At 66.3% G+C, this 55,668-nt stretch carries 54 protein-coding genes and 3 tRNA genes (1 of these 57 only partly in view); 35 read left to right on the top strand and 22 right to left on the bottom strand.

Translation table 11 applies throughout. The features are described 5' to 3' along the window. The 3 genes from ABIE58_RS15430 to ABIE58_RS15420 form a co-directional block, all read right to left on the bottom strand. Positions 1-470, bottom strand: the 5' end (the start) of a protein-coding gene (locus ABIE58_RS15430) for a DUF5930 domain-containing protein (protein WP_354545597.1). 850 nt of this gene lie to the left of the window's left edge; the window shows 470 of its 1,320 coding nt (coding positions 1-470); its start codon is at positions 468-470; its stop codon lies off the left edge, out of view. Between the two features lie 173 nt (positions 471-643). Beyond that, positions 644-1,441 (bottom strand): ferritin-like domain-containing protein, encoded by a 798-nt coding sequence (locus tag ABIE58_RS15425; protein WP_354545611.1) that lies wholly within the window; start codon positions 1,439-1,441, stop codon positions 644-646. Between the two features lie 17 nt (positions 1,442-1,458). Beyond that, a complete protein-coding gene (locus ABIE58_RS15420) occupies positions 1,459-1,920 on the bottom strand; it encodes a peroxiredoxin (protein ID WP_354545596.1) in 462 nt (153 codons plus the stop codon). A gap of 133 nt (positions 1,921-2,053) precedes the next feature. On the opposite strand from ABIE58_RS15420, the gene ABIE58_RS15415 reads away from it, so the two are divergent. The 16 genes from ABIE58_RS15415 to dusA all read left to right on the top strand — a co-directional run bounded on the left by ABIE58_RS15415 (position 2,054) and on the right by dusA (position 19,463). Then, positions 2,054-5,449, top strand: coding sequence for a YhdP family protein (locus tag ABIE58_RS15415; protein ID WP_354545595.1), 3,396 nt, complete (start codon positions 2,054-2,056; stop codon positions 5,447-5,449). After that, positions 5,446-6,525, top strand: coding sequence for a tRNA preQ1(34) S-adenosylmethionine ribosyltransferase-isomerase QueA (queA, locus tag ABIE58_RS15410; RefSeq protein WP_354545594.1), 1,080 nt, complete (start codon positions 5,446-5,448; stop codon positions 6,523-6,525). The genes ABIE58_RS15415 and queA overlap by 4 nt, the downstream gene beginning before the upstream one ends. 66 nt (positions 6,526-6,591) lie before the next feature. Then, positions 6,592-7,857, top strand: coding sequence for an MFS transporter (locus ABIE58_RS15405; RefSeq protein ID WP_354545593.1), 1,266 nt, complete (start codon positions 6,592-6,594; stop codon positions 7,855-7,857). A 94-nt stretch (positions 7,858-7,951) separates the two neighbouring features. Continuing rightward, positions 7,952-8,530 (top strand): DUF924 family protein, encoded by a 579-nt coding sequence (locus ABIE58_RS15400; protein WP_354545592.1) that lies wholly within the window; start codon positions 7,952-7,954, stop codon positions 8,528-8,530. 83 nt (positions 8,531-8,613) lie between these two features. Continuing rightward, on the top strand, positions 8,614-10,008 hold the full coding sequence (lpdA, locus tag ABIE58_RS15395) for a dihydrolipoyl dehydrogenase (RefSeq protein ID WP_354545591.1): 1,395 nt from the start codon (positions 8,614-8,616) through the stop codon (positions 10,006-10,008). Positions 10,009-10,065: 57 nt separating this feature from the next. After that, positions 10,066-11,109, top strand: a complete 1,044-nt coding sequence (locus tag ABIE58_RS15390) for a cysteine desulfurase family protein (protein ID WP_354545590.1) — start codon at positions 10,066-10,068, stop codon at positions 11,107-11,109. Positions 11,110-11,128: 19 nt separating this feature from the next. Beyond that, a complete protein-coding gene (gene sufB / locus ABIE58_RS15385; protein ID WP_354545610.1) occupies positions 11,129-12,652 on the top strand; it encodes a Fe-S cluster assembly protein SufB in 1,524 nt (507 codons plus the stop codon). Beyond that, positions 12,649-12,912, top strand: coding sequence for a hypothetical protein (locus ABIE58_RS15380; protein ID WP_354545589.1), 264 nt, complete (start codon positions 12,649-12,651; stop codon positions 12,910-12,912). Before sufB ends, ABIE58_RS15380 begins: the two co-directional genes overlap by 4 nt. A gap of 51 nt (positions 12,913-12,963) precedes the next feature. Continuing rightward, entirely contained in the window at positions 12,964-13,566 is a 603-nt protein-coding gene (locus ABIE58_RS15375; protein WP_354545588.1) for a hypothetical protein, read from the top strand. Between the two features lie 29 nt (positions 13,567-13,595). Next, complete coding sequence (gene sufC, locus ABIE58_RS15370; RefSeq protein WP_354545609.1) at positions 13,596-14,351, top strand: Fe-S cluster assembly ATPase SufC; 756 nt, start codon at positions 13,596-13,598, stop codon at positions 14,349-14,351. Then, complete coding sequence (sufD, locus tag ABIE58_RS15365) at positions 14,351-15,634, top strand: Fe-S cluster assembly protein SufD (RefSeq protein ID WP_354545587.1); 1,284 nt, start codon at positions 14,351-14,353, stop codon at positions 15,632-15,634. Before sufC ends, sufD begins: the two co-directional genes overlap by 1 nt. Beyond that, a complete protein-coding gene (locus ABIE58_RS15360; RefSeq protein WP_354545586.1) occupies positions 15,634-16,116 on the top strand; it encodes a YIP1 family protein in 483 nt (160 codons plus the stop codon). Before sufD ends, ABIE58_RS15360 begins: the two co-directional genes overlap by 1 nt. Then, positions 16,116-16,703, top strand: coding sequence for a Yip1 family protein (locus ABIE58_RS15355; RefSeq protein ID WP_354545585.1), 588 nt, complete (start codon positions 16,116-16,118; stop codon positions 16,701-16,703). The genes ABIE58_RS15360 and ABIE58_RS15355 overlap by 1 nt, the downstream gene beginning before the upstream one ends. Before the next feature lie 10 nt (positions 16,704-16,713). Then, positions 16,714-17,934: a cysteine desulfurase gene (locus ABIE58_RS15350; RefSeq protein ID WP_354545584.1), complete on the top strand. Its 1,221-nt coding sequence runs from the start codon at positions 16,714-16,716 to the stop codon at positions 17,932-17,934. 47 nt (positions 17,935-17,981) lie between these two features. After that, a tRNA-Arg gene (locus ABIE58_RS15345) sits at positions 17,982-18,058 on the top strand. Between the two features lie 415 nt (positions 18,059-18,473). Next, positions 18,474-19,463 carry a tRNA dihydrouridine(20/20a) synthase DusA gene (gene dusA / locus ABIE58_RS15340; RefSeq protein WP_354545583.1) on the top strand — a complete coding sequence of 330 codons (990 nt, stop codon included), beginning with the start codon at positions 18,474-18,476 and terminating at the stop codon, positions 19,461-19,463. Between the two features lie 2 nt (positions 19,464-19,465). Here the strand turns inward: dusA and mnmH are convergent, their stop codons facing one another. Beyond that, the gene (gene mnmH / locus ABIE58_RS15335) at positions 19,466-20,503 is read right to left on the bottom strand and encodes a tRNA 2-selenouridine(34) synthase MnmH (RefSeq protein WP_354545582.1); all 1,038 of its coding nucleotides are present in this window, start codon (positions 20,501-20,503) and stop codon (positions 19,466-19,468) included. Between the two features lie 2 nt (positions 20,504-20,505). Continuing rightward, complete coding sequence (gene cobT / locus ABIE58_RS15330; RefSeq protein ID WP_354545581.1) at positions 20,506-22,380, bottom strand: cobaltochelatase subunit CobT; 1,875 nt, start codon at positions 22,378-22,380, stop codon at positions 20,506-20,508. Positions 22,381-22,478: 98 nt separating this feature from the next. On the opposite strand from cobT, the gene ABIE58_RS15325 reads away from it, so the two are divergent. Continuing rightward, entirely contained in the window at positions 22,479-22,691 is a 213-nt protein-coding gene (locus ABIE58_RS15325; protein WP_354545580.1) for a hypothetical protein, read from the top strand. Between the two features lie 14 nt (positions 22,692-22,705). Here the strand turns inward: ABIE58_RS15325 and cobS are convergent, their stop codons facing one another. The 4 genes from cobS to ABIE58_RS15305 all read right to left on the bottom strand — a co-directional run bounded on the left by cobS (position 22,706) and on the right by ABIE58_RS15305 (position 26,955). Then, entirely contained in the window at positions 22,706-23,692 is a 987-nt protein-coding gene (gene cobS / locus ABIE58_RS15320; protein WP_354545579.1) for a cobaltochelatase subunit CobS, read from the bottom strand. Positions 23,693-23,894: 202 nt separating this feature from the next. Continuing rightward, positions 23,895-24,767 carry a 3-hydroxyisobutyrate dehydrogenase gene (mmsB, locus tag ABIE58_RS15315; RefSeq protein WP_354545578.1) on the bottom strand — a complete coding sequence of 291 codons (873 nt, stop codon included), beginning with the start codon at positions 24,765-24,767 and terminating at the stop codon, positions 23,895-23,897. Further along, entirely contained in the window at positions 24,764-25,816 is a 1,053-nt protein-coding gene (locus ABIE58_RS15310) for a 3-hydroxyisobutyryl-CoA hydrolase (RefSeq protein ID WP_354545577.1), read from the bottom strand. Before ABIE58_RS15310 ends, mmsB begins: the two co-directional genes overlap by 4 nt. Then, complete coding sequence (locus ABIE58_RS15305) at positions 25,813-26,955, bottom strand: acyl-CoA dehydrogenase family protein (RefSeq protein WP_354545576.1); 1,143 nt, start codon at positions 26,953-26,955, stop codon at positions 25,813-25,815. Before ABIE58_RS15305 ends, ABIE58_RS15310 begins: the two co-directional genes overlap by 4 nt. Before the next feature lie 338 nt (positions 26,956-27,293). Here ABIE58_RS15305 and coaD point away from each other — a divergent pair, with 338 nt between their 5' ends. Further along, positions 27,294-27,785, top strand: a complete 492-nt coding sequence (coaD, locus tag ABIE58_RS15300; protein ID WP_354545575.1) for a pantetheine-phosphate adenylyltransferase — start codon at positions 27,294-27,296, stop codon at positions 27,783-27,785. A gap of 67 nt (positions 27,786-27,852) precedes the next feature. Here the strand turns inward: coaD and ilvN are convergent, their stop codons facing one another. Genes ilvN through ABIE58_RS15280 form a run of 4 tightly spaced genes read right to left on the bottom strand, consistent with a single transcriptional unit; the run spans position 27,853 to position 31,581 of the window. Next, positions 27,853-28,413 carry an acetolactate synthase small subunit gene (ilvN, locus tag ABIE58_RS15295; protein WP_354545574.1) on the bottom strand — a complete coding sequence of 187 codons (561 nt, stop codon included), beginning with the start codon at positions 28,411-28,413 and terminating at the stop codon, positions 27,853-27,855. 23 nt (positions 28,414-28,436) lie between these two features. Beyond that, entirely contained in the window at positions 28,437-29,705 is a 1,269-nt protein-coding gene (locus ABIE58_RS15290; RefSeq protein WP_354545573.1) for a glycosyltransferase family 87 protein, read from the bottom strand. Beyond that, a complete protein-coding gene (locus ABIE58_RS15285) occupies positions 29,702-29,827 on the bottom strand; it encodes a hypothetical protein (RefSeq protein WP_354545572.1) in 126 nt (41 codons plus the stop codon). The genes ABIE58_RS15290 and ABIE58_RS15285 overlap by 4 nt, the downstream gene beginning before the upstream one ends. Then, entirely contained in the window at positions 29,827-31,581 is a 1,755-nt protein-coding gene (locus tag ABIE58_RS15280; RefSeq protein WP_354545571.1) for an acetolactate synthase 3 large subunit, read from the bottom strand. Before ABIE58_RS15280 ends, ABIE58_RS15285 begins: the two co-directional genes overlap by 1 nt. A 358-nt stretch (positions 31,582-31,939) precedes the next feature. Between ABIE58_RS15280 and ABIE58_RS15275 the strand changes: the two genes are divergently transcribed. Beyond that, on the top strand, positions 31,940-33,820 hold the full coding sequence (locus ABIE58_RS15275) for a PhoX family protein (protein ID WP_354545570.1): 1,881 nt from the start codon (positions 31,940-31,942) through the stop codon (positions 33,818-33,820). Between the two features lie 161 nt (positions 33,821-33,981). Here the strand turns inward: ABIE58_RS15275 and ABIE58_RS15270 are convergent, their stop codons facing one another. The 4 genes from ABIE58_RS15270 to ABIE58_RS15255 form a co-directional block, all read right to left on the bottom strand. Further along, the gene (locus ABIE58_RS15270; protein ID WP_354545569.1) at positions 33,982-35,172 is read right to left on the bottom strand and encodes a peptidoglycan DD-metalloendopeptidase family protein; all 1,191 of its coding nucleotides are present in this window, start codon (positions 35,170-35,172) and stop codon (positions 33,982-33,984) included. Between the two features lie 33 nt (positions 35,173-35,205). After that, on the bottom strand, positions 35,206-35,862 hold the full coding sequence (locus tag ABIE58_RS15265) for a protein-L-isoaspartate(D-aspartate) O-methyltransferase (protein ID WP_354545568.1): 657 nt from the start codon (positions 35,860-35,862) through the stop codon (positions 35,206-35,208). Beyond that, complete coding sequence (gene surE / locus ABIE58_RS15260) at positions 35,859-36,641, bottom strand: 5'/3'-nucleotidase SurE (protein ID WP_354545567.1); 783 nt, start codon at positions 36,639-36,641, stop codon at positions 35,859-35,861. Before surE ends, ABIE58_RS15265 begins: the two co-directional genes overlap by 4 nt. Positions 36,642-36,766: 125 nt before the next feature. Then, entirely contained in the window at positions 36,767-37,621 is an 855-nt protein-coding gene (locus ABIE58_RS15255; protein ID WP_354545566.1) for a sigma-70 family RNA polymerase sigma factor, read from the bottom strand. A 98-nt stretch (positions 37,622-37,719) separates the two neighbouring features. Between ABIE58_RS15255 and ABIE58_RS15250 the strand changes: the two genes are divergently transcribed. Continuing rightward, on the top strand, positions 37,720-38,304 hold the full coding sequence (locus tag ABIE58_RS15250; RefSeq protein ID WP_354545565.1) for a MarR family winged helix-turn-helix transcriptional regulator: 585 nt from the start codon (positions 37,720-37,722) through the stop codon (positions 38,302-38,304). A gap of 48 nt (positions 38,305-38,352) precedes the next feature. On the opposite strand, the gene serS is transcribed toward ABIE58_RS15250, so the two are convergent. Both serS and ABIE58_RS15240 read right to left on the bottom strand, forming a co-directional pair. After that, complete coding sequence (gene serS, locus ABIE58_RS15245; RefSeq protein WP_354545564.1) at positions 38,353-39,645, bottom strand: serine--tRNA ligase; 1,293 nt, start codon at positions 39,643-39,645, stop codon at positions 38,353-38,355. A 78-nt stretch (positions 39,646-39,723) separates the two neighbouring features. Then, a complete protein-coding gene (locus ABIE58_RS15240) occupies positions 39,724-41,379 on the bottom strand; it encodes a pentapeptide repeat-containing protein (protein ID WP_354545563.1) in 1,656 nt (551 codons plus the stop codon). 189 nt (positions 41,380-41,568) lie between these two features. On the opposite strand from ABIE58_RS15240, the gene yajC reads away from it, so the two are divergent. The 12 genes from yajC (at position 41,569) to arsJ (ending at position 51,846) form a co-directional block, all read left to right on the top strand. Continuing rightward, positions 41,569-41,850, top strand: coding sequence for a preprotein translocase subunit YajC (yajC, locus tag ABIE58_RS15235; RefSeq protein WP_354545562.1), 282 nt, complete (start codon positions 41,569-41,571; stop codon positions 41,848-41,850). Between the two features lie 42 nt (positions 41,851-41,892). After that, the gene (secD, locus tag ABIE58_RS15230; protein ID WP_354545561.1) at positions 41,893-44,526 is read left to right on the top strand and encodes a protein translocase subunit SecD; all 2,634 of its coding nucleotides are present in this window, start codon (positions 41,893-41,895) and stop codon (positions 44,524-44,526) included. Then, positions 44,519-45,280, top strand: a complete 762-nt coding sequence (locus ABIE58_RS15225; protein WP_354545560.1) for a sulfite exporter TauE/SafE family protein — start codon at positions 44,519-44,521, stop codon at positions 45,278-45,280. The genes secD and ABIE58_RS15225 overlap by 8 nt, the downstream gene beginning before the upstream one ends. A gap of 5 nt (positions 45,281-45,285) precedes the next feature. Next, complete coding sequence (locus ABIE58_RS15220) at positions 45,286-45,639, top strand: Mth938-like domain-containing protein (protein WP_354545559.1); 354 nt, start codon at positions 45,286-45,288, stop codon at positions 45,637-45,639. Between the two features lie 57 nt (positions 45,640-45,696). Next, complete coding sequence (ccmA, locus tag ABIE58_RS15215; protein WP_354545558.1) at positions 45,697-46,314, top strand: heme ABC exporter ATP-binding protein CcmA; 618 nt, start codon at positions 45,697-45,699, stop codon at positions 46,312-46,314. After that, a complete protein-coding gene (gene ccmB, locus ABIE58_RS15210; protein WP_354545557.1) occupies positions 46,311-46,967 on the top strand; it encodes a heme exporter protein CcmB in 657 nt (218 codons plus the stop codon). Before ccmA ends, ccmB begins: the two co-directional genes overlap by 4 nt. 16 nt (positions 46,968-46,983) lie before the next feature. Further along, complete coding sequence (locus tag ABIE58_RS15205) at positions 46,984-47,724, top strand: heme ABC transporter permease (protein WP_354545556.1); 741 nt, start codon at positions 46,984-46,986, stop codon at positions 47,722-47,724. Next, the gene (gene ccmD, locus ABIE58_RS15200) at positions 47,721-47,879 is read left to right on the top strand and encodes a heme exporter protein CcmD (protein ID WP_354545555.1); all 159 of its coding nucleotides are present in this window, start codon (positions 47,721-47,723) and stop codon (positions 47,877-47,879) included. Before ABIE58_RS15205 ends, ccmD begins: the two co-directional genes overlap by 4 nt. Continuing rightward, a complete protein-coding gene (locus tag ABIE58_RS15195) occupies positions 47,872-48,411 on the top strand; it encodes a DsbE family thiol:disulfide interchange protein (RefSeq protein ID WP_354545554.1) in 540 nt (179 codons plus the stop codon). The genes ccmD and ABIE58_RS15195 overlap by 8 nt, the downstream gene beginning before the upstream one ends. A gap of 356 nt (positions 48,412-48,767) precedes the next feature. After that, entirely contained in the window at positions 48,768-49,607 is an 840-nt protein-coding gene (locus ABIE58_RS15190) for an arsenate reductase/protein-tyrosine-phosphatase family protein (protein ID WP_354545553.1), read from the top strand. Continuing rightward, positions 49,604-50,602, top strand: a complete 999-nt coding sequence (locus tag ABIE58_RS15185) for an ArsJ-associated glyceraldehyde-3-phosphate dehydrogenase (RefSeq protein ID WP_354545552.1) — start codon at positions 49,604-49,606, stop codon at positions 50,600-50,602. Before ABIE58_RS15190 ends, ABIE58_RS15185 begins: the two co-directional genes overlap by 4 nt. Then, complete coding sequence (arsJ, locus tag ABIE58_RS15180) at positions 50,599-51,846, top strand: organoarsenical effux MFS transporter ArsJ (protein ID WP_354545551.1); 1,248 nt, start codon at positions 50,599-50,601, stop codon at positions 51,844-51,846. Before ABIE58_RS15185 ends, arsJ begins: the two co-directional genes overlap by 4 nt. 32 nt (positions 51,847-51,878) lie before the next feature. Here the strand turns inward: arsJ and ABIE58_RS15175 are convergent, their stop codons facing one another. After that, positions 51,879-52,352: a Hint domain-containing protein gene (locus ABIE58_RS15175; RefSeq protein ID WP_354545550.1), complete on the bottom strand. Its 474-nt coding sequence runs from the start codon at positions 52,350-52,352 to the stop codon at positions 51,879-51,881. A 148-nt stretch (positions 52,353-52,500) separates the two neighbouring features. On the opposite strand from ABIE58_RS15175, the gene ABIE58_RS15170 reads away from it, so the two are divergent. Next, positions 52,501-52,584: transfer RNA gene (locus ABIE58_RS15170), tRNA-Leu, on the top strand. Positions 52,585-52,600: 16 nt separating this feature from the next. On the opposite strand, the gene ABIE58_RS15165 is transcribed toward ABIE58_RS15170, so the two are convergent. Both ABIE58_RS15165 and ABIE58_RS15160 read right to left on the bottom strand, forming a co-directional pair. Then, positions 52,601-53,389, bottom strand: coding sequence for a phytanoyl-CoA dioxygenase family protein (locus ABIE58_RS15165; protein WP_354545549.1), 789 nt, complete (start codon positions 53,387-53,389; stop codon positions 52,601-52,603). Continuing rightward, positions 53,383-54,207, bottom strand: coding sequence for a sulfite exporter TauE/SafE family protein (locus ABIE58_RS15160; protein ID WP_502950109.1), 825 nt, complete (start codon positions 54,205-54,207; stop codon positions 53,383-53,385). Before ABIE58_RS15160 ends, ABIE58_RS15165 begins: the two co-directional genes overlap by 7 nt. 151 nt (positions 54,208-54,358) lie before the next feature. On the opposite strand from ABIE58_RS15160, the gene truA reads away from it, so the two are divergent. Together truA and ABIE58_RS15150 are read left to right on the top strand one after the other, a co-directional pair. After that, entirely contained in the window at positions 54,359-55,129 is a 771-nt protein-coding gene (truA, locus tag ABIE58_RS15155; protein WP_354545547.1) for a tRNA pseudouridine(38-40) synthase TruA, read from the top strand. Positions 55,130-55,171: 42 nt separating this feature from the next. After that, a tRNA-Arg gene (locus ABIE58_RS15150) sits at positions 55,172-55,248 on the top strand. Positions 55,249-55,668: the final 420 nt, after the last annotated feature.

The following is a 55,668-nucleotide window of genomic DNA, read 5'->3' as shown; positions in this document are numbered from 1 at the left end:
GCGGCCTCGCGCTCGGCGGTTTCGCGCTCGGACATGGCGCGGCGCAGAGTGCTCTGGACAACCTCCAGCCCGGTCTCAAGCTCGCGGCGGCGGGTTTCGGAGCTGAGCAATTCCGATTGCATGGCCGATATCTGCGCCAGCGCCGAACTGAACCGCTCTTGCGCGGCGAGCGCCTCTTGGGCGCGGCGGTCGCGTTCCTCGGCCAACGCGTTGAGCCGCGCCTCGTAGGTCTGCAATTCGCGCCTGGCCTGTTCGCGGAAATTACCCGCGCCGATGGAATCCATCACCAGGACGGAGGTGGCGATGATCGTCCAGGCGACGATCGCACAGGCCCCGGCGGCGGCGATGATCTGGGTGTGCGAGCGCAGCCGGATAAAGCGCGTGTCGGTGTCGGATCGCAGGAACACCCGGCGTTCGGGGAAGTGGCGTTCGAGGAGATTGTGCAGTTTTATCGCCAGCGTCGGTCTCACAAGCGGTCACTTCCTGTCATTTTCGTCTGACCGACTGCTTAGACAGGGGCGGGGCGGCGGGCAAGAAATTTGACCGCAAGTCACGGAACACTCGGCGGTTTTCCCCCGAATTGGCGGAAAACCGCCGATGGGCGTGACGTTTGTTTCGCCACCGTGAAGGCCGTGGCGCAACCTCAGGTTGCCGTGCCCTCGGCCAGCGGCCAGTAGAAATCGGGCGGCAGGCCCGCCTCGGCGCGCTTTTCCTCGTTGAAGGGCGGCTTGAGCGCGCCGTGGAAATAGCGCCGCACCAGATCGTGAAACGCGACTTTCGGGTCAAGCTCGTGGCGCCCGCACAGGAAGTGGAACCATTTCGAGCCATAGGCGACGTGATGCACCTCTTCCGCGTAGATCACCCGCATCGCCTCGACCGCGCGCGCCTCGCCCGCGCGCTCGAAAATCGCGATCATGCCCGGTGTCACGTCAAGGCCGCGCGCCTCGAGCACCATCGGCACCACGGCAAGCCGCCCCATCAGGTCATGCGCGGTGTCCTCGGCGGCGCGCCACATGCCGGCATGGGCGGGCAGGGCACCGTAATGGCTGCCCATGCCCTCAAGGCAATCGGATATCAGCTTGAAATGCTTGGATTCCTCGTCCGCCGATTTTACCCAGTCATCGTAGAAGCCCATGGGCATGGGCGTCTGGGCAAAGCGCGCGATGATGTCCCAGTGCAGATCGACGGCGTTGAGCTCGATATGCGCCACCGCGTGCAGCATGGCGATGCGGCCCTCAGCGCTGCCGGGGCGGCGGCGGGGCACGTCGCGCGGATCAAGCAGCGCGGGCTGCGCGGGCCGCGCCGGGCGGTCGGGCGGCGTGGCATGGCCCACGGGTGGCGCATCCCCGACCGCCCGCGCCGCCTGCCATGTTGCCGCGTGGCGGCGCGAGAGCGCGGTTTTCTCATGGCCATCGGCGGTGCACAGCACCTCGACGGCCATTTCGGCCAGCGTCTGCCTCACAGCGCGCGCGCCGCCGCGAGCACCTCTTCGGCGTGGCCGGGCACCTTGACCTTGCGCCAGACGCGCGCGATGCGGCCCTCGCCGTCTATCAGGAAGGTGGAGCGCTCGATCCCCATGAATTTCTTGCCATACATGCTTTTTTCCTTCCAGACGCCGTAATCCTCGCACACGGTGCCCTCGGCATCCGACAAGAGCGGCACGGCGAGCGCGTGCTTGTCGCGGAATTTCTCGTGGCTGGCCACGCTATCCTTGGAAATGCCCATGACGGTCACGCCCGCCGCCTCGAATTCCGCCGCGAGGCCGGAAAAGGCGATGGATTCCTTGGTGCAGCCCGACGTGTCGTCGCGCGGGTAAAAGAACAGCACCACCGCGCCGGGGCGCAGCGCCGACAGGGTGACGCTATCGCCGCCATCGCGCGGCAGGGTGAAATCGGGGGCGGTATCGGCTATTTCGGGCATGGGCGCTCCTTCGTGATGCAACTTGTGATGACGTTGTGCCACGCGCATATTAGAGTGCGACGGGCAGGAATAAAGCCACGATACAAAATACGAGGCAGGGCCGGACGCATCAGGGCGGCGCGGCGTGACACGAATGAGCGAACCACAGACGCAGACAGATGGCGGGCCGGAGCCGGAACCGCAGCCCAACCCGCGCCGTGCCGCCGCGCGGGTGCCGCCACGGCGCGGCCTGCTGCATCATGTCGGGCAGGTCTGCTTTGGCTGCGTGCTCATCGTGCTGGTGGCCAGTATCGCCCTTGTCGCGGTGCTGGCGGCGGGGATCACGGTGCCGGGCTGGCTGCGCGAGCGCGCAGAACAGCAGATCGGTGCCGCCTTGCCCGATCACCGGCTGAATTTCGAGACGCTGGCGCTTGGGCTGGATGATCGAATGGCCCCGAGGGTGGAGTTGAGGGGGGTGAGCCTGAGCGATGCCAGTGGCGCGCCGCTGGCCCATCTCGGCGCGCTCGACCTGTCGCTGTCGCGGCGGGCGCTTGTCTTGGGAGAGGTGGCGCTCTTGCGGGTGCGGCTCGATGGCGGGCGACTTATCCTGAGGCGGCGGGCGGATGGGGCGCTGTCGGTGGCGTTCGAGGCGGGCGACGGGCAGGGGGCCGTGGCCGATGCCGCGTTCCCGGCGCAGATCGCGGCCGTTCTCGACCAGCCTATCCTGGCGTCCCTGGTGCGGGTAGAGGCCGACAACCTCAGCCTGCGCTACGAGGATGCGCGCAGCGGGCGGGCCTGGACCGCCGATGGCGGGCAGGCCCTGCTGGAGCGGCAGGGCGGCGAGGTCTCGCTGCGCGGCAATGTCACGGTGCTGGGCGCGCGCGAATACGCCACCAGCCTTGAGGTCAATTACAACGGCGATCTGGACGGGACGGGCGCGCAATTCGGCATCCGGTTCGAGGATGTCCCTGCGGGGGAGCTGGCCGCGCAATCGCCCGCGCTGGCGTTTCTGGGGGCGTTGGAGGCACCGATTTCGGGCGCGCTGCGCGCGGGCGTGGATGCCGAGGGGCAGCTTGGACCGCTGAGCGCGACGCTTCAGATCGGGGCAGGTGCGCTGCGCCCCAACGAGGCGACCGCGCCGATCCCGTTCCGCTCGGCGCGCAGCTATTTCACCTATCACCCCGACCGCCAGCAGATCGACTTTTCCGAAATCTCGGTCGAGAGCGACTGGGGCACCGCCCGCGCCGAGGGGCGCGCGCGGCTTCTGGGCATGGCGGCGGGCTGGCCCGGTGCACTGGAGGCGCAGATCCGCATCGGCGAGATTGCGGCCAACCCCTCGGAGCTTTATCCCGAACCGGTGGTGTTTCAGGGCGCGGCGGCGGATCTGCGGCTCGATCTCGACCCGTTCACGCTCTCGGTCGGGGAGTTCCGCCTGCGCGACCGGGGCGAGGTGCTGCGCCTCAAGGGGCGCGCGCGCGGGCAGGCGGATGGCTGGTCGGTGGATATCGCGGGGCGGATGGGTGCCCTCGCGCCGGACCGGTTGCTCGAATTGTGGCCGGTCACGGTCAAGCCCAAGACGCGCGAGTGGATCACCGAGAACGTTCAAAACATTGACATGCGCGATATCCAGTTCGGCCTGCGCGCGGTGCCGGGGGCGGTGCCGGATGTGTTCCTCGGGTTTGATTTCACCGATCTGACCACGGTTTACGTGCGTGACGTGCCGCCGATCGAGGCGGGAGCGGGCCATCTGTCGATCCGCGACAACCGGCTGAGTGTTCATGCCGAGACGGGCCATGTGGCCGCCGTCACCGGCGGGCGCGTGGATGTGTCCGGCACCGATTTCATTATCCCCGATATCCGCATCAAGAAGGGCCCCGCCGAGGCGCATATCCGCGCGCGCGGCACCATCACGGCCGCGCTGTCGCTGCTCGATTCGCCGCCCTTTCGCTTTCTGGAGAAGGCTGGACGGGAGGTGACGCTGGCCGATGGCCGCGCCGATCTGTCGGGGCGGCTCGATTTCGTGCTCAAGGACAAGCTGACGCCCGAGGAGGTGGCCTTTGCCGTGACCGGCGAGATTGCCGACATGCGCAGCGAAACGCTGGCCGAGGGGCGGGTGCTGGCGGCGTCGCGACTCGCGGTGGAGGCGGACAATACCCAGGTGAAAATCAGCGGGCAGGCACGGATCGGGCAGGTGCCGGTGGAGGGGACGTGGACCATGGCCCTCGGCCCCGATACCGGCGGCGCAAGCCGGCTGCGCGGCGAGATCGAGCTGTCGCAGCGGTTTCTCGACGAGTTCGGGATCGCCCTGCCCGAGGGCAGCCTGTCGGGCGCTGGGCGCGGCATGGTCGATTTGGCGCTGGCGCGCGATGCGCCCGTGCAGTTCGCGCTCACCTCGGACCTGACCGGGCTCGGCCTGCGCCTGCCCGAGCTTGACTGGGCGCTGGCGCGCGCCGAGACCGGGCGGCTCGACGTGGCCGGGGTGCTGGGCAAACCGCCCCGCATCGACGCACTGGCGCTTGAGGCTGGCGGGCTGCGGCTCAGCGGTGGCGAGGTGCGGCTGAGCGAGGCGGGCGCGCTCGACGTGGCGCGGTTTTCCAGCGTGGCGCTGGGCGATTGGCTCGATGTCGGGGTGGCGATTGTCGGGCGCGGCGCGGGAGAGGCTCCCCGGATCGAGGTCACCGGCGGCACGGTCGATCTGCGGCGCGGCGGCCCCGGCGAGGGTGGCGGCGGCGAGGGCGGGCCGCTGAGCCTCGTGCTTGACGAATTGCGCATCTCCGACGGGATCGCGCTCACCGGGTTCAAGGCCGCGCTCGATACGCGCGGCGGTGCGCGCGGCAGCTTTACCGCGCAGGTGAACGGGCGCACGCCGGTGGCGGGCGATGTGACCCCGTCGGAGGGCGGGCGCAGCGCCCTTCGCGTCCGCTCGGAGGATGCAGGCGCGCTGTTGTCTGCGGCGGGGATGCTGGAGGATGCGCGCAACGGGCGGCTTGACCTGAACCTGACGCCGACCGGCCCGCCGGGAAGCTATAACGGCGTGCTGCATATCGAGCAATTGCGCGTCAAGCGCGCCCCTGCGCTGGCGGCGCTGCTCAACACCATCAGCGTGATCGGGCTGCTGGAGCAGTTCAACGGGCAGGGCCTGCATTTTTCCGATGTGTCCGCGCGGTTTCGCTTGACGCCCGAGCGGCTGACCGTTCTGGAAAGCAGCGCGGTGGGGGCCTCGGCGGGGATTTCGATGGATGGCTATTTCGATCTTGTGGCCAAGCGGATGGACATGCAGGGCGTGCTGTCGCCGGTCTATTTCCTCAATGCCATCGGCGGCGCCTTCGGTCGGCGCGGAGAGGGGCTTGTTGGGTTCAATTTCACCATGCGCGGCCCCTCGGATGCACCACGGGTGACGGTCAACCCGCTCTCGGCGCTGGCCCCCGGCTTTCTGCGCGAAATGTTTCGCCGGGCACCGCCGACGGTCGAGGGGGTGCCGCCGCCGATACCCGAGCCGGACAGGTCGCAAGATGACGTGCCGTCACGTTTGGAAAGATACGACCCATGAAACTGGAAGATTTCGATTTCTACCTGCCCGAGGCATTGATCGCCACGCGGCCCGCGCGCCCGCGCCGCGCCGCGCGTCTGCTGGTGGCCGAGGGGCGCGCGATCACCGATGCCACCGTGGCCGATCTGGGGCAGTGGCTGCGCGCGGGTGACCGGCTGGTGCTCAACGATACCAGGGTGATCCCGGCGCGCCTCAGCGGCACCCGCGCGCGGATCGGGGGTGCGGGCGCGCGGATCGAGGTGACGCTGCTGGAGCCGCAGGCCGATGGCACCTGGTCGGCGCTGGTCAAGCCGCTGCGCAAGCTGCGCGACGGAGAGGAGATCGGTTTTGCGGCGGGGCTGTCGGCCACGCTGGTGGCGCGCGACGAGGGGCAGGCGCGGCTGCGCTTCAACCTTGCGGGCGAGGATTTCGATGCCGCGCTCAATGCCGCGGGCGCGATGCCCCTGCCGCCTTATATCGCCGCGCGCCGCCCTGCCGATGCGCAGGACCGCGAGGATTATCAGACCGTCTGGGCGCGCCGCCCCGGTGCCGTGGCGGCCCCGACGGCGAGCCTGCATTTCGACGAGGTGGTGCTGGCCGATCTGGCGGCGCGGGGTGTCGCGTTCAGCCATGTCACGCTGCATGTCGGCGCGGGCACCTTCCTGCCGGTGAAGGTCGAGGATGTGACCACCCACAGGATGCACGCCGAATGGGGCGAGGTGAGCGCCGAGGCCGCCGCCGAAATCGCCGCCACCCGCGCGGCAGGCGGGCGGGTGATCCCGGTGGGCACCACCGCGCTGCGCCTCATCGAGACGGCGGCGCGGGCGACGGGCGAGGTGGTGCCGTGGCAGGGCGAGACCGATATTTTCATCTATCCGGGGTTCGAGTTCCGCGCGAGTGATGCGTTGATGACCAATTTCCACCTGCCAAAATCGACGCTGATGATGCTGGTCTCGGCGCTGATGGGGCGCGCGCGGGTGATGGAGATCTATGCCCATGCCATCGCCGCGCGCTATCGATTCTTTTCCTATGGCGACGCATCGCTGTTGATCCCGCCGCCCGCGCCTGACAACGGACAGGGAGGAGCGACCGGCTGAGTCGCAAACGGTCTAGACGCGCCTTGATCCGTATTGCGACGGTGGGGCCGGATCATGGAGAGCGACATGCTGCAAGTATTTTCCGGGGCCTGGGCGCTGTTGCTGGGCATGATGCTGTTGCAGGTGGGCAACGGGATGCAAGGCACGCTCTTGGGTGTGCGCGGTGCGCTGGAGGGGTTTTCCACCACGCAGATGTCGGTGGTGATGTCGGCCTATTTCCTGGGGTTCCTGTTCGGCTCGCGCATGGCCCCCGAGATGATCCGCCGCGTCGGGCATGTGCGGGTGTTTGCCGCGCTTGGCTCGATGATCTCGGCGGTGCTGGTGCTATATCCTACGATCACCGAGCCCTGGGCCTGGGTGATCGGGCGGGTGGTGATCGGGTTCTGCTTCTCGGGGGTCTATGTCACCGCCGAAAGCTGGCTCAACAATTCCGCCACCAACGAGACCCGCGGCAAGGCGCTGTCGCTCTACATGATCGTGCAGATGGTGGGGATCGTCTCGGCGCAGGGGATGCTGGTGCTGGCCGATCCGTCGGGCTACGTGCTGTTCGTCATCCCCTCGGTGCTGGTCTCGCTGGCCTTTGCGCCGATCCTGCTGTCGGTCAGCCCGACGCCGGCCTTTGACACCACCAAGCCGCTGTCGCTGCGGCGGATCATGCAGATATCGCCGCTGGGCTGCGTGGGGATGCTGCTCACCGGCGGCGTATTCGCCGCGCAATTCGGCATGGCCGCCGTCTACGGTGCCGAGGCGGGGCTGAGCATCGGGCAGATCTCGGGTTTTGTGGCGTCCTTCTATATTGGCGCGGTGCTGGCGCAATATCCGCTGGGGTGGCTGTCGGACCGGATGGACCGGCGCAAGCTCATCGCGGGCGTGTCAATGGTCACGGCGCTCGGCGCGGTGCTGGGCATGGCGTCGGGCGGGAATTTCGCCCTGTTGCTTGCGGCGGCCTTTCTGGTCGGCGGCTCGTCCAACCCGCTCTATTCGCTGCTCATCGCCTATACCAATGATTTCCTCGAGCATGACGACATGGCCGCAGCGGCGGGGGGGATGGTGTTCATCAACGGGCTGGGGGCGATTGCCGGGCCGCTGATGGTGGGCTGGATGATGGGGGTGATGGGGCCCAAGGGGTATTTTCTATACATCGCCGTATTGATGGCCGCGCTGGTTGCCTACGCGCTCTACCGCATGACGCAGCGCGCGGCACCGGCCCCGGCGCAGACCGACAGCTACACGCCGGTATCCCCGTCATCCTCGCCGATGGCGGTGGAATATGCGCAGGAAGTCGCCATAGAGGCGGCACAAGAGGCCGAAGATGTCGCGAAATCCGCGTAAATATGTCCCCCTTGTAGCATTTCGTGACTGTGAATTTGCCCCAGTTAGGCGTTAACGTTACGTTAATGTAACGGGAATTGTGAGGAGACTCCCGATGGTGACGCCCGAAGAGGTTTTGGGGTTCTGGCTGGACGAGGTCGGGCCGAAGGGGTGGTACAAGGCATCCGGCACGCTGGACGAGGCCGTGCGCACGCGGTTTTCAAGCGCTTGGGAGAATGCCCGTGCGGGGGCGTATGGTCTTTGGCTCACACATCCCACCGGCACGCTGGCCTATGTCATCCTGACCGATCAGTTCCCGCGCAACATGTTTCGCGACGACGCGCGGGCCTTTGCCACCGACCGGGCGGGGCTGGCGGCGGCCAAGGTGGCGATCAACCGGGGCTGGGATCTCAAGATCGACGAGCCGGCGCGGCAATTCTTTTACCTGCCGCTGATGCATTCGGAAAACCTCTGCGATCAGGAACGCTGCGTGCGCCTGATCTGCGAGCGGATGCCCGAGCATGGCCCCGACAACCTGCTGCACGCGCGCGCGCATCGCGAGGTGATCCGCCGCTTTGGCCGGTTCCCGCATCGCAACCCCGTGCAGGGCCGGATCTCGACCGCGCCCGAGCGCGCGTTCGAGGAAGAGGGCGGGTATGGCGCGCTGGTGCGCGAGGTGATGCAGGCGGCCTGACGGGCGCGTGCCGTCTTGCTGTGCGTTGTGGTCTGCCGTGAAACGGTTTAAAGCTGAACCAGTTTCCGGGGAGGGAGGACCACATGGCATCGCAGAGCTTTGACATGATCGTGATCGGGGCCGGGCCGGGGGGCTATGTCGCGGCCATCCGGGGTGCGCAGCTTGGCCTCAAGGTGGCCATCGTCGAGCGCGAGCATATGGGCGGCATCTGCCTCAACTGGGGCTGCATCCCCACGAAGGCGATGCTGCGCTCCTCCGAGGTGTTCCACCTCATGCACCGCGCCAAGGAATTCGGGCTGAGCGCGACGGGGATCGGCTATGATCTCGACGCCGTTGTGAAACGGTCGCGCGGGGTGGCCAAGCAGCTCAATTCCGGGGTCGGCCACCTGCTCAAGAAGCACAAGGTGACCACGATCATGGGCGAGGCCAGCGTGCCCGCCAAGGGCCGTGTCAGCGTCAAGACCGACAAGGGCACCGAGGATCTGAGCGCGAAACACATCGTGCTGGCCACCGGCGCACGCGCTCGCGAATTGCCGGGGCTGGAGGCCGATGGCGATCTGGTGTGGACCTACAAGCACGCGCTGGTGCCGCCGCATATGCCCAAGAAACTGCTGGTGATCGGCTCCGGCGCGATCGGGATCGAGTTTGCCAGTTTCTACAACACGCTCGGGGCCGAGACGACCGTGGTCGAGGTGATGGACCGCATCCTGCCGGTGGAGGATGCCGAGATTTCCGCCTTCGCCAAGAAGGCGTTCACCAAGCAGGGCATGAAAATCATGGAAAAGGCGATGGTCAAGCAGCTTGACCGCGCCAAGGGCCGCGTGACCGCCCATATCGAGACTGGCGGCAAGGTCGAGAAACACGACTTCGACACGGTGATTTCCGCCGTTGGCATCGTCGGCAATACCGAGGGGCTGGGGCTGGAGGCGCTTGGCGTCAAGGTGGATCGCACCCATGTGGTGGTGGATGAATATTGCCGCACCGGCGTCGACGGCCTCTATGCCATCGGCGATATCGCGGGCGCGCCATGGCTTGCGCACAAGGCCAGCCACGAGGGCGTCATGGTGGCAGAGCTGATCGCGGGCGGCCATCCGCATCCGGTGCGCCCCGACTCCATCGCCGGCTGCACCTATTGCCACCCGCAGATCGCCAGCGTCGGCCTGACCGAGGCGCAGGCCAAGGAGGCCGGGCACAAGATCAAGGTGGGCCGCTTTCCCTTTATCGGCAACGGCAAGGCCATCGCGCTGGGCGAGGCCGAGGGCATGGTAAAGACCGTGTTCGACGCGGGCACGGGCGAGCTTTTGGGGGCGCATATGATCGGTGCCGAGGTCACGGAACTGATCCAGGGTTACGTGGTGGGTCGTCAACTCGAAACCACCGAGGAAGACCTGATGAACACCGTTTTCCCGCATCCCACGCTGAGCGAGATGATGCATGAAGCGGTGCTCGACGCCTATGGGCGGGCGATTCATATCTGAATGGCGCAACGTTTGGCAGGGGCCTGACGGGCGTCGCACTCTGTTCGCGGGGCTTTGATGACGCGCATCTATCTTGATTACAATGCGACAGCGCCGCTGCGCCCCGAGGCGCGGGCGGCGATGATCGCGGCGATGGACGTGGTGGGCAACCCGTCGAGCGTGCATGCCGAGGGGCGCGCGGCCAAGGCATTGGTGGAGCGCGCGCGCGCGCAGGTGGCGGCGGCGCTTGGGGCCGACGGGGCAGAGGTGATCTTTACCTCCGGGGCGACCGAGGCGGCGGCGCTGGCCTGCGCGGGCCGGGGCCTTTCGGGGGCGGGGATTGAGCATGACGCGGTGCGCGCCTGGATCACCGAGGATTTGGGCGTTGACGCCTCTGGGCAGGTCACGGTGCGCGATCCCGCGCGCTCGGTGCTGCAACTGGCCAATTCCGAGACCGGCATCGTGCAAACCCTGCCCGAGGGGCTGGTGGTGAGCGACATGACGCAGGCCTTTGGCAAGCTGCCGGTGGCGTTCAACTGGTCGGGCGTGGACATGGCGCTGATTTCGGCGCACAAGCTGGGCGGCCCCAAGGGCGTGGGCGCGCTGGTGGCGCGGCGTGGTCTGGATGTGGCGGCGCAGTTGCGCGGCGGCGGGCAGGAAATGGGCCGCCGGGCGGGCACCGAGAACGTCATCGGTATCGCCGGTTTCGGGGCTGCGGCAGAGGCGGCGGCGCGCGATCTGGCCGGGGGCGTGTGGTCCCGCGTCGAAAAACTTAGAAACATTCTAGAATCAACTATTGCAGAGATTTCAAAGGAGACTATTTTAATCGGACAAGAGGGGCCGCGCCTGCCGAACACCACTTACCTTGTTACGCCCGGTTGGAAGGGCGAGACGCAGGTGATGGCGCTCGATCTTGCAGGCTTTGCCGTCTCGGCGGGGTCTGCCTGCTCAAGCGGCAAGGTCCGCGCAAGCGGGGCCTTGCAGGCGATGGGGCTTGAGGCGGGTGCGGCTGCGTCGGCATTGCGCGTGTCGCTCGGGCCGGGGGTGACGGACAAGGATATCATGCGGCTTGCCGAGGCGTGGGCAAGGCTGCGGAACAGACATCAGGCCCGGATGGCCTGAACGACAGGAGAGAATGGCAATGGCGGCTGTGGACGAAATGCAGGTCAAGGACGGCGTCGACCGCGAGACGGTCGATACCGTACGCGAAGTCGGCGGGGCCTATAAATACGGCTGGAATACCGAGATCGAGATGGATTTCGCGCCGATGGGCCTGAACGAGGACATCGTTCGCCTGATTTCCTCCAAGAACGAAGAACCCGACTGGATGACCGACTGGCGGCTCTCCGCCTATCGCCGCTGGCTGGAAAAGACGGAACCCACCTGGGCGATGGTCGATTACCCCGAGATCGACTTTCAGGCGCAGTATTACTATGCGCGCCCCAAGTCCATGGAAACCAAACCGAAATCGCTCGACGAGGTCGATCCCAAGCTGCTGGCCACCTATGAGAAACTCGGCATCCCGCTCAAGGAACAGATGATCCTTGCCGGTGTCGAGGGGGTGGGTGAGGCCCCCGCAGAAGGCCGCAAGGTGGCCGTCGATGCGGTGTTCGATTCGGTCAGCGTTGGCACCACCTTTCAGGCAGAGCTGAAACGCGCGGGCGTGATCTTCTGCTCCATCTCCGAGGCGATCCGCGAGCATCCCGAATTGGTGCGCAAATATCTCGGCAGCGTCGTGCCGGTCTCGGACAATTTCTATGCCACGCTCAATTCGGCGGTATTCTCGGATGGCTCGTTCGTCTATGTGCCGCCGGGCGTGCGCTGCCCGATGGAACTCAGCACCTATTTCCGCATCAATGCCGAGAATACCGGCCAGTTCGAGCGCACGCTCATCATCGCCGACAAGGGCAGTTTCGTGAGCTACCTCGAAGGCTGCACCGCGCCGCAGCGCGACGAGAGCCAGCTTCACGCCGCCGTGGTGGAAATCATCGTCGAGGAAGACGCCGAGGTGAAATATTCCACGGTGCAGAACTGGTATCCCGGCGACGAGAACGGCAAGGGCGGCATCTATAATTTCGTGACCAAGCGCGCCGATTGCCGGGGCGATCGGGCCAAGGTGATGTGGACGCAGGTCGAGACCGGCTCGGCGGTGACGTGGAAATACCCGTCCTGCATCCTGCGCGGCAACGAGTCTCAGGGTGAATTCTATTCCATCGCCATCGCCAATAACTATCAGCAGGCCGATACCGGCACCAAGATGATCCACCTGGGCAAAAACACCCGCTCGCGGATCGTGTCCAAGGGGATCAGCGCGGGGCACGCGCAGAATACCTATCGCGGGCTTGTCTCGATGCACCCCAAGGCCACGAACAGCCGCAACTACACGCAATGCGACAGCCTGCTGATCGGCGGCACCTGCGGGGCGCATACGGTGCCCTATATCGAGGTCAAGAACAATTCGAGCCGCGTCGAGCACGAGGCGACCACGTCCAAGGTGGATGACGACCAGCTTTTCTATTGCCGGAGCCGCGGCATGGACGAGGAAGAGGCGGTGGCGCTTGTCGTCAACGGCTTCTGCCGCGACGTGTTGCAGGCGCTGCCGATGGAATTCGCCATGGAGGCGCAGCAACTGGTGGCCATTTCGCTGGAAGGAAGCGTAGGGTGAGGGGTGGAAACTGGTTCAAGCCGCACGCGCATGGCTTTGGAGCGGGCCCGGCCAACTGGCGGGGCTGGCTCGCCGTTGCGGTATTCGTGCTCGCCGAGACGGCGCTGGCCTTCGCGGTTGTGGGCTGGAGCGGCGACGTGTCGGCGGCGCGGTTGGGGGCCTATCTCGTGCTCTCGCTCATCCTTGCGGTGGCCTTTGTGGCGGTTGCCTGGCGCAAGACAGACGGCGCGTGGCGCTGGCGCTGGGGCGAAAGGGAGTGACCGACATGCACCTTGCCATCACGCCCGACGTCTCGGTGGCGACCGGCTGAAATGACCGGGACCGCCGCGATAAGCCGCCCCGAGCTGACCTTGCCCGAGGCCGAGGCCGCCCATCTGCGCGCGGCCTATGAGGGCGCGTCGGCGATCCTCGAATATGGCTCGGGCGGGTCCACCGTTCTGGCGTCGGAAATGCCGGGCAAGCGGGTCTGGTCGGTCGAGAGCGATGAGGCCTGGGCCGCGATGATGCGCGGCTGGTTTGCCGCCAACCCGCCCGCGCCGGGCACGCAGGTCGAGGTGATCTGGGCCGATATCGGCCCGACCAAAGAGTGGGGCCACCCGAAGGACAAGAGCGGCTATCGGCGCTATCCCCGCTATCCGCTGGGGGTGTGGGAGCGCGGCGATATCGCGCCGGATCTGGTGCTGGTGGATGGGCGGTTCCGCACCGGCTGCGCGCTGGCGGCGGCGCTTCATGCAAGCGCGCCGCTCAGGCTCTTGTTCGACGACTATGCGCCGCGCCCACATTACCACCGCATCGAGACGTTCATCGGCGCGCCGCGCCGGATGATCGGGCGGATGGCCGAATTCGAGGTGGCCCCTATGGCGCTGCCGCTGGAGCGTCTGGGCGACGCGATTGAAATGATGCTGCGGCCGTGACGCCGCGAGGGATGTTGAAAGGGAAAACAATGCTGGAAATCAAGAACCTGCACGTCGATCTTGAGGAAGAAGACAAGACCATCCTCAAGGGGGTCAACCTCACCGTCGAGCCGGGTCGCGTGCATGCGATCATGGGGCCGAACGGCTCTGGCAAATCGACGCTGAGCTATGTGCTCTCGGGGCGCGACGGCTACCGCGTGACGGATGGCACGGCCACGCTTGGCGGGCAGGATCTGCTCGGCATGGAGACCGAGGAACGCGCGGCGGCGGGGCTTTTCCTCGCGTTTCAATACCCGGTGGAAATCCCCGGCGTGGGCAACATGACCTTTTTGCGCACCGCGCTGAACGCGCAGCGCAAGGCGCGCGGCGAGGAGGAGATCAGCGCCGCCGATTTCCTCAAGCTGGTGCGCGAGAAGGCGCGCGCGCTGGAAATCGACGCCGACATGCTCAAGCGCCCGGTCAATGTGGGCTTTTCCGGTGGCGAGAAGAAGCGCAACGAGATCCTGCAAATGGCGATGCTGGAGCCGCGCATGTGCATCCTCGACGAGACAGATTCGGGCCTTGACGTGGACGCGATGAAGCTGGTGGCGAAGGGCGTCAACGCGCTGCGCGATGCGGGCCGGGGATTTCTGGTCATCACGCATTATCAGCGGCTTCTGGATCATATCGTGCCCGACGTGGTGCATATCATGTCCGACGGGCGCATCATCAAGACGGGCGGGCCGGAACTGGCGCAAGAGGTCGAGAAGAACGGCTATGCCGATCTCAAGGCAGAGGTGGCGTGATGGCGCTGGACGATACCAAGCGATCGGCCACCGAGACGCGGCTGGCAACGATGGTGGTGCCCGATGTGGGCTGCACCGCAGAGGCGCGCCAAGAGGCGCTGGCGCGGCTGCGCGCCATGGGCCTGCCGCATCGCCGCGACGAATACTGGAAATTCACCCGCCCCGATACGCTGGTGCAGCCCGAGCCGCCGCACGCGGCGCTGTTCGACGATGGCGAGGCCCCGGTGTTTGACGGCTTTGACCGGCTCAAGATCGTGTTCGTGGACGGGCTGTTTGCGCCGCACCTGTCGGATGATCTGGCCCTTGAGGGGGTCGTGATCGACCGGCTGGAGGATGTCTGCTGCACCAACGATCACTGGGCCGAGGATATCTATGGCACGCTGGAGGCCGCAGGCCAGGTGCCGGTGGAGCGCCCGCTTGCCGCGCTCAATACCGCCTTTGCGGGCGACGGTGTGACGATCCGGGTGACGGGCCGCCCGAGCAAGCCCATCAACCTGATCTATACCCATGAGGCGACCGATTCGGACGTGTTCCTGCATCATGTGGTGCGGGTCGAGCCGGGGGCAGAGGCGACGATCCTTGAAAACGGGCCGGCGGCGGCGCGGTTCAACAATTGCATGGAAATCGACATCGCCGATACCGGCAGGCTGCACCTGGTGCGCGCGCAGGGGCGCGATCACGAGCGGCGCGCGGTTACCAATCTCTTTGCCCGGCTGGGGCGCGAAAGCGTGTTCAAATGCTTTACGCTGACGGCCAACGGGATCTTGACGCGCAATGAATGCGTGGTGACGCTGACCGGCGATGATGCCACCGTGCATGTCGCAGGCGCGGCGGTGGGCGATGGCGAGTATCACCAGGACGATACCGTGTTCATCACCCATGACGCAGAGCGCTGCGAAAGCCGACAGGTGTTCAAGAAGGTGCTGAGCAACGGGGCCAAGGGCGTGTTCCAGGGCAAGATCCTCGTGAAGGCGGGGGCGCAGAAGACCGACGGTTACCAGATCAGCCAGGCGATGCTGCTCGACGGTGACAGCGAGTTCCTGGCCAAGCCGGAGCTGGAAATCTACGCCGATGACGTGGCCTGCTCGCATGGCTCGACCTCCGGCGCGATTGACGAGGATGCGCTTTACTATCTGCGCGCACGCGGGATTCCGCGCGATATCGCGACCGACCTTCTGACGCTGGCCTTTGTCGCCGAGGCGGTCGCGGAAATTGAGGATGACGCCTTGCGCGACGAGATCAACGGGCAGGTGGAAACCTGGCTGGACTGGCGCAAGGGCTGATGCCGGTCACGCGCGACATCGTCGCCACCTATCGCGGGCCGCGCCGGGTGGTGCGGCGCCTGCTGAAGATGGGGGTGCGCGAGGATCGGGCGCTTGCGATCCTGATTGCCGCCTGCGTGGTCGTGTTCGTGGCGCAATGGCCGCGGCTGGCGCGCGAGGCGCATCTGTCGGGCGAGGCGCTCAACCCGCTTTTGGGCGGTGCGCTGCTGGCCTGGGTGTTCATCGCGCCCTTGCTGCTTTACGCGCTGGCGCTGGTCACTCACGGCATCGCGCGCCTGATCGGGGGCAGTGGCACGGGCTATGGCGCGCGGCTGGCGCTGTTCTGGGCGTTCCTGGCGGCAAGCCCGCTGATCCTGCTGCACGGGCTGGTGGCGGGATTCATCGGACCGGGGCCGGGATTGCAGGCGGTCGGGCTGATCTGGTGTGGTGTTTTCGGCTGGTTCTGGATATCCGGGCTGCGAGAGGCGGAATGGAGCGCATGATGACAGCCGAAGGGTTCTGGTCGCTGGTGCGGCAGACGCTGGTCGCGCCGCGCGGCGCGGCGGCGCGGCTTTTGTCGCTGGGGCTGCCCGCGCGCGAGGGCTGGCTGGCGCTTGCGGCGATGGCGGTGCTCAACACGCTGGTCTATTCGCTGTCGCTCCGGCTCAGCCCGCCGACCGATCCGGCGATGATGGGCATGATGGCGGGGGCCTTCAATGCGCCGCTCACATTCGCAATTTTCCTGTTTGGCGCGCTGGCGCTGACGGCGCTTGTGTTCACCCATGCCGGGCGCGCGCTGGGCGGGGTGGGCACAGTTGGCGGGATGCTGGTGCTGCTGGCCTGGATGCAGGCGCTGCGCCTGATGGTGCAGTTGGGCCTTTTGGTGCTGGCGCTCATCGCCCCTCCGCTTGCCGGGATCGTGGTGATCGTGGCGGGGCTTTGGGGGCTGTATATCCTGATGGCCTTCATGGCCGAATTGCACGGCTTTGACAGCCTGTGGCGCGCGGCCGGCGTGATCATCATCGCCTTCGTCGCGCTGGTTTTCGGCCTGAGCCTGCTGCTGAGGCTGGTTGGCTTTGGGACCGTCTGAGGGGTGTGAAATGTATGATATCGACAAAATCCGCGCCGATTTTCCGATCCTTGCGCGCGAGGTGAACGGCAAGCCGCTGGTCTATCTCGACAATGGCGCGAGCGCGCAAAAGCCGCAGGTGGTGATCGACGCGATCACGCGCGCCTATGCCCATGAATATGCAAATGTTCACAGGGGCTTGCATTACCTCTCGAACCTCGCCACCGAGAAGTACGAATCCGTGCGCGGCATCATCGCGCGGTTTCTCGGCGTGGCGGATGAACGGCAGATCGTGCTCAATTCCGGCACCACCGAGGGCATCAACATGGTCGCCTATGGCTGGGCCATGCCGCGGATGCAGGCCGGTGACGAGATCGTGCTGTCGGTGATGGAGCATCACGCCAACATTGTCCCGTGGCATTTCCTGCGCGAGCGGCAGGGCGTGGTGCTGAAATGGGTGGATGTGGATGCACGCGGCGCGCTCGATCCGCAAAAGGTGATCGACGCCATCGGGCCAAAGACCAAACTGGTGGCAATCACCCATCTTTCCAACGTGTTGGGCACCGTTGTCGATGTCAAAGCCATCTGCGACGCGGCGCGCGAGAGGGGCGTGCCGGTGCTGGTCGATGGCTCTCAGGCGGCGGTGCATATGGCCGTGAACGTGGATGATCTTGGCTGCGATTTCTACGCTATCACCGGCCACAAGCTCTATGGCCCCTCCGGCTCGGGTGCGATTTTTGCCAAGAGCGAACGCATGGCCGAGATGCGCCCCTTCATGGGCGGCGGCGACATGATCCGCGAGGTCAGCAAGGACGCGGTGAGCTATAACGACCCGCCGATGAAATTCGAGGCCGGCACGCCCGGCATCGTGCAGACCATCGGGCTCGGCGTGGCGCTCGAATACATGATGAGCGTCGGCATGGACAAGATCGCGGCGCATGAGGCCGATATCGCGACCTATGCGATGGCGCGGCTTTCGGGGCTGAACTGGCTCGGGCTTCAGGGCACGGCCGACGGCAAGGCGGCGATCTTTTCGTTCACCATGAACGGCGCGGCGCACGCGCATGACATCTCGACCATCCTCGACAAGAAGGGCGTGGCGGTGCGCGCGGGCCACCATTGCGCCGGGCCGCTGATGGATCACCTTGGCGTCACGGCGACCTGCCGGGCGTCATTCGCGATGTATAACACCCGTGCCGAGGTGGACGCGCTCATTGACGCGCTGGAGCTTGCCCACGAGCTTTTCGGCTGAATTTGCGATTGCGGGGCAGGGCGCGGGCGGCTATACTGCGCATGAGAGCACCCATAGCTCAGCTGGATAGAGTGTCGCCCTCCGAAGGCGAAGGTCGTAGGTTCGAATCCTACTGGGTGCACCATCGCTTTTTCAACACACTGATTTTCCATGTCTTTTCCCCTATTTTTGAAACTTGATAGGCTGAGTTGGAACTTTTCGGCCATGTTCCGTTCTCGATAGTGCCGGTGTTTTGCTAAAACACCGGATGTCTAGTTCGGCCTCAAGGCCCCGAGGCTGGTGTGAATGTATGTCATATGGCGCTCGGGTGCGGCGTTGATCGCTGCATGTAGCAATGCGAGGTCGCCTTGGTTCGCGACGCGGCGATTTCCCTTCCTCGCACATATCGGCTATAGATCGGTTGATGGGGTCGCCAAAGGTGGCGCGGGAGACGGATGAGCTGTTCGGTGCCAGCCCCTGAGCGAGGCGGGGCTGTCCGCTTGGGCGGGGCATCGTGCAGCATGGCGTGGCCCGAAGGGTAACAGTTAGACGCACATAACATGAGCTTAAATCAACACGCTAGATTGTCTGCAGCCCCGATGATGGACTGGACCGATCGCCATTGCCGCACGTTGCACCGGCATCTCAGCCGACACACCTTGCTCTATACCGAGATGGTCACCGCGCCCGCGCTGGTGCGGGGTGGGGCGGTGCATTTGCTTGACCATTCCCCCGAGGAGCACCCCGTGGCCTTGCAGCTCGGTGGATCAGACCCGGCGGAATTGGCGCAGGCGGCGCGGATGGGGGCGGAGGCGGGGTATCAGGAGATCAACCTCAATTGCGGCTGCCCGTCTGACCGGGTGCAATCGGGCATGATCGGGGCCATCCTGATGACGCGGCCCGCGCTTGTGGCCGAGTGTTGCGCCGCGATGATCGCCGCGCAACCCGTTGAGGTGACAGTAAAATGCCGCATTGGCGTGGATGATCAGACCCCCGAAGATGAGTTGCCCGCGTTCCTTGAGAAGATCGCGGCGGCGGGGGTGAGGCGCGTCATCATCCATGCGCGCAAGGCCTGGCTCGATGGCCTCAGCCCCAAGGAAAACCGCGATATTCCGCCCTTGGAGTATGACCTGGTGCAGCGGATGAAGGCGCTCTTTCCCGATCTGCATATCTCGATCAATGGCGGGGTCACGTCGCTTGACGAGGCCGAGGCGCTGCTGGCCTCGGGGCTGGATGGGGTGATGGTGGGGCGCGCGGCCTATCATCAGCCCGCCGATATCCTGTGTGCCGCCGACCGGGTGATTTTCGGCGAGGCCGGTCCCGACAGCACCCCCGAGGGCGCGGTGCGCGCGATGCTGCCCTATATCGAGGCGCATCTTGCCGGGGGTGGTCGCCTGCATCAGGTCACGCGGCACATGCTGGGCCTCTTTGCGGGCCGTCCGGGCGCGCGCGGCTGGCGGCGGATGCTGTCAGAAGGGGCCACGCGCCCCGGCGCGGGGCCGGAATTGGTCGAGGCGGCGCTGGGGCAGGTGGTGCGCGCGGCGGCGTGAGTCTAGCTGTGCCGGTCGATCAGGCGGCGCGCGGTCGCAGTCAGCGTGACATGGCTCAGGTCGGGCAGGGCGAGCGTTGTCGCCGTCCCGGTGCGGGACATGCGTGTGTAGCGCGGATCGTAATGGGTGCGGATTAACTCTTCCACCAGCCGCGCGAAATCACCCGATGCGGCAAGCGCGCGCCATGCGTCGGCCTGCGCGTGGCCGTGATAGCGCACCAGCCGCGACAGGATCGCGTCGAGCCGGTCCGGGTCGGCGATCAGGTCTTCGTATTCGGCGAGGATATGGCCCACGCGCGCGGCCATCGGCGCGTCGATGCGGGTGCTTTGCGCGTGCCTCATCGCGGTGGCGAGCGCGGGCGGCAGGGTGATGCGCCCGATGCGCGGGCTTTCGGCCTCGACAAAGACCGGGCGCGCAGGGTCGAGTGCGGTCATCGCGGCGGCAAGCGTGCTCTCGAACCCCTTTTGCGCGGGCTGTGCGTGGCCCACCAGGCCAAAGAGCGAGCCGCGATGCGCGGCCATGGCCTCAAGGTCGATCACCTGCGCGCCCGCCTCTGCCAGATGCGCCAGAAGCCGCGTCTTGGCGGTGCCGGTGCCGCCGTCGATCAGCACGATGCGCGCCGGAAAGGCCGCCTCGTAAAGCGCGTGCACCACAAGGCGGCGATAGCTGCGATAGCCGCCCGCGATTACGTCCGCGCGCCAGCCGACCTGTTGCAGGATCACGGTAAACGAGCCCGACCGCTGCCCCCCGCGCCAGCAATAGACCAGCGGTCGCCAGCCGCCAGAGCGGTCCGCCAGCGGCCCTTCGAGATGGGCGGCGGCGTTGCGCGCGACCAGCGCCGCGCCGATCTTGCGGGCAAGAAAGCGGTCCTCTTGCACATAGATCGTGCCCACGCGCGCGCGCTCGGCATCCGAGAGCACGGGTAGGCTGATGGCACCGGGGATGTGATCCTCGGCAAACTCCGAGGGCGAGCGCACGTCGATGATCTGATCGAAGGGGAGGGCGGCGAGACCCGTGAGGCTGTCGAGGGTGGCGGGCACGCTCAGCCCGCCCGCCTTATGCCCATGACGCGGGCGCGCGCGCGCGGGTCGCTGTCGAAAAGCGCGGCTAGTTGTTCGGTCATCGCGCCGGCAAGCTGATCGGCATCGGTGATCGTCACCGCGCGCTCGTAATAGCGCGTCACGTCATGGCCGATGCCGATGGCGAGCAATTCCACCTGTTTGCGGCGCTCGACCATGGCGATCACGTCGCGCAGGTGTTTCTCCAGGTAATTCGCGGGGTTCACGCTCAGCGTGCTGTCATCGACCGGCGCGCCATCGGAAATCACCATCAGGATCTTGCGCGCCTCGCGGCGGGCCACGGTGCGCCTGTGCGCCCATTCCAGCGCCTCGCCGTCGATGTTTTCCTTGAGCAGCCCCTCTTTCATCATCAGGCCAAGATTGTCGCGCGTGCGCCGCATCGGCGCATCGGCGGATTTGTAGATGATGTGGCGCAGATCGTTGAGGCGGCCGGGCAGTTGCGGGCGGCCCTCGGCCAGCCATTTCTCGCGGCTTTGGCCGCCCTTCCAGGCGCGGGTGGTAAAGCCGAGGATTTCCACCTTGACCGAACACCGCTCCAGCGTGCGCGCCAGAACATCGGCGCAGATCGCGGCGATGGAAATGGGCCGCCCGCGCATCGAGCCGGAATTATCGAGCAGAAGCGTCACCACCGTGTCGCGGAACTCGGTATCCTTTTCAATCTTGAAGCTGAGCGGCGTGGTGGGGTTGGCGACCACCCGCGCAAGGCGGCCCGCATCAAGAATACCCTCTTCGAGATCGAATTCCCACGACCGGCTCTGCTGCGCCTGAAGGCGGCGTTGCAGCTTGTTGGCAAGGCGGCTCACCGCGCCCTTGAGTGGCTCCAACTGCTGATCGAGATAGGCGCGCAGGCGCTCTAACTCGACCGGGTCGGCCAGATCCTCGGCGCGGATTTCCTCGTCATGGGTGGCGTCATAGACCATGTAGCCCGGATCGGCCTCCGACGCGGGCGGCGGCGGCGGCGGATCGAGCGGGGCCTCGCCCTCGGGCAATTCGGCTTCCTCGTCCATCTCCTGATCGGCCATCTCGTCGAGGCTCACCTGCGCCTGTTGCGCGTCTTGCTGGTCGTCCTGGGCGCGCTCGGGGTCGGCCTCGGCCTCGTCGCCCTCGCTGTCATCCTCGCCTTGGCTGTCGGGGTCGTCCTCCTCGCCGGTCTCTTCGGCCTCGTCCTCCTGGTCCTCGTCGGGGCGGTCGGGGTCGTCGCCCAACTGGTCGCCATAGCCCAGATCCTCGATGATCCGCCGGGCAAAGCGGGCGAATGCCGCCTGATCGGCCAGCGTCTCTTGCAGCGCCTCGAGCGTTCCGCCTGCCTGTTCCTCGATGAAGCCGCGCCACAGATCCATCACGTTCTGTGCGCCCGGCGGCATGTCGCGGCCGGTGGCGAGGTGGCGGATCAGGTATCCGGCGGCGGCGGGCAGGGGGGCATCGGCGGAATTTGTGATCTGCTCGAAGCCGAGACGCTGCGCATCGGCGGCAATCTTTGAATCGATATTGGTGGCGGTGCCGGGCATGTCGCGCGCGCCCACGGCCTCGCAGCGGGCCGTCTCCATCGCCTCGTAAAGGTCGCGCGCCATGTCGCCGGGCGGCGCATAACGCGCGTGCAGCGCGTCATCGTGGAACCTGTGCCGCAGCGCCAGCGCATCCGCCGTGCCACGCGCAAGCAGCACCTCCTCGCGGGTCATCCGGCGGCTGACCTGCGGCAGGCGCATCGCATCGCCCGAGAGCCCAGCCGGGTCGACCGAGTAGCTCACCGACAGGTCAGAATCGTCGGCCATCACCTTGGTGGCATTGGCCAGCGCCTTCTTGAACGGATCGGCGGGGTTGTCGGTGGGTTTGGTCATGGGATCGCGACAGTGAGTGTGGGGATTAGCGAAGTATTAACCGCGCGTTTGCAATGATGGGCGCGGGCGCTTATCTTGGAGAGTGAGGGAGACGCCCGATGCCGGACACGCCTGAGAACCACACCATCAAGCTGTTGCAGGAGATGCGCAGCGAAATGCGCGAGCAGTTCAACGAAATGCGCGAGCAATTCGAAGACGTAAACACGCGCATCGACGGCGTGACCCATATCCTGACCCTGATGGCCGGGCACCAATACGCGCTCGATGGACGGGTAGAGGCGCTCGAAGACGCGGCCAAGCCCGAGGTCTGACAGGGCCACCCGCGTCACCGCACGCTCACATTCGCAGCACTTTCCGGCAGTTCCTCGTCGAAACAGCGCTGGTAGAATTCGGCCACGGTCTGCCGCTCCAGCTCGTCGCATTTGTTGAGGAAGGTGAGCCGGAACGCATAGCCCACGTTGCGGAAAATAGTGGCGTTCTGCGCCCAGGCGATCACGGTGCGCGGGCTCATCACGGTGGACAACTCGCCATTCATGAAGGCGGTGCGCGAGAGATCCGCCACCGTCACCATGCGGCTCACGGTCTTGCGTCCCTCGGCGGTGTTGTAGAGCGGGTTTTTCGACAGCACGATGGCCACCTCGGCATCGTGGCTGAGGTAATTGAGCGTGGCCACCAGCGACCAGCGGTCCATCTGGCCCTGGTTGATCTGCTGCGTGCCGTGATAAAGCCCCGTGGTGTCGCCGAGGCCCACCGTGTTGGCGGTCGCAAAGAGGCGGAAATAGGGGTTCGGCGTGATCACCTCGTTCTGGTCCAGCAGGGTCAGCTTGCCATCGGCCTCCAGCACGCGCTGGATCACGAACATCACATCGGCGCGGCCCGCGTCATATTCGTCGAACACGATCGCGGTGGGGTTGCGCAGCGCCCAGGGCAGGATGCCCTCGTGAAATTCGGTCACCTGCACCCCGTCGCGCAGCTTGATCGCGTCCTTGCCGATGAGGTCGATCCGGCTGATATGGCTGTCGAGGTTGACGCGCACGCAGGGCCAGTTGAGCCGCGCCGCGACCTGCTCGATATGGGTGGATTTGCCGGTGCCGTGATAGCCCTGGATCATCACGCGGCGGTTATGGGAAAACCCGGCAAGGATCGCCAGCGTCGTGTCAGGATCGAATTTATAGGTCGAATCGAACTCGGGCACACGGTCGGTGCGGGTGGCGAAGCCCTTCACGATCATGTCGGTGTCGATGCCAAAGGTTTCGCGCACGGCGATCTCTTCGGTTGGTTTCGCGTTGATGTCGAGTGTTCCGTCCGCCATGTCGCCCGGTCCTTCAGATCGCGTCGTTTATCGGTGCCGTCGTGTTCGTGCCGTGGTGCAACATATCGCGGCCAAGGGCAAGGGAAAGGGGCGGCGCTACTTTGCCAGCACCGCACCCTCGGGCGCGCGGGCGGGGACGAGCGCGTCCGGCAGGCCGCCGCCGCCATCGGCGGCAGCCCCGTGGCGCGCGCCCGCCAGCCCATCAGCTGCGGCCGCGGCGCTCGAACCGGGGCAGCATGGCCGAGAAGTCGCGCCCCTTGCCGTCCTCACCCTCGACGAACTGCGCATAAAGATCGCAGGCCGCGCGGCCCATCGGCGTATCGGCATCCGCCGCCTCTGCGGCCTGTTGCGACAGGCGCAGATCCTTGAGCATCAGGTCGGCGGCGAAACCGGGGGTGTAGCCGTTATCGGCGGGCGATTTCGGCCCCACGCCCGGCGCGGGGCAATAGGCGTTCATCGACCAGCTATAGCCCGAGGAGGTGCTCACCACGTCGAACATCGCCTGCCGGTCCAGCCCCAGCTTGTCGGCAAGGGCAAAGGCCTCGCAAGTGGCGATCATGGTCACGCCAAGGATCATGTTGTTGCAGATCTTGGCCGCTTGCCCGTTGCCGGATGGGCCGCAGTGAACCGCCTTTTGCCCCATGATATCAAATAGCTCCGAGGCGATCTTGAAGCCCTCCTCGTCACCGCCCACCATGAAGGTGAGCGTGCCCGCCGCCGCCCCGCCGACGCCGCCCGACACTGGCGCATCGAGCGCCGAAAGCCCCGCCGCCACAGCATCGGCCGCCACATCGCGGGCCGATTGCACATCGACGGTAGAGCAATCGAGCAGCACCGCGCCCGTCTCCATCGCCGGGATCACCTCGGCGGCGACGCGGCGCAGGATATCGCCATTGGGCAGCATGGTGATGACCACCGCCGCGCCCTTGGCCGCCTCGGCGGCACTCGCGGCGGCACTTACCCCCTCGGGCATCGGCGCGGCGAGATCAAAGCCTGCCACCTCGTGCCCGGCCTTGGCGAGATTGGCCGCCATCGGCGCGCCCATATTGCCCAGCCCGATAAATCCGATCTTCATTGTGTCTCCTCCGTTTCGAGTGTCAGGGCATCCTTGCCCAAGGGCCGCAGCATCTGCGACACCGCCACGCCCGGCAGGCTGTCAAGCCCATGTTTCCATTGCGGTTTGCGGTCCTTGTCGATGATCGCGGCGCGAATCCCTTCCAGCAAATCGCCCTGCTCCATCGCACGATAGGTGAAGCGGTATTCAAGGCCAAGGGCGCGCGCGATATCCGCCGACGGGCCGCGCAGCCGGTGCACCATCTCGACCGCGCAGGCCATCGACAGCGGCGAATTGCGCGCCATCGCCTTGAGCGTATCGCGCGCGAAATCGCTGTCCGTGGCGCGCAGCGCGTTGAGGATATCCTGCAAGCCCTCGCCGCCGAAATGCGCGTCTACCTCAGCCTGCCGGGCGCGCAGCACCCCCTCTGGCGGGGCCTCGGCATGGGTCGCGATCACGCCCGGATCGCCGCTCTCAACCAGCGCGGCACCCATGTCAGACCACTTTAACTGTGGAACGTAAAAATCGGAAAAGCCACAATAAATGGAATCATCCGGCCCCATGCGTGTGGCCGTGGTGCCAAGATATTCGCCCATCCGCCCCGGCGCGCGCGCCAGCAGAAGCGACCCGCCCACATCCGGCACCAGCCCGATGCCACATTCCGGCATGGCGATTTGCGTGCTCTCGCACACCACCCGGTGCGAGCCGTGGCACGACACGCCGACGCCGCCGCCCATGACAAAGCCCTGCATCAGCGCCACGTAAGGTTTGGGGTAGCGGGCGATCTTGGCGTTCAGCCGGTATTCATCGGCCCAGAACCGCCGCCCATAGGCGAAATCGCCCGCGCGACCGGTGTCATAAAGCTGCTGGATATCGCCGCCTGCACAGAACGCGCGATCCCCCTCGGCGTCGATCACCACCAGCGCCACGTCCTCATCCGCGCGCCAGTCGTCAAGCGCCGCCTCAATCGCCATCGCCATGTCATAGCTCAGCGCATTGAGCGCGCGGGGCCGCGTCAGCGTGATCCGCCCCGCGCGCCCCTCCTTGCGGATATGGATATCGCCGCTCATTGGTCTGCCAGCATCTGCCGCGCCACAATGAGGCGCATGATCTCGTTGGTCCCCTCAAGAATTTCGTGCACGCGCAGGTCGCGCACCAGCTTCTCGATCCCGTAATCGGCCAGATAGCCGTAACCGCCATGCAGTTGCAGGCATTGGTTGACGATGCGACTGCCCGCCTCGGTCACGAATTTCTTGGCCATCGCGCAGAACTTGGTGGCGTCAGGCGCGTCATTGTCAAGCTTCCACGCCGCCTGCCGCAGGAAGGTGCGCGCCGCCTGAAGCTCGATCTCCATATCCGCCAGCCGGAATTGCAGCGCCTGGAACTGGTCGATGGATTTGCCGAACGCCTTGCGCTCGGCCATGTAGCGCAGGGTCATGTCGATGGCCTGCTGCGCGGCGCCCAGCGAACAGGCGGAGATATTGAGCCGCCCGCCATCCAGCCCGTTCATGGCATAAGTGAAACCCTTGCCCTCTTCTCCGACCAGGTTCGCGGCCGGAATGTTGCAATTGTCAAACTGCACTTGGCGCGTCGGCTGTGCCTTCCAGCCCATCTTGTCCTCCAGCCCGCCAAAGCTGAGGCCCGGTGCGCCATCCTCGACATAGACGGTCGAGATGCCCTTGGGTCCGTCCCCGCCGGTGCGCACCATGACCACGTAAGCATCCGAATAGCCGCCCCCCGAGATGAACGCCTTGCTGCCGTTGAGGGTATAGCCCTCATTGGTGCGCTCGGCGCGGGTGCGCAGCGCGGCGGCGTCCGAGCCCGATCCCGGCTCGGTCAGGCAGTAGGAGAGCACCGTTTCCATGCTCATCGCGCGCGGCAGAACGCGCGCCTTCATCTCGTCGCTGGCGAATTTGTCGATCATCTTGGCGCACATGTTGTGGATCGACAGAAACGCCGCCACCGCCGGGCAGGCCATCGACAGCGCCTCGAATACCAGCGTCGCATCGAGCCGCGTGAGGCCAGACCCGCCTGCCTCCTCGCTCACGTAAAGCCCGCCAAAGCCAAGCGCCGCGATCTCGGGCCATAGCTCTTTCGGGATCGTGCCCGCCGCCTCCCAGTCGCGGGCATGGGGCGCGATCCGGTCCTGCCCGAAGGCATGGGCCATGTCGAAAATGGCGGTTTGTTCCTCGGTCAGGGCGAAATCCATGGGCGGCTCCTGTGACGGCTTGGATCGGGTGAATTGAACGCATGTTAAATTACAAATCCTTGCAACAGTTTTGCAAGGGACGATGTGGGCAAAGGGGCGCTGTCGCGGGTGCGCCATGGAGCATCTATGGCGTGATCGCCTGTTTTGCAGTAAATTACCGTCCATATTCCAATGTCCGATTTCTCGAAAATGGCGGCTTGCAGGGGAAAAGCCCTGTAAGGGGAAGGGTCACCTGGCCAAGACAGGTGCCGCCCCCATCTCACCGCTCCCCGAGGGGGCTTGCATCCGCGCGCGCAATATTGTTGCGTGGCGCGGCATTGCAACAACGGAGTGGCCCGATGCGCATCGCCCTTTATCCCGGCACGTTCGACCCGATCACGCTGGGCCATATCGACATCATCCGCCGCGCCGCCGTGCTGGTTGATCGCCTCGTGATCGGCGTGGCGATCAACCGCGACAAGGGGCCGCTTTTCTCGCTGAAGGAGCGCGTGGCGATGATCGAGGCGGAATGCGTGGCGCTCACCGAGGAGACCGGCACCGAGATCGTCGCCCACCCGTTCGACAACCTGCTCATCCATTGCGCCCATGACGTGGGCGCGCAGATCATCGTGCGCGGGCTGCGCGCGGTGGCGGATTTCGAATACGAATTCCAGATGGTCGGCATGAATCGCGCGCTCGACAACACGGTGGAGACGGTGTTTCTCATGGCCGATGCCGGCCACCAGGCGATCGCGTCGAAACTGGTCAAGGAAATCGCGCGGCTCGGCGGCGATGTGACGCGTTTCGTCACGCCCCCGGTGCGGGTGGCGCTGGCCGGGAAATTCAACTGAAAGGGGGCGCGCGCCCCCCGTGCCAGATCGGGCCGTCTGCGTCAGGTATGGACCACGCGCCCTGCGCTCAGACTCCGCGCGACATTGCCGCCACGCCGGTGCGCGCCATGTCGACAAGGCCCAGCGGGCGCATCAACTCGGCGAACGCGTCGATCTTTTCGGGCGCGCCGGTGATCTCGAAGACAAAGCTCTTGAGCGTGCTGTCGACCACCTTGGCGCGGAAGATATCCGCCAGCCGCAGCGCCTCCACGCGCTTGTCGCCCTCGCCCTCGACCTTCAACAGCGCCAGTTCGCGCTCGACCGCTGGTCCTTCCACGGTGAGGTCATGCACCTCGTGCACCGGCACGATGCGGCCAAGCTGCGCCTTGATCTGCTCGATCACCTGCGGTGTGCCGGTGGTGACGATGGTGATGCGGCTGGTGTGGCCGGTATGGTCCACCTCGGCCACGGTGAGGCTGTCGATATTGTAGCCCCGGCCCGAGAAAAGGCCGATCACCCGCGCCAAAACGCCGGGCTCGTTATCGACGATCACGGCGAGCGTATGGGTCTCCTGCACATCCGAGAATTGCGGCCGCAGGTTATAGGCCGAATGCTTGGACGAGCCTTTCTTGATTTTCAGGGCGGACATGAGCGCGATCCTGTGTTGTGGTTTCAGAGGGTTTGGGGGCTGATCGGGTCTGGTTTGCGCATGGCATGGCGCAGGCAGGCAAGCAACGCGACAATGTTGACGGGAACAAAGACGAAGCGAAAGACCTCTATGCCCGCACCGGTGCTCAGCATGGCAAGAAACGGTGGGGCGAGGCCGAGCCACATCGCCAGGCCAAGGGCCGCCGCGCCGGGTTTTGCGACCAAAACCCCGGCCCGCCACATGAACAGCGCCGCCGGCACCAGAAACGCGGATTCGTAGAACCACAGATACGGCGAGGCGAGCGGGATCACCGCAAAGAGAATCGCGGCGCGCAGGTCGGGCGATGCCGTCCGGCTGCGCCAACTGAGAAAGACGATGAGGGCGCAGGCCGCTGTGACGCTCCACTGAAGCGCCAGCGCCAGCGGCTCGCCGACACCAGCCCCGACCATCGCGGAATAGGGGCTTACCATGAGATCCATTCCCGCGATGTTCGCGCGCACCATATCGCCGTGAAGGCGCATCATATCCAGCATTCGGGGCCAGTAGCCGATCCCGAACAGCCCTGTCGGCACCGCCGCCAACACCGCGGTGGTGAGCACGGCCGACAGGATTGCCCGCCACGCCCCGCAGGCCACGAGCATCACCGGCAACAGCACCCCCAGTTGTGGCTTCAGCGTCAGGCACCCGATGCAGATACCGGCCAGGATCGGGCGATCCGCCCGCAGGGCCGCCAGCGCCGCGATCAGCCCGGCCATCCACAACATGGTGGTCTGTCCGACGATGAGACTTGGCATTACCGCCGGTGCCAGCGCCACGGCAAGCAGAACCTGGGGCCGGCCCGCGACAAAGCGGCGGACAGCAAGCGCGAATGCAACAAGCCCGATCGCATCGAATACGAACCACGCGGCCCAGAAAGGCAGTAGCCCAAGCGGCATGAGCGCCATCATGAAGCCGGGCGGATAGGCCCAGGGCATCCAGTCGGGATCGACGTTGCCGGCTGCCTGCTGAAGCCGCGCCACGTCGAACGCGTCGAAGGGCAGGCCCTGCAACGCCAGTTTCGCCGCCGCCCAGAACACGTAGAAATCGATGGTGAACGCGCTCTCGCCCGACCCCGAAAGCTCGATCACCCCCGCGACCTGGAAGGCAATGACGAACACGAGCGTTGCGGCAACGCCGAGGATCGCCAACTGCCAGCCGCGCCTGTGATCGAAAACGGCAAGCCGCGCGTCCGCGCGGCAATCCGTCGTCTCGGGCAATGCCCGGTTGCCGGGAATGTCCTGCGCCGCCGTCATGCCAGCACCGCCTGGCCTGCCTTGATCGCGCCCTTGGTGCCGACTTTGTTGAGTTTCAGGGCGGGCATTCGATGTTCCTTGGTGTTGTCGGGCGTTTGCGGGTGGTGGATGAAACCCACCATCACACCAACACCGCCCCGCCTGCCTTGATCGCGCCCTTGGTGCTGGCCTCGCCCAAGAGCATCTTGTTATGCGGTTCGCCCGAGGGGATCATCGGGAAGCAGTTTTCGTGTTTCTCCACCAGGCAATCGAAGATCACCGGCCCGTCATGGGCCAGCATCTCCATGATTGCGTCGTCAAGATCGGCGGGGTCGCGGCACAGGATGCCCTTGGCCCCGAACGCCTCGGCCAGTTTCACGAAATCGGGCAGCGATTCCGACCACGAGGACGAATACCGCTCGCCATGCAGCAATTCCTGCCATTGGCGCACCATGCCGAGGCGCTCGTTGTTGAGGATGAACTGCTTGACCGGCAGGCGGTATTGCATTGCCGTGCCCATCTCCTGCATGTTCATCAGCCACGACGCCTCGCCCGCCACGTTGATCACCAGTGCATCCGGGTGGGCCATCTGCACCCCGATCGAGGCCGGAAAGCCGTAGCCCATGGTGCCAAGCCCGCCCGACGTCATCCAGCGGTTGGGGTCCTCAAAACCCAGATATTGCGCCGCCCACATCTGGTGCTGGCCCACTTCGGTGCAGATATAGCGATCATGCCCCTTGGTCAGCGCCTCAAGCCGCTCCAGCGCGTATTGCGGTCGGATCACCGGGCCGGATTGCTTGAACTTCAGGCAATCGACCTTGCGCCACTCGTCGATCCGCTCCCACCATTTGGCGATTCCCTCGGCATTGACCTTGCGCCCGCGCGCCTTCCAGACCTTGAGCAGGTCTTCGAGCACATGGGCGATGTCGCCGACGATGGGGATATCGGTCTTGATGACCTTGTTGATCGACGACGGGTCGATGTCGATATGGGCCTTGATGCTGTCAGGGCTGAACGCATCGAGCCGCCCGGTGATCCGGTCGTCAAAACGCGCGCCGATATTGATCATCAGGTCGCAGCCATGCATCGCCATATTGGCCTCGTAAAGCCCGTGCATGCCGAGCATCCCGAGCCAATGCTTGCCGCTCGCGGGATAGGCCCCGAGGCCCATCAGGGTGGAGGTGATCGGAATCCCCGTCGCCTCGACCAGTTCGCGCAAAAGCTGGCTGGCGGCGGGGCCGGAATTGATGACGCCGCCGCCGGTATAGAAAATCGGGCGTTTGGCCTTCTCGATGGCCGCGACAAGATCGGTGATGCCCTCGATATCGCCCTTGACCTGCGGCTGATAGTGGTGCGTGCGCGCCTGTTTCGGTCCGACATATTCGGCGCTGGCGAATTGCACATCCTTGGGTATGTCGATCAGCACCGGTCCCGGACGCCCCGAGGTGGCGACATGGAACGCCTGGTGGATGATGTCCGACAGGTTCCTGGTGTCCGACACGAGCCAGTTATGCTTGGTGCAGGGGCGCGTGATGCCCACGGTGTCGGCCTCCTGAAAGGCGTCGGTGCCGATCATGAAGGTGGGCACCTGGCCCGTCAGCACCACCAGCGGGATCGAATCCATCAGCGCATCGGTGATGCCGGTCACGGCATTGGTGGCCCCCGGCCCCGAGGTCACCAGCACCACGCCCGGCTTGCCGGTGGAGCGGGCATAGCCCTCGGCGGCGTGAACCGCGCCCTGCTCATGGCGCACAAGGATGTGGCGAATGTCGTTTTGCTGGAAAATCTCGTCATAGATCGGCAGCACCGCGCCGCCCGGATAGCCGAATACGACCTCCACGCCCTGATCCCTGAGGGCCTGGACCACCATTTTCGCTCCGGTCATCTGACGTGTCATGTGCCTCGTGCTCCGTCTACTACGTCATTGCGGTTTCGCATAAAAAAGCCCCCGGTCGCATCGCGGGGGCGCATGGGAGGCCGAAAGGGTGTTTCGGTTACCGGCCCGTGCGCCATTTGCCTACGATGCCTACACGCGTGGTCATGCCACCTGCTCCTCATGCTGCGTGGCGGCGACATTAGGTCCGGGGGCGGGGGGCGTCAACCCGATCCGGCGGATAAAATGTCGCAAACAGCCGGTATTTTTTGCATTTGTTGCGCAAGATACCGTGTCGCCCGCTGGTGCCGCGACAAACGGATGTTACATACATACCCGATGCTGGGCCAACTTGATCCGGTGCCAGCGACAGGAGCCTGCCATGACCGATTTCAACGACCTCACCCTTTCCGCCGATGACTGGGACGAGTTGCACGACCCGCGCCCCGACGAGACCGATTTCGACCGGGTGATCGCCGCCGCCCTGTCGCGGCGCGGCTTTCTCTCGGGGCTGGTGGCCTTCGGCTCGGGCGCAGCCGCGATGGGGCTGGGCGCGGCGCTGCCGGGCGCGGCGCGCGCCGAGGGGCGGTTCGCCTTTACCCCCATCGCGGCGCAGGCCGACACCACCGTTCATGTGCCCGAGGGCTATGACTGGCAGGTGCTGGTGCGCTGGGGCGATGGGCTGTTTTCGGACGTGGCCGATTTCGACAATGCCACAGGCGGCGCAGAAGGCGATGCCGACCGGGTCTTCGGCGAGAATAATGACGGGATGGAGTTTTTCCTGCTGGGCGACCGGCAGGTGATCGCGGTCAACCACGAATATGTCAACCGCGACGTGAACCTGCCGCAGCGCGCCGATGGCACGCCCGAGAGCCTTGAGGATGTGCGCAAGCTACAAAAGCTGCAAGGCGTCACCGTGATGGAAGTGGCCGAGGGGGCGCAGGGCTGGCACGTGGTCAAGGACAGCCCGGTCAACCGCCGCATCACCCACCTCACCCCGATGACGCTGAGCGGCCCGGCAGCGGGCCATGAGCTGCTGCGCACCAAGGCCGATCCGACCGGCCGGCAGGCGCTTGGCACGTTCAACAATTGCGGCTCGGGGCGCACGCCCTGGGGCACCTACCTGACCTGCGAGGAAAATTTCAACGGCTATTTCGGCACCACCGACGCGGGCGCGGCGCTGCCAGAGGATTACGCGCGCTACGGCATCCGGGCCGAGGGGCGCGGCTATGATTATCACAAATACGATGCACGGTTCGATGTCGCGCAAAACCCCGCCGAGCCGCGCCGCGCGGGTTACGTGGTGGAAATCGACCCTTCGGATGCGTCCTCGACGCCGGTCAAACGCACCGCGCTTGGCCGCTTCAAGCACGAGAATGCCGAACTGGTGCTCGCCCCCGATGGCCGCGTCGTGGTCTATATGGGCGATGACGAGCGCGGCGAGTTTCTTTATAAATACGTCTCCGAGGGCAGCTATGCGCCGGGGGGCGACACGTCCGGATTGCTCGACCGGGGCACGCTCTACGTGGCGCGGTTCGATGAGGATGGCACCGGGCGGTGGCTTGCGCTCACGCCCGAGACGACCGGCATGGCGCTTGCCGAAATCTGCATCCTGACGCGGCAGGCGGCCTCCATCGTGGGGGCCACCACGATGGACCGGCCTGAATGGGTAGCGACAAACCCGCTGCGCGCCGAGGGGTATTGCGCGCTGACCAACAACAAGAACCGCGGCATCAAGCCCAATGCCGGCGGCGACGCCACGCCGGTGGGCGGGCCGAACCCGCGCGCCGAGAACCACTATGGCCAGATCCTGCGCTGGCGACCTGCGGGCGAGGATCACACCGCCGAGGCGTTCACATGGGACCTCTACGTGATGGCGGGCAATCCCACCGTGCACGGCGACGCCTATGCCGGCAGCGCCAATATCCACGAGGGCAATCTCTTCAACTCGCCCGACGGGATGGCCTTTGACAGCACGGGCCTCTTGTGGATCCAGACCGATGGCGATGACGGCAACGAGGGCGATTTCGCGGGCATGGGCAACAACCAGATGCTGGTGGGCGATCCGGTCTCGGGGCGGATCGAGCGGTTCCTGACCGGGCCCAATGGCTGCGAGGTGACGGGGCTCGCGTGGTCGGCGGACCGGCGCGCGATGTTCGTGGGCATCCAGCACCCCGACGCGCCCTTTCCCGATGGCGAGGGGCGGCTGCCGCGCTCGTCCATCGTGGTGGTGACGCGGGCCGACGGGGGGGCCATCGGCTGACGCCGGGTAGCTGCTCAGACCGGCGGCGGCACAGCCTGAGTTTGTGCCGCCGCCCACTCTGCGGAACGCCCCCGCGCTGTTGCCGATCCGCCATCGCGGCCTGACAAGGGCGGATCGGCTTGGCGACCCGGCAACAGGGGGCTTTGCGGCTGCCCCGCGCCTCAGTTGCCGAGGAACGGGTTGGGATCGAGGCTTTCGATCCCGTCGCGCACCTCGAAATGCAGCGCCGGGTTGCCCGAGGCGGGCAGCTTGCCGATGGTCTGGCCGCGTTCCACGGTCGCGCCCTTCTCGACGGTCAGTTGCGCGAGGTTGGAATAGACCGTGAGCAGGTTGCCCTCGTGGCGGATGACGGCGATGGGGCGGCCGTCGCTATCCTCGATCACCGCCGCCACGGTGCCCGCCCCGGCGGCGCGCACCGACGCGCCGGGTGCGCCTGAAATGTCGATCCCGTCATTGCGGCCCTTGGCATAATCGCGCACGATCGCCCCGTCGAGCGGCCGGGCAAGGCGCGCCTCGCGCGTTTTGGTCTGGCTCTGGCCCAGGTCGGGCGCGGCCACCGGCTCGGGCGTGGTGGTCTCGGGCGCGGGCAGGGGGCGGTCGGCGCTTGGCGGCTCGGGGGCGCGAGAGGTGCCGCCGGGAGGGGTGATCGCGGCCTGTTGCTGCTCTTGCTCGCGTTCTTCGGTGCGGGCCTGGGGGCGCGTCCCGGTGGCGGGCACGGGGATCAGCAGGAATTGCCCCTCGCGCACGGTAAAGCGCGAATCGAGCCCGTTCCAATCGGCGAGGCTACGCACCGGCACGTTGTAGAGCCGCGAGATGGAATAGGCGGTCTCGCCGCGCGCAACCTTATGGCGCACGGGCTCTACCGCGCTCGGGGTCTTCGGGGCGGGGGCGGGGGCAAGGGGGCTGGTCTGGATCTTGTCGCCATCGGCGCGCTCGATGGCGCTGCCTGCGAGCGCCGCGATATCGGCGTCGGGACGGATCGGGCCGCCCTCGGGCTCGGCGACGCGGCGGGGCAGGGCGACGATCTCGCCCTCGCGCAGGATGTCGCCGGTCTGGATGCCGTTATAGCGGGCAAGCTCGGGCGCATCGGCACCGATCCGCGTGGCAAGCTTCGCCAGCGTGTCGCCGCGCTGGGCCACCGCGACCTGGTAGCCGGGATAGGAGATGATGCCGCGCGCATCGGGTGCGGGGCGTGCGGCGGTGGCGGTGCGCGCCGCCTCGGCGGTGCTGGGCGCGTTGCCGAAACCGCCGCGCATGTCGATATCGAGCGGTGCGCTGCACCCGGCGAGGGCAAGCGCCATGCCAATCCCAACCGTGACCCCGCGTGGAAAACGTCGCGTTTCAATACTCATGTCACTATCCCTTGTTGCTCGCCGGTGCCTGCCTCAGCCATCGCGCCCCAGCCCCTCGACCAGCGGCACGAAGCGCACCGGGCGCAGCTCGTCATAATCATACCCGGTCTCGTGCCGGGTCACGCGGATGAGTTGCTGCACCGCGTCCGACTGGCCCACGGGCAGCACCATGATACCGCCGATGCGAAGCTGCGCCAAGAGCGGGCCGGGCGGGTCTTCGGCGGCGGCGGTGACCAGAATACGGTCGAACGGGGCCTGCTCGGGCAGGCCAAAGCTGCCATCGGCGGTGAGGCAGACGATATTCGTCAGATCGAGCGCGGCAAAGATCGCCGAGGCCTCGCGCACAAGCTGGCGGTGGCGGTCCACGGTATAGACGCGGCGGGCAAGCTGGCTCAGGATCGCGGCCTGATAGCCCGAGCCGGTGCCCACCTCCAGCACCTTGTCGCGGCCCGTCAGCCGCAGCGCCTGCGTCATCAGCCCCACCACCGAGGGCTGGCTGATGGTCTGGCCGCAGGCGATGGGCAGCGGCATGTCCTCATAGGCGCGTTCCGCGAAATAGCCGCGCACGAAGGGGCCGCGGTCGATCCGCTCCATTGCCGTCAGCACGCGCGCATCCGTCACCCCGCGCGAGCGGAGCGCAAACAGGAACTGCATCTTGCGTTCGGCGATATGATCGGCCCCGTCGCTCATTCGATCGCCCTGAGTGCCTCCAGCGCGTCATGCGCGGTGAGGTCCGCACGCATCGGCGTGACCGAGATATAGCCCTGAAGGTTCACATCCGCGTCCGAGCCGGGGCTGGTGGGCATGTTCTGCGGCGCGCCGGTGACCCAGAGAAACCGCCGCCCCGAGGGCGCGAGATGGGGCTCTACGCCAAAGCCCATGTCGCGGCGAAAGCCCTGTGGCGCGGCGCGGATACCCTTGACCTCTGCGGCCGGGACGGGGGGAAAGTTGATGTTGTAGAAGATGCCGTAATCGTCGCGCGTCCATACGCCCTTGTCCAGAAGGCGTTGCAGCGTGGGCAGGCCGTGCACGCGCGCCGCCTCGAACGTGTCGGGCAGGTCGCGGTTCTCGGGGCCGTAATACTGGCTCAGCGCCACCGCCGGCACGCCCTGCAACGCGGCCTCCATCGCGGCGCCCACGGTGCCGGAATAGACCGCGTTTTCAGCCGCGTTGTTGCCCCGGTTGACGCCCGAGAGCACCAGATCGGGGGGCGCGTCCTTCATCACGTCGTGCAGCCCTGCCAGTACGCAATCGGCGGGGCTGCCCTCGGCGGCAAAGCGGCGCTCGGCCATCTGGCTGATCATCATGGGCCGGGTGTAGGAAATGCAGTGGCCGACGCCCGATTGCTCGAACGCGGGTGCCACGGTCCAGACCTCGCCCGCGTCGCCGGCAAGCGCGGTGGCGATGCCCTCCAGCACCGCCAGCCCCGGCGCGTTGATGCCGTCGTCATTGGTGATGAGAATGCGCATGATGCCCCGCCCGGTTTGCTGCCTGCCTGTGAAGCCTGTCTAACGCGTGCGCCGCGCGGCAACAAGCAGGCGCGGGGGGGCAGGGCAGCGGCGCGGCAGCATCAGCTTGCGTATCGCGCCGCCAGCTACATCCCCGAAAGCGCCTCGCGCACGCCGTCGCCCATGGCCGCGCGGAGCCGCTCCAGCCCGCGGTCGCGCAATTGCCGCACCCGCTCACGCGAGACACCGTGCAGCGCGCCAAGCTCCTGAAGCGTGAGCGGCGGATCGGCCAGCACGTTGGACACCACGATATGGCGCTCGCGCGTGGGCAGGGCGTGGAAATGGTCGATCATGGCGGCGCGCAGCCGCGCGCGGTCGTGACGCCGGGCAATCTCGGCCTCGGTGTCGCAGTCCGGGTCGGGGAGCAGGTCCATCGCCTCGGCCCCGTCCTCGCCCACCGCCGCGTGCAGCGAGGCGTCGGACTGGCCGAATTGCTGCCGCATCTGGGCCAGCGAGTGCGCATCGACCCCGAGTGCGGTGGCAAGACGCGCCTCGCGCGCGGCGGGGTCTTCGCCGGGGCGCTGCGGCAGGGCGTTCTCGATTTGGCCCAGCCGGAAGAACGCGACCCGCGCCTTGGCCGACCGCCCGCGCCGCACCAGCGACCAGTTGAGCAGCCGGTAATCCTGCAATTCGGCGCGAATCCACCAGGCGGCATAGGTCGAAAACCGGATGCCGCGATCCGGGTCGAACCCGTCGGCGGCGCGCATCAGGCCGATATAGGCCTGTTGCATCAGGTCGGGATCATCCTGCGCGCGGGCCTTGGTAAAGCGCGCCACCATCGCCTGCACCAGCGGGGCAAACGCCGTGACCAGCCGGTTGCGCGCCGCCACGTCGCCCCGCTCGCGCCAGGCGCGGGCCAGCAGCACCTCTTCCTCGGCCCCCAGAAGTGCGGGGCGGTTGGATCGCGCGGGCGCGCGCGCAGGAAAATGGGGCTTGTTCATGGGTCGGGTCCGGTATCGTGCCGCGATATGATTTCGACTCGAAACTATATGGTTGCGCGGCTCTGGTCAAACCGATATCGACTCGCTATTACTATCGCATGAGCGATCCCGCAAATCCCCAGGCCGCCCCCGGCACGCTGGCCGAACTGCTCGTGCATGTCGGGCGCTCGGCGCGTGGCGACGATGGCGCGCCCGCGCGGCTCACGGATGCGCAATGGACGGCGCTGCGCTTTTTCGCGCGCGCGATCCGGGCCTCGCGCACGCCCTCGGCATTCGCCAGTTTCCAGGCGACGACGCGCGGCACGGCCTCGCAGACCATCAAGACGCTGGAGGCGCGCGGCCTCTTGGAGCGCCGCCGCTCCGAGAGCGACGGGCGCAGCGTGCGATTCGAGGTGACGCAGGCGGGGCGCGCGATGCTGGAGGCCGATCCGCTGCGCCACCTGATGGCGGCGATCGCGCATCTACCCGAGGCGGACCGCGCGGCGCTGGCGCGGATATTGCCCGATCTGTCGGCGCAGATCGCGGGCGCGCGGGGCGCGGCGCAGGTGGGCACCTGCGGCAATTGCGACCATTACGAGGGGCGCGGCGGTGGCGGCTATTGCGCCTGCGTGGCGCAAAGCCTCGCGCCGTTCGAGATCGGCCAGCTTTGCACGCGGTTCAGCCCGCGCGCGGCGGCGGAATAGGGAGGGGGGCTGTCTGCCCCCCTGAGGATATTTTCGGCAAGATGACGCTCAGGCGAGCGTGCCGTCGGGGGTGAGCACGGTCTTGCCGCCAAGATAGGGGGTGAGCGCCTCGGGCAGGCGCACCGCGCCATCCGCCTGTTGCCCGTTTTCCAGCACCGCGATCAGGCAGCGCCCCACCGCCAGCCCCGAGCCGTTGAGCGTGTGCAGGAATTCGGGCTTTCCGCCGCTGGCGGGGCGAAAGCGGGCGTTCATGCGCCGCGCCTGGAAATCATCGCAGACCGAGACCGACGAGATTTCGCGATAGGTGTTCTGCCCCGGCAGCCAGACCTCGATATCATGGGTGCGCCGCGCGCCGAACCCCATGTCGCCGGTGCAGAGCACGATGGTGCGGTAGGGCAGGCCGAGGCGCTTCAGGATGCCTTCGGCGCAGGCGGTCATGCGGTCGAGCTCGGCGCGGCTGTGATCGGGGTGGGTGATCGAGACCATCTCGACCTTCTCGAACTGGTGCTGGCGCAGCATCCCGGCAGTGTCGCGCCCCGCCGATCCGGCCTCGGAGCGGAAACACTGGGTATGGGCGACCATGCGGCGCGGCAGGCTGGCCTCGTCCACCGTCTCGCCATGCACGAGATTGGTGAGCGTCACCTCGGCGGTGGGCACCAGCCACCAGCCATTGGTGGTCTCATAGCTGTCCTCGCCGAATTTCGGCAATTGCCCGGTGCCCTGCATCATCTCGGGGCGCACAAGGACGGGCGTCCAGGTCTCGGTCAGGTCGTTCTCGGTGATATGCGTGTCGAGCATGAATTGCGCCAGCGCCCGGTGGAGCCGCGCCACCGCGCCCGAGAGCACCACGAAGCGGCTGCCCGAAAGCTTGGCCGCGGCCTCGAAATCCATGCCGGCGGTGACGGCGGGCAGGTCGTAATGCTCTCTCGGCGTGAAATCGAACGTGGCGGGCGTGCCCCAGCGGTGCAATTCGACGTTGTCGGCCTCATCGGCGCCGTCGGGCACGTCATCATGCGGCAGGTTGGGCAGGCCCATCAGCCGCTCGGTCAGTTGCGCGTCGAGATCGCGCGCCTGCGATTGCATCGCGGCCACTTCGGCCTTCTTCTCGGTGACCAGCGCGCGCAGGCGCTCGAATTCGGCCTCGTCGCCGCGCGCCTTGGCGGCACCGACCTCCTTGGAGGCGCGGTTCTGCTCGGCCTGCGCGCTCTCGGCGGCATGGATGCGCGCGCGGCGTGCCTCGTCAAGCACGAGGATCTCGGCCGCGACCGGCGCAAGGCCGCGCCGGGCCATCGCCGCATCAAAGGCCTCCGGGGTGTCGCGGATGGCGCGGATATCGTGCATGGGGCTGGTCCTCGTGATGATCTGAATCGTCTCTCGCGCGCTTATGCACCAGTTTCAAAGGCAGGTGTAGGGCGGGGTTCATCCCGCGTCGTCTGGCGGGGTGTCCCCTTCTGACTCGGCCTGCCACTTGCTCCACGCCTTAGTGAACCTTGGAAGCGGAAGCCTTTCCTGCGGCCAATGCGCGGGCCGGTTGCACTCCTTTGGCAGCACCACAGAGCCGTCCCCAAACATCCCCGCCACATGATCAGCGATCTGTGGAATATCGCTTAAATCTAGGCAGCCGAGAGCAGCACCGTTCAACGTTGCATCACTCAAGTCCGTAGTCGCACTGATATGCGCCCCCCAGAAACCTACGCCCTGCAATCTCGCTGCTTCCAGTTTTGCACCTTGCAACTGCGCGAGTTTGAAATAAGCCCCCTGCAATCGCGCTCCGGTGAGTTCCGCCCGATCCAGCCGAGCGTCAACGAAGAACGCTTCCTGCGACAGCGCGGCAAAGAGGTTTGTTACTTGCAATTGCGTTTCATGGAAAAAGGCCCCTTGTAACCAGGAACCCGCTAGAAACGCCCCCTGCAATCTTGCTTTCGAGAGTCGCGCCCCCGGCAGCCGTGCTTTGAGAAGGTTTGCGCCTTGTAACTCTGCCTCACGGAGATTTGCCCCGTGCAAGAACGCGCCATCCATCCGGGCACCGGCAAGGTTTAGACGGGAGACGTCCGTGCCGCGCAGGTCGATGTTGCGCAGGTCCAATCGGTATCCGTCATAGGATTTCAGTCCAACGCTCCAATTCTCCAGATTATCAAGATAAGTCGAAAGTGTTTCGGGATCGTGGTCCTCCCCGGACATGTCATATTCCGGGCAGGAGATATCAAAAGGAAAAACGCCCTGTTCGCCACGGCCCGGTCCGGCCTCGATCTGCCGTTGTTCGGCACTGCGCCGCCCGATCACGGTTAGGGCCACCTGAATGTCCTCGCGCGGTTTTAGCCCTGCCTTGGCCGTGTTCTGCGCTTCTTTGAATTTTCTCAGCCGATCCTTCCAATCCGGCTCAAGCGGCCCGTTGTCCTCGCTCTCCCGCATCTCCAAAACGGGCCAGTCATCCTCCGCCGGGGCCGGGGCGTTCTGGCGAATATAGGCGCAGAGGATTTCCATGATCTGCACGTGGTCACGCGCGCTGTCCTGTGCGATCCGTTCCAGCGCGTAGATCGCGCCGATGCGCACTTCGAGATTGGGTTGGGTTTCGGTGAAAACCTGCCATTCGCCTTCGCGTTCTGGCGTCTCGTGATTATCGAGTGAAACAGTTTCTCCTTGCCTGCGAATGACGGTTCTGGAGTACGCTTCGCTTCCGTTAACCGCGCCGTGACAGATGTTGAATGATTGGCCGATCCAGTTGATCTCCTTCTCCGCCCCCAGACCCTCCACCGCTTTGTTGATCCGATCCGTGATGTGGCCCTGTTCGGTCACGTCCACGGTCTTTTGAGCAACGATGGCGCGCCAGATCACGAAGGGCGCGCCGATTACGGCGACCGCTATCCCGCCGGTGCCGAAGCCGATGCGCGGCGCGTCATATCGCAGCCCGACGAGCGCATGGGCGAGCACGGCACCGACCACCGCGACCGCCATGACGAAAAGCACGATCATCACTACCGGCAGGACCGGTCCCAGCCACCGCGCCTTGGACGGATCAATGACCCGGCGCAGGCCGAGCCAACCGAAGATATCGGGCTTTTCGGGTGTGGTCACGGGGTCTGCCTTTCACGCATCATTTTCGCAACCTACCCGCGAAACCGGCAAAGCCCAAGCCCGCCCTCGCACCGACGCAATCCCCTCCCGCCCCGCCCCCGCTTTCGCGCCTTGCAAATGCGCCGCCCGAACCTTAGGTTCCGCGACAACTCGCGGGGGGTTCCCGCTTTCAGACAAGGATATCGCCTCATGGACGCCTTCGCGCAATTCGTGCCTCTCATCCTGATTTTCGTCATCATGTATTTCCTGCTGATCCGTCCGCAGCAGAAAAAGCTCAAGGAGCACAAGGCGATGGTCGAGGCGCTGCGGCGCGGTGATCAGGTGGTGACGCAAGGCGGGCTGATCGGCAAGGTGGCCAAGGTCAAGGACGAGAACGAGATCGAGGTGGAGCTTGCCGAGGGGGTCAAGGTGCGGGTGGTGCGCTCGACCGTGGCGCAGGTGATCTCCAAGACCGAGCCGGCAGAGGGCTAAACCCGCCGCGCTATACGTTCAAACCACTGAAAAGGCGCGACAATGCTGCAAATCGACCTGTGGAAACGCCTCGTGATCTGGGGGCTTGTCGCGCTTGGCCTGCTGCTGGCGCTGCCCAACGGTTTCTACAACCGCGTCGAGGCGCATAACGATGCCCTCGCGGCCATCGAGCAGGGGGCCGATCCGGCAACGGTGCAGGATGATCTTGCGCTCTGGCCGGAATGGCTGCCTTCGGGGCTGGTCAACCTCGGGCTTGATCTGCGCGGCGGTGCGCATCTTCTGGCCGAGGTGCAGGTGGGCGATGTCTACAAGGCGCGGCTGGAGGGCATGTGGCCCGAGGTGCGCGACCTGCTGCGCGAGGAGCGCGACCGGATCGGCGCGATCCGCCTGCAAAATACCGCCGCCGCAGAGCTTCGCGTGCGGCTGGTCGAGCGCCCGGAAATGGCGGGCGAGGCGGCGGCGCTGGTGCGCGGGCTGGCGCGCCCTGTGGCCAGCCTGACCGGGGCAGGGGCCACCGATATTACCGTGACGACCGAGGGCGCGGATGTCGTTGTGCGGCTGTCGGAGGCCGAGCGGCGCGCCACCGACGAGCGCACCGTGCGCCAATCGCTCGAAATCATTCGCCGCCGCATCGACGAGGTCGGCACCCGCGAGCCGACGATCCAGCGGCAGGGGGCCGACCGCATCCTGATCCAGGTGCCGGGCATCGGCTCTGCCGCAGAGTTGAAGGCGCTCATTGGCACCACCGCGCAATTGACCTTTCAGCCGGTGGTGGGCCGCACCGCAAATGCCGGCGATCCCGCAGGCCCCGGCAACGAGGTTCTGCCCTCCATCGACGAGCCGGGGGTGTTCTATATCCTTGAGCGCGCGCCCGTCGTCACCGGCGAGGAGCTGGTGGACGCGCAGCCCGATTTCGACCAGAACGGGCGGCCCGCCGTGTCGTTCCGCTTCAACCCGACCGGCGCGCGCAAATTCGGCGACTACACGGCGGCGAATATCGGCAACCCCTTTGCCATCGTGCTTGATGGCGAGGTCATCAGCGCTCCGGTGATCCAGAGCCATATCCCCGGCGGCTCGGGCATCATCACCGGCAATTTCAACGTCGAGGACAGCACGCAGCTTGCCGTTTTGCTGCGCGCGGGCGCGCTTCCGGCGGGGCTGGAATTTCTCGAGGAACGCACCGTCGGCCCCGAGCTTGGCGCCGACAGCATCGAGGCGGGCAAGATCGCCTGTCTTGTCGCCTTCGTGCTGGTGCTGGCCTATATGATCGCGTCTTATGGGCGGTTCGGTCTGTTCGCTAATATCGCGCTGATCATCAACGTGGGGCTGATTTTCGGCCTGCTGAGCCTGATCGGGGCGACGCTCACCCTGCCGGGGATCGCGGGGATCGTGCTCACCATCGGCATGGCGGTGGATGCCAATGTGCTCGTCTTCGAGCGCATCAAGGAAGAGATGAAGACCGCCAAGGGTGCCGCGCGCGCCATCGAGCTTGGCTATGAGAAGGCGATGAGCGCCATCGTGGACGCCAATATCACCACCTTCCTTACCGCCGTGATCCTTTACGCGATGGGCTCTGGCCCGGTGCGCGGCTTTGCCATCACGCTTGGCCTCGGCATCGTCACCTCGATCTTTACCGCCATTTTCGTCACCCGGCTGATCGCCGTGATGTGGTTCGAGCGCAAGCGCCCCAAATCCGTGTTGCAGGGGCGCGCGCTGCGCCTTGTGCCGCAGGAAACCTCGATCGACTTTTTCAGCCGCTGGAAGCTGTGGCTGGGGATTTCAGGGGTGATGATCCTCGTGGCGCTGGGATCTTTCGGCCTTCAGGGGCTGAATTTCGGGATTGATTTCAAGGGCGGCACCACGATTCGGACGCAAAGTGCGGAGCCGGTGGATATCGGCCAGTATCGCGGGGCCATCGACGCGCTGGGCCTTGGGGATGTGAGCATAACGCAAGTGTTCGACCCGACATTCGGCCCCGACGAGAACGTGGCGATGATCCGCATTCAGGCGCAGGATGACACCGAAAGCGTGACACCCGAGGTGATCGCAGAGGTCGAGGCGGCGTTGCAGGGCGTGGTGCCGGATATAAAATTTACCTCGGTCGAGAGCGTCGGGCCAAAGGTATCGGGAGAGCTTATCACGGCGGCGGTGATCGCGGTGGCGCTCGCCATCGGCGCGGTGCTGTTCTACATCTGGCTGCGATTCGAGTGGCAATTCGCGGTGGGTGCCGTGGTGGCGCTGGTGCACGACGTGGCGCTGACGGTGGGGGTGTTCTCGGAATTGCAGATCCAGTTCGATCTGGCGATCATCGCGGCGCTTTTGACCATCGTCGGCTATTCGCTCAACGACACCGTGGTGGTGTTCGACCGCGTGCGCGAGAACCTGCGCAAATATAAGCAGAAATCGCTGCGCGAGGTGCTCAACATCTCGATCAACGAAACGCTGAGCCGCACGATGATGACCTCGGTGACCACGCTGCTGGCGCTGGTGGCGCTCTATTTCCTTGGCGGCGACGTCATCCGGGGCTTTGTCTTTGCGATGATCTGGGGCGTGGTGGTGGGCACCTATTCGTCGATCTTCGTGGCCTCGACGATCCTGATGTGGTTGGGCGTCAAGCGCGACTGGTCCAAGCCCGACGCCACCGCCGGCACGCAATTCGGCAATGTGGATGCCTGAACCGCTTGCTGCGGCCCTGGCCACGCCGGGGCTGGGCTGGCTGCTGCTGACGATATCGGTCGCCGGGGTGGTGCGCGGCTTCTCGGGGTTCGGCACGGCATTGGTGTTTGTCCCCGTGGCCGGGATATTCCTGGCACCGCAGGTCATCGTCGCGGTGATGATGCTGACCGGGCTGGTCAGTTCCTCGGCGCTTTTGCCGCGCGCCTGGGGGCAAGCGGACCGGCGCGAGGTGGGGCTTCTGGCGCTGGCCGCGCTGCTGACGGTGCCGCTGGGCCTGTGGCTGATGACGCGGCTTGACCCGGTGCTGATTCGCTGGTGCGTGGCGGTGATCGCCATTGTGACGCTGGCGGCGCTGATCTCGGGCTGGCGGTTCTCGGGGCGGGTGAGCCGCCCGCAACTGGCCGGGATCGGGGCGCTTGCGGGCGGCATCGGCGGGATGACCGGGCTGACCGGGCCGGCGGTGATCCTGTTCTACCTGGCGGGGCAATCGGCGGCGCAGGCGGTGCGCGCGAATACCATCCTGTTTCTCGCCGCCCTCGACGTGGTGATCGTGGTCAATCTGCTGGTGCAGGGCGCGGTAGATTGGGCGCTTGTGGCGCTGGCGCTGGTGCTGGCGGTGCCCTATGTCATGACCTCGCTGATCGGGCAGGGGCTGTTTGACCCGCGCCACGAGCGGCTTTACCGATGGGTGGCCTATGCCGTGATCGCGCTTGCGGTGCTGAGCGGCCTGCCGATCTGGAACAACGGAGCCTGAGACCCATGCGCATGACCGAGATCACATTCACCGGGGCCACGCCCGTGGATGGCTACGGGCCGGGATTTTTTCGCGTGGCGGGGCAGGTGATGGAGGGCGCTATCCTTGTCACCGTGGCGCGCGCGCAGGGCTGGCAGGGCTATGACGATCCTGCGCCGCTGCTGGCGCTGGTGGGCGAGGTGGACGTGGTGTTCATCGGCACCGGGGCCGAGATGGCGCATGCGCCCGCGCCCTTGCGCGATGCGCTGGAGGCGGCCGGGCTGGGCGTTGAGGTGATGGCCTCTCCGGCGGCGTGCCGCACCTATAACGTGCTTTTGTCCGAGGGGCGGCGCGTGGCGCTGGCGGCGCTGCCGGTGTGACACCCTTCGCAGCCTTTGGCGCTTTTCGCGCCGGGGGCTTTGGGCTAAGGCAGGGCCATGTTGCTTCGGGTCACGGATATGGCGGTTGCGCGCGGCGGTGTGCCGGTGCTGGAAGGGGTGGGCCTGACGCTCGCCCCCGGCGAGGCGCTGATCCTGCGCGGCCCCAACGGCATCGGCAAGACCACGCTCTTGCGCGGCATCGCCGGGCTTCAGCCCGCGCTTGCGGGCCGGGCCGAGGCCGCGCCCGAGAGCCTAGTTTATGCCGGTCATGCCGACGGGATCAAATCGGCGCTGAGCGTGGCCGAGAACCTCGAATTCTGGGCGCGTGTCTTTGGCACCACCGATATCTCGCGGGCGATGTCTGCCTTTGCTCTTGGCCCGCTGGCCACGCGGCCCGCGGGCGCGCTCTCGGCGGGGCAGAAACGGCGGCTGGGGCTGGCGCGGCTTCTGGTGACGGGGCGGGCGGTGTGGCTACTGGACGAGCCGACCGTGTCGCTCGATACCGAGGCCGTGGCGATGTTTGCAGGCGCGGTGCGCGGTCATCTGGCGGCGGGGGGGGCTGCGCTCATAGCCACGCATATCGAGCTTGGCCTCACGGAGGCGCGCATCCTCGATCTGGCCCCCTATCGCGCCGCGCCGCTCGGGATGGATGATTTCGACGGGGTGTTTTTGTGATCGCGCTGCTGACACGCGACATGCGCCTTGCGGTGCGCGCGGGCGGGGGCTTTGGCCTTGGGCTTGCGTTTTTCCTCATCGTGGTGGTGCTGGTGCCCTTTGGCGTGGGGCCGCAATCGGCGCTTTTGTCGAAAATCGCGCCGGGTATCCTGTGGCTGGGGGCGCTTCTGGCGTGCCTCTTGTCGCTCGACCGGATATTCGCGCTCGACCACGAGGATGGCAGCCTCGATCTGCTGGCCACCTCGCCCCTGCCGATGGAGGGGATCGTGAGCGTCAAGGCGCTGGCACATTGGCTGACCACCGGCCTGCCGCTGGTGCTGGCCGCGCCGGTGCTGGGTGTGCTGTTGAACCTGCCGGTGCAGGGCTTTGGCTGGGTGCTGGTGTCGCTGGCGCTTGGCACGCCCGCGCTGAGCGTGATCGGCACGTTCGGCGCGGCGCTGACGGTGGGGTTGAAGCGCGGCGGGCTGCTTCTGAGCCTTCTGGTGCTGCCGCTTTACGTGCCGACATTGATTTTCGGGGCCGAGGTGGCACGGCGCGGGGCCGAGGGCATGGCGCTAACCACACCGCTGGCGCTGCTGGCGGGGATTACCTGCGGCACGATCGCGCTTTTGCCTTTCGCCTCGGCTGCGGTATTGAGGGTCAACCTGCGATGACGGACGGAACCACGCCATGAACCTGAATGCGCTCTGGGAATATGCCAACCCGAAGAAATTCATCGAGACCACCGACCGGGTGTTGCCTTGGGTCGCCTGGGCGGCGGCGCTTTTGCTGGCGGCGGGGCTGGTCTGGGGGTTCTTCTTCACGCCCGAGGATTACAAGCAGGGCTCGACCGTCAAGATCATCTATCTGCATGTGCCCGCAGCCCTCATGGCGATCAACGCGTGGTTGATGATGCTGGTCACCTCGCTTGTCTGGATCGTGCGGCGGCATCATGTCAGCGCCTTGGCCGCGCGCGCGGCGGCACCGGTGGGGATGGTGATGACGCTGATTGCGCTGGCGACCGGCGCGCTTTGGGGGCAGCCGATGTGGGGGACGTGGTGGGCGTGGGATCCGCGGCTCACCTCGTTCCTGATCCTGTTCCTGTTCTACCTCGGCTATATCGCGCTCTGGGAGGCGATCGAGAACGATGACACCGCCGCCGATCTTACCTCGATCCTGTGCCTTGTCGGCTCGGTCTTTGCGCTCCTGAGTCGTTACGCGGTGAATTTCTGGAACCAGGGCCTGCATCAGGGCGCGTCGCTGAGCCTTGATAAGCAGGAGAACGTGGCCGATGTGTTTTGGTATCCGCTCTTGGTGGCGATGGCGGGGTTCGTGCTGCTGTTTGTCGCGCTTGTGCTGGTGCGCACGCGCACCGAGATAAGGGCAAGGCGGATGCGCGCGCTTCTGGCGCGGGAAAGGATGCAGGCATGATCCCCGAACTGGGAAAATATGCAGGCGCGGTGCTGTCATCCTATGGCGTGTCGCTGGCGCTGTTGGCGGTGATCGTCTGGGCGAGCCTGCGCCGCTCCGCGCGCGTCAAACGCGCGCTGGACGAGATCGAGATGCGAAGGAAATCAAATGGCTAAGCTCTCCCCCCTCATGGCCGTGCCGCTGGTGGTCTTTGCCGCCTTCGCGGGGCTGGCGCTGGTCGGGCTCAAGCGCGAGAACCCCGACGCGCTGCCCTCGGCGCTCGCGGGGCGGCAGGCCCCGCCGGTACAGATCACGCCGCTGGGCGACAAGCCCGGCTTTACCGATGCCGATCTGCGCTCGGGCGAGGTGGTGCTGCTCAACTACTGGGCAAGCTGGTGCGCGCCCTGCCGGGTGGAGCATCCCAACCTCACGGGGCTGGCGGCCGAGGGGCTCACCATCTATGGCGTCAACTACAAGGACAAGCCCGGCAACGCACTGGGCTTTCTGGCCGAACTGGGCGATCCCTACACCGCCATCGGCTCGGATGAGAGCGGGCGCATGGCGCTTGATTGGGGCGTCTACGGCGTGCCCGAGACCTATGTGATCGACGGGCAGGGCAATATCGTGCTGCGCTTTGCCGGGCCGATCACCGAGCGCGTGCTGAAAAGCACCATCCGCCCGGCGATCGAGAAGGCACGCGGGCAGTAGGCGCGCGATGTCGTGAAGGGTGTGGAGGGGGCGTTCAAGGCAAAGCCCCCTTGCGCGGAATCGAGGCGCGCCTTGGCGCGCCGCCGCGCATCGCCGGGCCGCCCCCCGGCACGGCGATTTGGCTGCCGCTTGCGCGATGCTTTGAGGTTTTTCGGATTTGGCGAGATAAAGCGCTACCAAACTGACATTGGATCGCCGCACCGCGGCCCGTCGATGCGCGGCTTCTGCGAATGGCAGCAACAAGCCAAAACCGGCCACGAGGCCACCCTGCCACCGAGCGCCGATATTTTCATGAAGTTTTGGTAACATCGCGTCTGCGCGCTTGCTTCCCGCCATATTTCGAATATTCACGAAATATGGAAAAAGATATCCCCTCCCGCCTCGCCACGCTTGGCCATCCGCAGCGTCTCGCCATCTTCCGGCTCTTGATGCGGCGCTATCCCGATGCGGTGGCGGCGGGAGAGCTGGCCGACGCGCTGGGGCTGCGGCCTTCGACGCTCTCGGCCTATCTGGCGGCGCTGATGCGGGCCGGGCTGGTCACGCAGGCGCGTGCCGGCACCTCGCTGCGCTATGCGATTGATCTCGCGCAGGTGCGGGGCACTTTTGAGTATCTGCTCAACGACTGTTGCCGCGGGCGGCCCGATATCTGCGCGCCCCCCACCCTTGCCAAAGGAGGCCTCGACATGGGCGACAGAAAATACAACGTGCTCTTCATCTGCGTGGGAAATTCCGCCCGCTCGATCTTTGCCGAGACGATCCTGCGCGATATGGCAGGCGACCGCTTCACCGCTTGGTCCGCCGGAACCCGCCCGTCTTCCGCGCTGAACCCGGCGGCGCTGGCGCTGCTCGAGGCCAAGGGCCACGACATCGCGCCGCTGAGGGCCAAGCATGTGGAGGCGTTCCGGGCAGAGGGCGCGCCGGTGATGGATTTCGTCTTTACCGTCTGCGACCGCGCCGCGAACGAGGAGTGCCCGCCCTGGCAGGGCCAACCCGTCACCGCCCATTGGGGCACGCCCGATCCGGTTCGCGCGACCGGCACGGAGGCGCAAAGGGCGCTGGCGTTTCAGCACGCCTATGGCGCGTTGCGCAACCGCATCTCGATCTTTGCCGCGCTGCCTTTTGAGAGCCTCGACCGGCTCGGCCTTCAGGCGGCGGTGGATGATATCGGGAGCGGTGCCGTGGAGGGCGCGGCATGACCACCTATGCCGTCAACGGGCTGGGCCGGATCGGCAAGCTGATCCTCAAGCCGCTGCTGGAGCGCGGGGCAGAGATCGCCTGGATCAACGACGCGGTGGGGGATGCGGAAATGCACGCGCATCTGCTGGAATTCGACACGGTGCACGGGCGGTGGGATGCGGCGTTCGGCCATGATGCGGGGGGCGTGACCATCGACGGGCTGCGCCTGCCCTTTGTCGGCACGCGCGACCTATCGGCGCTGCCGATGGGCGGGGTCGATGTGGTGATCGACTGCACCGGCGCGCACAAGACCGAGGCGGGCCTCGCGCCCTATTTCGAGGCGGGGGTGAAAAAGGTGGTGGTCTCGGCCCCGGTCAAGGACGGGCCGGCCGCCAATATCGCCTATGGCGTCAATCACGCGACATATGACCCGGCGGCGCACCGGATCGTCACGGCGGCAAGCTGCACCACCAATTGCCTCGCGCCCGTGGTCAACGTGCTGCACGAGGGGATCGGAATCAAGCACGGCTCGATTACCACGATCCACGACGTGACCAATACCCAAACCATCGTGGACCGCCCCGCCAAGGATCTGCGCCGCGCGCGCTCAGGCCTCAATTCGCTGATCCCCACCACCACGGGCAGCGCCACGGCGATCACGCTCATCTACCCCGAATTGGCGGGCCGCCTGAATGGCCACGCCGTGCGCGTGCCGCTGCTCAACGCCTCGCTCACCGATTGCGTGTTCGAGATGACGCGCGAGACCAGCGTGGCCGAGGTCAACGCCCTCTTCAAGGCCGCCGCCGATGGGCCGCTGGCGGGCATCCTCGGCTACGAGACGCGGCCCTTGGTGAGTGCGGACTACACCAACGATCCCCGTTCGGGCATCATTGATGCGCCCTCGACGATGGTGGTGGGGGGCACGCAGGTGAAGCTTTATGTGTGGTATGACAACGAGATGGGCTATGCCCACCGGCTGGTTGACGTGGCGCTGATGGTAGGGGCGTCGGTGTGACGGCACGGCCCGAGGGGCTTTCGGCCTATATCGCCGTCACGGCGGCCTATTGGGCCTTCATGCTGAGCGATGGCGCGCTCAGGATGCTGGTTTTGCTGCATTTTCACACGCTGGGATTCACACCCGTTCAACTGGCATATCTCTTCGTGCTCTACGAGATCGCGGGCATGGTGACCAACCTCTCGGCAGGCTGGATCGCGGCGCGGTTCGGGCTCACGGCGACGCTTTACGCGGGGCTGGCGGTGCAGGTGGCGGCGCTCGTCGCGCTGGCGCAGCTCGATCCCGGCTGGGGCCTGGCGTTGTCGGTGGGCTATGTGATGACGGTGCAGGGGGCCTCGGGCGTGGCCAAGGATCTGGCCAAGATGTCGTCGAAATCCGCGGTCAAGCTGCTTGCCCCTGCCGAGAACGGCGGGCTTTTCCGCTGGGTGGCATGGCTCACCGGATCGAAGAACGCGGTCAAGGGGCTGGGCTTTCTGATGGGCGCGGCGCTCTTGGCCGGGGTCGGCTTCACCGGCGCGGTCTGGGCGATGGCCGCTGCGCTGGCGGTGATCCTTTTGGCGGTGGCATGGGCCATGCCGCCGGGCCTGCCTGCGGGGCGCCGGGGGGCGACATTCTCGGACGTTTTCTCGAAATCCGCGAATGTGAACTGGCTTTCGGCGGCGCGGGTGTTCCTCTTTGGGGCGCGCGATGTGTGGTTCGTGGTGGGCATCCCGGTCTATTTCCACGGCGTGCTGTCGGATGGCAGCGCCGAGGGCAACCGCGCGGCGTTTTTCCTCGTGGGCAGCTTCATGGCCGGGTGGATCATCCTTTACGGGGGCGTGCAGGCGAGTGCGCCGCGCCTCCTGCGCGCGCGCTTGCGCCCCGAGGCGGACATGGTGCGCGCCGCGCGCTTCTGGGCGCTGGCGCTGCTGGTGGTGCCGGTGGTGCTCACGCTGGCGGCGCTCGCCGCAGGTGGCCCGCAGGTCTGGCTCACGGGGGTGCTGGTGGCGGGGCTTCTGGCCTTTGGCGTGCTATTCGCGATCAATTCGGCGCTGCATTCCTACCTGATCCTCGCCTTCAGCCGCGCCGAGCGGGTGACGATGGATGTGGGGTTTTACTACATGGCCAATGCCGGCGGGCGGCTCTTGGGCACGGTGCTGTCGGGGCTGAGCTATCAGGCGGGGGGGCTGGCGCTCATGCTGGGCACGGCCAGCGCGATGATCGCCGCCTCGGCGCTGGCGGCGGGGCGGTTGCGCGCCGGGTGAGGGCGGCCCCCCTGCGTTGAGATGCGGGGCACCTAGCAGGGGCCGCTCGCCACCTCCAGCCCGTCGAGATAGAGGATATGCGCCGCCCCGAAATCGAGCCTGCACAGATCGAGAGTGGCCATCCCGGCATGGGTGACAAACCCGCCATCGACCAGCCGCGCGGCGGCAACCAACGCCTGATCGGCACCAAAGAGCGCCTTGGCACGCCAGTCGCGCACGAGGATCCTCTGCTCGGCGGGCAGGATCACATCGCGCTCGGGCCGGGTATGGCCCAGCGATCCGGCGCGGATATGCACGAGGTCCGTATAAAGCCGCTCGCGTATAAGCCCGCGCAGCGTGACCATCCCGGCATCGCGGGTGATGACGCGGTCGCCGGGGCGCAGATCGCACGCGCGCCGCTCGCCTTGTGCTGTCAGGATGACACCCTCGGCCCAAAGGCCGGTGCCCTCAATAGGGGGACGGACGGCGCAAACGCCGCCTGAACGCCCGACCGTATCCGGTTTCATGGCGTATCTCGCTCTGTAACTGCCTCAGTTTTTTTCCACAATACGGCAACAAACGGGCGTTGTCGTGCCTTTTTTCGTGTGCGCATGGCCGGGGGCGCACGATTTGGGCTTAAACACAGGCGCGCGCCTTGCTAGAGCACATATCTGTGCGGGTGTGGCGGAATTGGTAGACGCACCAGATTTAGGTTCTGGCGCCTTTGGCGTGGGGGTTCGAGTCCCTTCACCCGCACCATCCCTGCGCCCCCGGCTCAGGGTGCGGTGAGCCAGCCTGTGCGTGCATCATCGCGGAATTCGGGGCGGAAATAGGCGATCATGCGGCCTTCGGGCGCGGCGGTGGCCCCTTGCGCCCACGGCGCTATGCCGTGGAGCGTGTGGCGGTGCACGAGGATCGCGCCACCGGGCGGGGCGGTGAGGGCCATGCGCGCGCAGGTCTCGAACGCCGCGCGGCGGGCGGCGTGATAGGCGTCGGTCAGGTCCACCTCGGCCCAGTCGCGCGGCGCGATACCGTCAAGGGCGGCGGCAAAGGCGCGGCGCATGAGGTGGTGACTGCCCTCCCAGACAACCAGCGGGCTGGCATCCGCATCCGCGCGGGTCAGCGGTAGGCCGAGGAGCCAGGCATGGCGCTCGCGCAGCATCCGCCGCCGTGCGGGCCCCACGGGCAAGAGCCCGTCCACATGCGCCGCGTCGCGCCTTTGGCGATAGCGGAATGCGGCCTCCCCCTCACCGTCGCGGGGCCGGGGATAGCCCGGCCAGACCACCGAGACCTGTCCCCGGTGCAAAGGCAGCGGCCCGGAATCGGCCTCGGCGGCGCAGCGCGCGGCCCCCGCGAGCGGCACGCCCGCGATGGTGCCCGCCGCATCATTGGGCAGGCAGTCGAGGCCGATGAACCACGTGCCCTCGCAGGCAAGCCCCTCTGCGCGGTGGGCGGGATCGGCGAGGCGGGCAAGGGCTGCCGCGCGGGCGGCGCGCGCCCAGTCGGCCAGATGCGGCTCGGGCGGAAAGACGGCCCAGCCGGTCTCGGCCAGCGCCGCTACCATCCCAGCGATTTGCGCAGCATGTTGAGCGCCACCAGCGTCAGGAACACCGCAAAGACACGCTTGAGCGGCTTGGGGTCCATCGCATGGGCAAGCCGCACGCCCCAGGGCGCGGTGATCAGCGTCATCGCGATGACCACCGCGAAGGCCACAAGGTTGACCGCGCCAAAGGTGAGCGGCGGGCGGTGCGCCGGGTCGATGGTGAGAAACAGGAACCCCGCCACCGAGGGCAGCGCGATGGTCACGCCAAAGCCCGCCGCCGTCGCCACCGCGCGGTGGATCGGCACGCCGTAAAGGCTCATCAGCGGCACGCCGAAACTGCCGCCGCCGATGCCCATGAGCACCGACAGAAATCCCACGATCGGCGACAGCACCGCCCGCCGCAGCCCGCCGGGCATGACCGAACCCAGCCGCCAATGCGCGCGGCCCAGGCCCAGATAGAGGCCGATGACGATGCCCAACACCCCGAACAGCCCCTGAAGCGTGGTCGAGCGCAGCGAGGCCGCCACCAGCACGCCCAGCACCGCGCCCACCGCGATCCCCGGTGCCCAGCCGCGCAGGATCGCCCACTCGACCGCGCCTTTGCGATGGTGGCTCAGCACCGAGCGCACCGAGGTGACGATGATCGTGGCGAGCGACGTGGCAAGGCAGATCTGCATGAGCTGCGGGCCGTCATAGCCCAGCGTCTGGAAGGCATAGAAGAACGACGGCACCAGCACGATGCCGCCGCCCACCCCCAAAAGCCCCGCCAGCACTCCGGCAAAGGCCCCGATCACCGCCAGGAGGCCCAGCATCTGCAACAGAAGGGCGGTTTCGGGCAGGGGCAGGGGCATGGGCGCTCTCCGTCAGGCTATGGGCCTGCCTTACACCCGGCACGCGGCGGGGGAAAGATGCAGAAACGGCTTGCCCATGCCCTGCGTTTCGCGCCAAGGATCGGCCCCGGACGCGCAGCGCGAGACGAAAGGACCGGCCATGCCCCGCTATGCCCTCAGGGTCGAATATCACGGCGCGCCCTTCGCGGGCTGGCAGCGGCAGGCCGACCAGGTGAGCGTGCAGGGCGAGATCGAGCGCGCGCTGGCGCGGCTAGAGCCGGGGCCGCATACCATCGCGGCTGCCGGCCGCACCGATGCGGGCGTTCATGCGCTGGCGCAGGTGGCGCATTGCGATCTGGCGCGCGATTGGGCCCCGTTCCGTCTGTCGGAGGCGCTCAACTATCATCTCAAGCCCCGGCCCATCGCCATCACCGCCTGCGCGCGCGTGGCCGAAGACTGGCACGCGCGGTTTTCGGCCACGGGTCGTCGCTATCTCTACCGGATCAAGGCGCGCCGCGCGCCGCCCGCGCTCGAGGCCGGGCATGTCTGGCACCTGCGCCACGCGCTCGATCCCGAAGCCATGCGCGCAGGCGCCGCGCATCTGCTGGGCCATCACGATTTCACCACCTTCCGCGCCTCGATCTGCCAGGCCAGAAGCCCGCTGAAGACGCTCGACTCGGTGGAGATAGAGGAGGTGGAGACGGTGACGGGGCCGGAACTGCACCTGCATTTCGCCGCGCGCTCGTTCCTGCACAACCAGGTGCGCAGCATGGTGGGCACGCTGGAAAGGGTGGGCAGCGGCGCGTGGCCGCCCGAGGGCGTGCGCGCGGCGCTCGCGGCGCGCGACCGCGCCGCCTGCGGCCCGGTGTCCCCGCCCCACGGCCTTTATCTCGCAGGGGTGCGCTACCCGGCGGACCCGTTTGCAGATTAACCTTTGATCTCGCGCGAGCGCCGCGCTAAGAGCCGGTTCAGCGGTCCCGTAGCTCAACTGGATAGAGCACCTGACTTCTAATCAGGATGTTGGGGGTTCGAGTCCTCCCGGGATCGCCACAAGCCGCATGGTTTGTAGATGTGGTTCGACACTCAAAGACCGACTTTTCGACAAAAGTTGGTTTTTGAGTATCATGAGCCTGCAGTAAACGCCTTTTGCGGATTCTAGTGTTCGCCGCCTGATGCAAGATGCCCGACGTCGGCGTCGAGCCCATTAGCGATGGTCAGGCATCCCGAAGCATGGAGGGCCCCTTCTCAAGTGCAGCAACGCGATCGGCCTATGGACAGTCGCCTCTGGCGAGACGCTATCAAAGGAGCGGCACCAAATCGCGACAGGTCCACACCACCTCAGCTTCTCATCCGACGTTTACGTGCATCTACATCCTGAACCAGACCGGGTTTACCGGAGACGTTTGAGTTCGTCATTCTGCGGCGATGTTAGCCGCGCAATCTGCGTTGTAGAAGTTTCTTTCTGCTGTT

This window comes from Roseovarius sp. MBR-78 (assembly GCF_040547535.1).
GTDB lineage: Bacteria > Pseudomonadota > Alphaproteobacteria > Rhodobacterales > Rhodobacteraceae > Roseovarius.
The sequence above is the reverse complement of the archived record's forward strand: the minus strand, read 5'-3'. Positions and strand labels throughout refer to the sequence as shown.

Excerpts from the sequence above, each read along its gene's own strand:
- ABIE58_RS15425 (WP_354545611.1), bottom strand. The coding sequence starts at position 1,441 with ATGGCCGTCGAGGTGCTGTGCACCGCCGATGGCCATGAGAAAACCGCG.
- ABIE58_RS15420 (WP_354545596.1), bottom strand. The coding sequence starts at position 1,920 with ATGCCCGAAATAGCCGATACCGCCCCCGATTTCACCCTGCCGCGCGAT.
- ABIE58_RS15415 (WP_354545595.1), top strand. The coding sequence starts at position 2,054 with ATGAGCGAACCACAGACGCAGACAGATGGCGGGCCGGAGCCGGAACCG.
- queA (WP_354545594.1), top strand. The coding sequence starts at position 5,446 with ATGAAACTGGAAGATTTCGATTTCTACCTGCCCGAGGCATTGATCGCC.
- ABIE58_RS15405 (WP_354545593.1), top strand. The coding sequence starts at position 6,592 with ATGCTGCAAGTATTTTCCGGGGCCTGGGCGCTGTTGCTGGGCATGATG.
- ABIE58_RS15400 (WP_354545592.1), top strand. The coding sequence starts at position 7,952 with ATGGTGACGCCCGAAGAGGTTTTGGGGTTCTGGCTGGACGAGGTCGGG.
- lpdA (WP_354545591.1), top strand. The coding sequence starts at position 8,614 with ATGGCATCGCAGAGCTTTGACATGATCGTGATCGGGGCCGGGCCGGGG.
- ABIE58_RS15390 (WP_354545590.1), top strand. The coding sequence starts at position 10,066 with ATGACGCGCATCTATCTTGATTACAATGCGACAGCGCCGCTGCGCCCC.
- sufB (WP_354545610.1), top strand. The coding sequence starts at position 11,129 with ATGGCGGCTGTGGACGAAATGCAGGTCAAGGACGGCGTCGACCGCGAG.
- ABIE58_RS15375 (WP_354545588.1), top strand. The coding sequence starts at position 12,964 with ATGACCGGGACCGCCGCGATAAGCCGCCCCGAGCTGACCTTGCCCGAG.
- sufC (WP_354545609.1), top strand. The coding sequence starts at position 13,596 with ATGCTGGAAATCAAGAACCTGCACGTCGATCTTGAGGAAGAAGACAAG.
- sufD (WP_354545587.1), top strand. The coding sequence starts at position 14,351 with ATGGCGCTGGACGATACCAAGCGATCGGCCACCGAGACGCGGCTGGCA.
- ABIE58_RS15360 (WP_354545586.1), top strand. The coding sequence starts at position 15,634 with ATGCCGGTCACGCGCGACATCGTCGCCACCTATCGCGGGCCGCGCCGG.
- ABIE58_RS15355 (WP_354545585.1), top strand. The coding sequence starts at position 16,116 with ATGACAGCCGAAGGGTTCTGGTCGCTGGTGCGGCAGACGCTGGTCGCG.
- ABIE58_RS15350 (WP_354545584.1), top strand. The coding sequence starts at position 16,714 with ATGTATGATATCGACAAAATCCGCGCCGATTTTCCGATCCTTGCGCGC.
- dusA (WP_354545583.1), top strand. The coding sequence starts at position 18,474 with ATGAGCTTAAATCAACACGCTAGATTGTCTGCAGCCCCGATGATGGAC.
- cobT (WP_354545581.1), bottom strand. The coding sequence starts at position 22,380 with ATGACCAAACCCACCGACAACCCCGCCGATCCGTTCAAGAAGGCGCTG.
- ABIE58_RS15325 (WP_354545580.1), top strand. The coding sequence starts at position 22,479 with ATGCCGGACACGCCTGAGAACCACACCATCAAGCTGTTGCAGGAGATG.
- cobS (WP_354545579.1), bottom strand. The coding sequence starts at position 23,692 with ATGGCGGACGGAACACTCGACATCAACGCGAAACCAACCGAAGAGATC.
- mmsB (WP_354545578.1), bottom strand. The coding sequence starts at position 24,767 with ATGAAGATCGGATTTATCGGGCTGGGCAATATGGGCGCGCCGATGGCG.
- ABIE58_RS15310 (WP_354545577.1), bottom strand. The coding sequence starts at position 25,816 with ATGAGCGGCGATATCCATATCCGCAAGGAGGGGCGCGCGGGGCGGATC.
- ABIE58_RS15305 (WP_354545576.1), bottom strand. The coding sequence starts at position 26,955 with ATGGATTTCGCCCTGACCGAGGAACAAACCGCCATTTTCGACATGGCC.
- coaD (WP_354545575.1), top strand. The coding sequence starts at position 27,294 with ATGCGCATCGCCCTTTATCCCGGCACGTTCGACCCGATCACGCTGGGC.
- ilvN (WP_354545574.1), bottom strand. The coding sequence starts at position 28,413 with ATGTCCGCCCTGAAAATCAAGAAAGGCTCGTCCAAGCATTCGGCCTAT.
- ABIE58_RS15290 (WP_354545573.1), bottom strand. The coding sequence starts at position 29,705 with ATGACGGCGGCGCAGGACATTCCCGGCAACCGGGCATTGCCCGAGACG.
- ABIE58_RS15285 (WP_354545572.1), bottom strand. The coding sequence starts at position 29,827 with ATGGTGGGTTTCATCCACCACCCGCAAACGCCCGACAACACCAAGGAA.
- ABIE58_RS15280 (WP_354545571.1), bottom strand. The coding sequence starts at position 31,581 with ATGACACGTCAGATGACCGGAGCGAAAATGGTGGTCCAGGCCCTCAGG.
- ABIE58_RS15275 (WP_354545570.1), top strand. The coding sequence starts at position 31,940 with ATGACCGATTTCAACGACCTCACCCTTTCCGCCGATGACTGGGACGAG.
- ABIE58_RS15270 (WP_354545569.1), bottom strand. The coding sequence starts at position 35,172 with ATGAGTATTGAAACGCGACGTTTTCCACGCGGGGTCACGGTTGGGATT.
- ABIE58_RS15265 (WP_354545568.1), bottom strand. The coding sequence starts at position 35,862 with ATGAGCGACGGGGCCGATCATATCGCCGAACGCAAGATGCAGTTCCTG.
- surE (WP_354545567.1), bottom strand. The coding sequence starts at position 36,641 with ATGCGCATTCTCATCACCAATGACGACGGCATCAACGCGCCGGGGCTG.
- ABIE58_RS15255 (WP_354545566.1), bottom strand. The coding sequence starts at position 37,621 with ATGAACAAGCCCCATTTTCCTGCGCGCGCGCCCGCGCGATCCAACCGC.
- ABIE58_RS15250 (WP_354545565.1), top strand. The coding sequence starts at position 37,720 with ATGAGCGATCCCGCAAATCCCCAGGCCGCCCCCGGCACGCTGGCCGAA.
- serS (WP_354545564.1), bottom strand. The coding sequence starts at position 39,645 with ATGCACGATATCCGCGCCATCCGCGACACCCCGGAGGCCTTTGATGCG.
- yajC (WP_354545562.1), top strand. The coding sequence starts at position 41,569 with ATGGACGCCTTCGCGCAATTCGTGCCTCTCATCCTGATTTTCGTCATC.
- secD (WP_354545561.1), top strand. The coding sequence starts at position 41,893 with ATGCTGCAAATCGACCTGTGGAAACGCCTCGTGATCTGGGGGCTTGTC.
- ABIE58_RS15225 (WP_354545560.1), top strand. The coding sequence starts at position 44,519 with ATGCCTGAACCGCTTGCTGCGGCCCTGGCCACGCCGGGGCTGGGCTGG.
- ABIE58_RS15220 (WP_354545559.1), top strand. The coding sequence starts at position 45,286 with ATGCGCATGACCGAGATCACATTCACCGGGGCCACGCCCGTGGATGGC.
- ccmA (WP_354545558.1), top strand. The coding sequence starts at position 45,697 with ATGTTGCTTCGGGTCACGGATATGGCGGTTGCGCGCGGCGGTGTGCCG.
- ABIE58_RS15205 (WP_354545556.1), top strand. The coding sequence starts at position 46,984 with ATGAACCTGAATGCGCTCTGGGAATATGCCAACCCGAAGAAATTCATC.
- ccmD (WP_354545555.1), top strand. The coding sequence starts at position 47,721 with ATGATCCCCGAACTGGGAAAATATGCAGGCGCGGTGCTGTCATCCTAT.
- ABIE58_RS15195 (WP_354545554.1), top strand. The coding sequence starts at position 47,872 with ATGGCTAAGCTCTCCCCCCTCATGGCCGTGCCGCTGGTGGTCTTTGCC.
- ABIE58_RS15190 (WP_354545553.1), top strand. The coding sequence starts at position 48,768 with ATGGAAAAAGATATCCCCTCCCGCCTCGCCACGCTTGGCCATCCGCAG.
- ABIE58_RS15185 (WP_354545552.1), top strand. The coding sequence starts at position 49,604 with ATGACCACCTATGCCGTCAACGGGCTGGGCCGGATCGGCAAGCTGATC.
- ABIE58_RS15175 (WP_354545550.1), bottom strand. The coding sequence starts at position 52,352 with ATGAAACCGGATACGGTCGGGCGTTCAGGCGGCGTTTGCGCCGTCCGT.
- ABIE58_RS15165 (WP_354545549.1), bottom strand. The coding sequence starts at position 53,389 with ATGGTAGCGGCGCTGGCCGAGACCGGCTGGGCCGTCTTTCCGCCCGAG.
- truA (WP_354545547.1), top strand. The coding sequence starts at position 54,359 with ATGCCCCGCTATGCCCTCAGGGTCGAATATCACGGCGCGCCCTTCGCG.